Source organism: Tychonema sp. LEGE 07196, from assembly GCF_963890365.1.
Taxonomy (GTDB): domain Bacteria; phylum Cyanobacteriota; class Cyanobacteriia; order Cyanobacteriales; family Microcoleaceae; genus Microcoleus.
The window spans coordinates 1-57,671 of the sequence record NZ_CAWPRX010000165.1 but is presented as its reverse complement, the minus strand read 5'-3'; the positions used below and the strand labels follow the sequence as shown (position 1 = coordinate 57,671).

The 57,671-nt window shown below is 46.3% G+C and carries 52 protein-coding genes and 1 riboswitch (1 of these 53 running past the window's edge); of the genes, 25 read left to right on the top strand and 27 right to left on the bottom strand.

Going from position 1 to position 57,671, the window contains the following annotated elements; all coding sequences use genetic code 11:
- Together AACV78_RS19040 and AACV78_RS19035 are read left to right on the top strand one after the other, a co-directional pair.
- Positions 1-215: the 3' end of a hypothetical protein gene (locus AACV78_RS19040; protein WP_015177153.1), read on the top strand. It extends 367 nt beyond the left edge of the window; only the last 215 of its 582 coding nucleotides appear in the window; the start codon falls outside the window, past its left edge; it ends in the stop codon at positions 213-215.
- Between the two features lie 412 nt (positions 216-627).
- Positions 628-1,008 carry a hypothetical protein gene (locus AACV78_RS19035; protein WP_015177154.1) on the top strand — a complete coding sequence of 127 codons (381 nt, stop codon included), beginning with the start codon at positions 628-630 and terminating at the stop codon, positions 1,006-1,008.
- 245 nt (positions 1,009-1,253) lie between these two features.
- Here the strand turns inward: AACV78_RS19035 and AACV78_RS19030 are convergent, their stop codons facing one another.
- From AACV78_RS19030 to AACV78_RS18995, 8 genes are all read right to left on the bottom strand, one after another.
- Entirely contained in the window at positions 1,254-1,589 is a 336-nt protein-coding gene (locus AACV78_RS19030) for a XisI protein (protein ID WP_015177155.1), read from the bottom strand.
- On the bottom strand, positions 1,577-1,993 hold the full coding sequence (locus AACV78_RS19025; protein WP_194010740.1) for an element excision factor XisH family protein: 417 nt from the start codon (positions 1,991-1,993) through the stop codon (positions 1,577-1,579). The genes AACV78_RS19030 and AACV78_RS19025 overlap by 13 nt, the downstream gene beginning before the upstream one ends.
- Positions 1,994-2,268: 275 nt before the next feature.
- Positions 2,269-2,865, bottom strand: a complete 597-nt coding sequence (locus tag AACV78_RS19020) for a Uma2 family endonuclease (RefSeq protein ID WP_194010731.1) — start codon at positions 2,863-2,865, stop codon at positions 2,269-2,271.
- 102 nt (positions 2,866-2,967) lie between these two features.
- The gene (locus AACV78_RS19015) at positions 2,968-3,564 is read right to left on the bottom strand and encodes a Uma2 family endonuclease (protein ID WP_194010730.1); all 597 of its coding nucleotides are present in this window, start codon (positions 3,562-3,564) and stop codon (positions 2,968-2,970) included.
- A gap of 188 nt (positions 3,565-3,752) precedes the next feature.
- Positions 3,753-5,993: a phosphoketolase family protein gene (locus AACV78_RS19010; protein WP_194010729.1), complete on the bottom strand. Its 2,241-nt coding sequence runs from the start codon at positions 5,991-5,993 to the stop codon at positions 3,753-3,755.
- 306 nt (positions 5,994-6,299) lie between these two features.
- The gene (locus AACV78_RS19005; RefSeq protein WP_228042348.1) at positions 6,300-7,556 is read right to left on the bottom strand and encodes a COP23 domain-containing protein; all 1,257 of its coding nucleotides are present in this window, start codon (positions 7,554-7,556) and stop codon (positions 6,300-6,302) included.
- Positions 7,541-7,930 (bottom strand): hypothetical protein, encoded by a 390-nt coding sequence (locus tag AACV78_RS19000; protein WP_194010728.1) that lies wholly within the window; start codon positions 7,928-7,930, stop codon positions 7,541-7,543. The genes AACV78_RS19005 and AACV78_RS19000 overlap by 16 nt, the downstream gene beginning before the upstream one ends.
- Before the next feature lie 87 nt (positions 7,931-8,017).
- A complete protein-coding gene (locus AACV78_RS18995) occupies positions 8,018-8,551 on the bottom strand; it encodes a COP23 domain-containing protein (protein ID WP_194010727.1) in 534 nt (177 codons plus the stop codon).
- 795 nt (positions 8,552-9,346) lie between these two features.
- Here AACV78_RS18995 and AACV78_RS18990 point away from each other — a divergent pair.
- Together AACV78_RS18990 and AACV78_RS18985 are read left to right on the top strand one after the other, a co-directional pair.
- Positions 9,347-9,952 (top strand): hypothetical protein, encoded by a 606-nt coding sequence (locus AACV78_RS18990; RefSeq protein ID WP_194010726.1) that lies wholly within the window; start codon positions 9,347-9,349, stop codon positions 9,950-9,952.
- Positions 9,953-10,045: 93 nt separating this feature from the next.
- Entirely contained in the window at positions 10,046-11,422 is a 1,377-nt protein-coding gene (locus tag AACV78_RS18985; protein ID WP_194010725.1) for a cytochrome P450, read from the top strand.
- 807 nt (positions 11,423-12,229) lie between these two features.
- On the opposite strand, the gene AACV78_RS18980 is transcribed toward AACV78_RS18985, so the two are convergent.
- The gene (locus AACV78_RS18980; RefSeq protein WP_194010724.1) at positions 12,230-12,517 is read right to left on the bottom strand and encodes a hypothetical protein; all 288 of its coding nucleotides are present in this window, start codon (positions 12,515-12,517) and stop codon (positions 12,230-12,232) included.
- A 497-nt stretch (positions 12,518-13,014) separates the two neighbouring features.
- Between AACV78_RS18980 and AACV78_RS18975 the strand changes: the two genes are divergently transcribed.
- From AACV78_RS18975 to AACV78_RS18965, 3 genes are all read left to right on the top strand, one after another.
- A complete protein-coding gene (locus AACV78_RS18975; RefSeq protein WP_194010723.1) occupies positions 13,015-13,275 on the top strand; it encodes a MoaD/ThiS family protein in 261 nt (86 codons plus the stop codon).
- Between the two features lie 722 nt (positions 13,276-13,997).
- Complete coding sequence (gene thrC, locus AACV78_RS18970) at positions 13,998-15,296, top strand: threonine synthase (protein ID WP_194010722.1); 1,299 nt, start codon at positions 13,998-14,000, stop codon at positions 15,294-15,296.
- A 134-nt stretch (positions 15,297-15,430) separates the two neighbouring features.
- Positions 15,431-15,706 (top strand): MoaD/ThiS family protein, encoded by a 276-nt coding sequence (locus AACV78_RS18965; RefSeq protein WP_194010721.1) that lies wholly within the window; start codon positions 15,431-15,433, stop codon positions 15,704-15,706.
- Positions 15,707-15,837: 131 nt separating this feature from the next.
- On the opposite strand, the gene AACV78_RS18960 is transcribed toward AACV78_RS18965, so the two are convergent.
- The 3 genes from AACV78_RS18960 to AACV78_RS18950 form a co-directional block, all read right to left on the bottom strand.
- Positions 15,838-17,730: a ribonuclease J gene (locus tag AACV78_RS18960; protein WP_194010720.1), complete on the bottom strand. Its 1,893-nt coding sequence runs from the start codon at positions 17,728-17,730 to the stop codon at positions 15,838-15,840.
- 351 nt (positions 17,731-18,081) lie between these two features.
- Positions 18,082-18,975, bottom strand: a complete 894-nt coding sequence (gene dapA, locus AACV78_RS18955; RefSeq protein WP_194010719.1) for a 4-hydroxy-tetrahydrodipicolinate synthase — start codon at positions 18,973-18,975, stop codon at positions 18,082-18,084.
- A 246-nt stretch (positions 18,976-19,221) separates the two neighbouring features.
- Complete coding sequence (locus AACV78_RS18950; protein ID WP_339383720.1) at positions 19,222-20,280, bottom strand: aspartate-semialdehyde dehydrogenase; 1,059 nt, start codon at positions 20,278-20,280, stop codon at positions 19,222-19,224.
- A gap of 838 nt (positions 20,281-21,118) precedes the next feature.
- Here AACV78_RS18950 and tig point away from each other — a divergent pair.
- From tig to AACV78_RS18930, 4 genes are all read left to right on the top strand, one after another.
- Positions 21,119-22,543, top strand: coding sequence for a trigger factor (tig, locus tag AACV78_RS18945; protein ID WP_194010718.1), 1,425 nt, complete (start codon positions 21,119-21,121; stop codon positions 22,541-22,543).
- Positions 22,544-23,063: 520 nt separating this feature from the next.
- Positions 23,064-23,753, top strand: coding sequence for an ATP-dependent Clp endopeptidase proteolytic subunit ClpP (gene clpP / locus AACV78_RS18940; protein WP_194010717.1), 690 nt, complete (start codon positions 23,064-23,066; stop codon positions 23,751-23,753).
- 9 nt (positions 23,754-23,762) lie between these two features.
- Entirely contained in the window at positions 23,763-25,106 is a 1,344-nt protein-coding gene (clpX, locus tag AACV78_RS18935; RefSeq protein ID WP_194010716.1) for an ATP-dependent protease ATP-binding subunit ClpX, read from the top strand.
- 26 nt (positions 25,107-25,132) lie between these two features.
- Positions 25,133-25,906: a GNAT family N-acetyltransferase gene (locus tag AACV78_RS18930; protein WP_194010715.1), complete on the top strand. Its 774-nt coding sequence runs from the start codon at positions 25,133-25,135 to the stop codon at positions 25,904-25,906.
- On the opposite strand, the gene AACV78_RS18925 is transcribed toward AACV78_RS18930, so the two are convergent.
- Positions 25,893-27,950: a DNA polymerase III subunit gamma/tau gene (locus tag AACV78_RS18925; protein ID WP_194074323.1), complete on the bottom strand. Its 2,058-nt coding sequence runs from the start codon at positions 27,948-27,950 to the stop codon at positions 25,893-25,895. The genes AACV78_RS18930 and AACV78_RS18925 overlap by 14 nt on opposite strands.
- Between AACV78_RS18925 and AACV78_RS18920 the strand changes: the two genes are divergently transcribed.
- On the top strand, positions 27,930-28,328 hold the full coding sequence (locus AACV78_RS18920; protein ID WP_194011846.1) for a hypothetical protein: 399 nt from the start codon (positions 27,930-27,932) through the stop codon (positions 28,326-28,328). The two genes, AACV78_RS18925 and AACV78_RS18920, sit on opposite strands and share 21 nt — an antisense overlap.
- 161 nt (positions 28,329-28,489) lie before the next feature.
- Positions 28,490-29,401, top strand: a complete 912-nt coding sequence (locus AACV78_RS18915) for a hypothetical protein (RefSeq protein WP_194011847.1) — start codon at positions 28,490-28,492, stop codon at positions 29,399-29,401.
- Between the two features lie 17 nt (positions 29,402-29,418).
- Here the strand turns inward: AACV78_RS18915 and AACV78_RS18910 are convergent, their stop codons facing one another.
- From AACV78_RS18910 to AACV78_RS18890, 5 genes are all read right to left on the bottom strand, one after another.
- Positions 29,419-30,141, bottom strand: coding sequence for a DevA family ABC transporter ATP-binding protein (locus AACV78_RS18910; protein ID WP_194011848.1), 723 nt, complete (start codon positions 30,139-30,141; stop codon positions 29,419-29,421).
- A 59-nt stretch (positions 30,142-30,200) separates the two neighbouring features.
- The gene (locus tag AACV78_RS18905) at positions 30,201-31,061 is read right to left on the bottom strand and encodes a Uma2 family endonuclease (protein WP_194011849.1); all 861 of its coding nucleotides are present in this window, start codon (positions 31,059-31,061) and stop codon (positions 30,201-30,203) included.
- A gap of 168 nt (positions 31,062-31,229) precedes the next feature.
- Positions 31,230-32,390 carry an ABC transporter permease DevC gene (gene devC / locus AACV78_RS18900; RefSeq protein WP_194011850.1) on the bottom strand — a complete coding sequence of 387 codons (1,161 nt, stop codon included), beginning with the start codon at positions 32,388-32,390 and terminating at the stop codon, positions 31,230-31,232.
- A 171-nt stretch (positions 32,391-32,561) separates the two neighbouring features.
- Positions 32,562-34,202 (bottom strand): HlyD family efflux transporter periplasmic adaptor subunit, encoded by a 1,641-nt coding sequence (locus AACV78_RS18895; protein WP_194011851.1) that lies wholly within the window; start codon positions 34,200-34,202, stop codon positions 32,562-32,564.
- A gap of 72 nt (positions 34,203-34,274) precedes the next feature.
- Entirely contained in the window at positions 34,275-35,012 is a 738-nt protein-coding gene (locus tag AACV78_RS18890; RefSeq protein ID WP_194011852.1) for a phycocyanobilin:ferredoxin oxidoreductase, read from the bottom strand.
- Positions 35,013-35,056: 44 nt separating this feature from the next.
- On the opposite strand from AACV78_RS18890, the gene tatA reads away from it, so the two are divergent.
- Entirely contained in the window at positions 35,057-35,353 is a 297-nt protein-coding gene (tatA, locus tag AACV78_RS18885) for a twin-arginine translocase TatA/TatE family subunit (RefSeq protein ID WP_333381379.1), read from the top strand.
- A 116-nt stretch (positions 35,354-35,469) separates the two neighbouring features.
- Here the strand turns inward: tatA and panB are convergent, their stop codons facing one another.
- Positions 35,470-36,246 carry a 3-methyl-2-oxobutanoate hydroxymethyltransferase gene (gene panB / locus AACV78_RS18880; protein WP_194011853.1) on the bottom strand — a complete coding sequence of 259 codons (777 nt, stop codon included), beginning with the start codon at positions 36,244-36,246 and terminating at the stop codon, positions 35,470-35,472.
- 246 nt (positions 36,247-36,492) lie between these two features.
- Complete coding sequence (locus AACV78_RS18875; RefSeq protein ID WP_339383718.1) at positions 36,493-36,804, bottom strand: aspartyl protease; 312 nt, start codon at positions 36,802-36,804, stop codon at positions 36,493-36,495.
- Positions 36,805-37,196: 392 nt separating this feature from the next.
- On the opposite strand from AACV78_RS18875, the gene AACV78_RS18870 reads away from it, so the two are divergent.
- Both AACV78_RS18870 and AACV78_RS18865 read left to right on the top strand, forming a co-directional pair.
- A complete protein-coding gene (locus AACV78_RS18870; RefSeq protein ID WP_194011854.1) occupies positions 37,197-38,351 on the top strand; it encodes an FIST signal transduction protein in 1,155 nt (384 codons plus the stop codon).
- A 4-nt stretch (positions 38,352-38,355) separates the two neighbouring features.
- Positions 38,356-39,447 carry an ATP-binding protein gene (locus AACV78_RS18865; protein WP_194011855.1) on the top strand — a complete coding sequence of 364 codons (1,092 nt, stop codon included), beginning with the start codon at positions 38,356-38,358 and terminating at the stop codon, positions 39,445-39,447.
- A gap of 42 nt (positions 39,448-39,489) precedes the next feature.
- On the opposite strand, the gene AACV78_RS18860 is transcribed toward AACV78_RS18865, so the two are convergent.
- Positions 39,490-39,624, bottom strand: coding sequence for a hypothetical protein (locus AACV78_RS18860; RefSeq protein ID WP_255513015.1), 135 nt, complete (start codon positions 39,622-39,624; stop codon positions 39,490-39,492).
- A 277-nt stretch (positions 39,625-39,901) separates the two neighbouring features.
- On the opposite strand from AACV78_RS18860, the gene AACV78_RS18855 reads away from it, so the two are divergent.
- The 3 genes from AACV78_RS18855 (at position 39,902) to AACV78_RS18845 (ending at position 42,764) form a co-directional block, all read left to right on the top strand.
- Positions 39,902-40,807, top strand: coding sequence for a D-hexose-6-phosphate mutarotase (locus tag AACV78_RS18855; RefSeq protein WP_194011856.1), 906 nt, complete (start codon positions 39,902-39,904; stop codon positions 40,805-40,807).
- Between the two features lie 155 nt (positions 40,808-40,962).
- Complete coding sequence (locus AACV78_RS18850) at positions 40,963-42,483, top strand: phosphomannomutase/phosphoglucomutase (protein ID WP_194011857.1); 1,521 nt, start codon at positions 40,963-40,965, stop codon at positions 42,481-42,483.
- A gap of 53 nt (positions 42,484-42,536) precedes the next feature.
- Complete coding sequence (locus tag AACV78_RS18845) at positions 42,537-42,764, top strand: hypothetical protein (RefSeq protein WP_194011858.1); 228 nt, start codon at positions 42,537-42,539, stop codon at positions 42,762-42,764.
- Between the two features lie 416 nt (positions 42,765-43,180).
- Here the strand turns inward: AACV78_RS18845 and AACV78_RS18840 are convergent, their stop codons facing one another.
- Complete coding sequence (locus AACV78_RS18840; protein WP_194011859.1) at positions 43,181-44,455, bottom strand: alpha/beta hydrolase; 1,275 nt, start codon at positions 44,453-44,455, stop codon at positions 43,181-43,183.
- A gap of 175 nt (positions 44,456-44,630) precedes the next feature.
- Positions 44,631-44,775: riboswitch (cobalamin riboswitch) on the top strand.
- 491 nt (positions 44,776-45,266) lie between these two features.
- Between AACV78_RS18840 and AACV78_RS18835 the strand changes: the two genes are divergently transcribed.
- On the top strand, positions 45,267-46,256 hold the full coding sequence (locus tag AACV78_RS18835) for a methyltransferase domain-containing protein (RefSeq protein WP_194011860.1): 990 nt from the start codon (positions 45,267-45,269) through the stop codon (positions 46,254-46,256).
- Positions 46,257-46,531: 275 nt separating this feature from the next.
- On the opposite strand, the gene AACV78_RS18830 is transcribed toward AACV78_RS18835, so the two are convergent.
- Positions 46,532-48,286, bottom strand: coding sequence for a protein kinase domain-containing protein (locus tag AACV78_RS18830; RefSeq protein WP_194012733.1), 1,755 nt, complete (start codon positions 48,284-48,286; stop codon positions 46,532-46,534).
- 901 nt (positions 48,287-49,187) lie between these two features.
- Between AACV78_RS18830 and AACV78_RS18825 the strand changes: the two genes are divergently transcribed.
- From AACV78_RS18825 to AACV78_RS18815, 3 genes are all read left to right on the top strand, one after another.
- The gene (locus AACV78_RS18825; protein ID WP_194012734.1) at positions 49,188-50,618 is read left to right on the top strand and encodes a form I ribulose bisphosphate carboxylase large subunit; all 1,431 of its coding nucleotides are present in this window, start codon (positions 49,188-49,190) and stop codon (positions 50,616-50,618) included.
- Between the two features lie 137 nt (positions 50,619-50,755).
- A complete protein-coding gene (rcbX, locus tag AACV78_RS18820) occupies positions 50,756-51,166 on the top strand; it encodes a RuBisCO chaperone RbcX (protein WP_194012735.1) in 411 nt (136 codons plus the stop codon).
- A gap of 46 nt (positions 51,167-51,212) precedes the next feature.
- Positions 51,213-51,548, top strand: a complete 336-nt coding sequence (locus tag AACV78_RS18815; protein WP_194012736.1) for a ribulose bisphosphate carboxylase small subunit — start codon at positions 51,213-51,215, stop codon at positions 51,546-51,548.
- Between the two features lie 252 nt (positions 51,549-51,800).
- Here AACV78_RS18815 and AACV78_RS18810 read toward each other — a convergent pair whose 3' ends face one another.
- From AACV78_RS18810 to AACV78_RS18800, 3 genes are all read right to left on the bottom strand, one after another.
- The gene (locus tag AACV78_RS18810; RefSeq protein ID WP_194012737.1) at positions 51,801-52,439 is read right to left on the bottom strand and encodes a restriction endonuclease subunit R; all 639 of its coding nucleotides are present in this window, start codon (positions 52,437-52,439) and stop codon (positions 51,801-51,803) included.
- Positions 52,440-52,628: 189 nt separating this feature from the next.
- Positions 52,629-52,862 (bottom strand): hypothetical protein, encoded by a 234-nt coding sequence (locus tag AACV78_RS18805; RefSeq protein ID WP_194012738.1) that lies wholly within the window; start codon positions 52,860-52,862, stop codon positions 52,629-52,631.
- Positions 52,863-52,871: 9 nt separating this feature from the next.
- Positions 52,872-54,095 carry a hypothetical protein gene (locus AACV78_RS18800; RefSeq protein ID WP_194012739.1) on the bottom strand — a complete coding sequence of 408 codons (1,224 nt, stop codon included), beginning with the start codon at positions 54,093-54,095 and terminating at the stop codon, positions 52,872-52,874.
- Positions 54,096-54,451: 356 nt separating this feature from the next.
- Between AACV78_RS18800 and AACV78_RS18795 the strand changes: the two genes are divergently transcribed.
- Positions 54,452-54,721: a hypothetical protein gene (locus AACV78_RS18795; RefSeq protein WP_194012740.1), complete on the top strand. Its 270-nt coding sequence runs from the start codon at positions 54,452-54,454 to the stop codon at positions 54,719-54,721.
- A 90-nt stretch (positions 54,722-54,811) separates the two neighbouring features.
- On the opposite strand, the gene AACV78_RS18790 is transcribed toward AACV78_RS18795, so the two are convergent.
- Positions 54,812-55,186, bottom strand: coding sequence for a hypothetical protein (locus tag AACV78_RS18790; protein WP_194012741.1), 375 nt, complete (start codon positions 55,184-55,186; stop codon positions 54,812-54,814).
- Positions 55,187-55,644: 458 nt separating this feature from the next.
- Between AACV78_RS18790 and AACV78_RS18785 the strand changes: the two genes are divergently transcribed.
- Positions 55,645-57,651, top strand: a complete 2,007-nt coding sequence (locus AACV78_RS18785; protein ID WP_228042346.1) for a tetratricopeptide repeat protein — start codon at positions 55,645-55,647, stop codon at positions 57,649-57,651.
- Positions 57,652-57,671 lie beyond the last annotated feature (20 nt).

Genomic DNA, 57,671 nt, shown 5'->3' with positions numbered 1-57,671 from the left:
CAAACATTGGGGCTGCTGCTGGTCTAGTTGGTGCTGGTGCTGTAACGGTAGCTGGCGGTGCCTCTGGTGCTGCAATTATGGGCACCCTTGCTGGTATCGGTGGCGTTGTCGGGGGAGGTGCAATTGCTGGTACTGCCATAGTTGCTGCTGCACCTGTTGCTGCGGCGGCGGCTGTTGGATACGGAATATATAAACTGTTTGGAGGTAAAGGGTAAAGATAGTTATCCCTCTTCTGTCACTCTAGGCAGAAGAGGGATAGTTAAGTTTGAATTGGTAGGTTGGGTTTCCTGTTGCAACCCAACCTTCATCAGCGTTTAGTCTGGCTTTAGTATTTCCTCGCACCTCGCAGCAAATATCAGAAAACTGCGAGCGATTGAAAAGATAAGCTTGGCTATCTATATGCAGCAAATATTGCAGCGTTGGGTTATAGGTTCTGTTTCGTAGCTTTGGAGTATACGGATGTTTGGTTGGCTATCTGAACTATTTAATTGGTTTTTCAGACTATGGAATCGGTTGGATGATAAAACGAAAGGTAAAATTATAGAGGAAGTTGTCAAGTCATTTGAAAAGCTGCTTCGTTCTTTTTATGGTTCGTGGAAAAATCGGCATACCAAGTGAGAATAAGTGATGAGTAATTTTAAGGAACTTATGGATGAGATTGAGCAATCACCTACTCAATCAGTGATGAGTAATTTTAAGCAATTTATGGATGATATTAAGCAATCACCTACTCAATCACTGCCAGAATCTGATTTAACTCTTCCATCCCTTCAAATGGATTTAACAGCAGGAACTTTCCTTATGTTGACGCCCTTATCATTTTCAAATAATGAAAAGGAAAAATTCTCAGAAGAGGTGTCGAGCTTAATTCAGAATGAATCTTTTTTATCTGACTTTAGCAATCAAATTGGTGAACCTTTGCAGCAGGAATCTGAAGATGACTTCGTGAAACGCGCTAGCAATAGGTTAAGAGAGATGCTTTATGAGAGATTTGGCATCAAAGGTTGAATGGATATAATGTTCAGGCCTGTCGAAGTAGTCGCAGCATAACTTAGTGCGATCGCAGCTCTTGTAGGTTGAGTTGAAGCTTGTGTTCACCTACCTCTTTTTCCAGTTACAATCTTATCCCTTTGCAGCATTTCAAAGTGTGCTGATTGCACGGATACCGATCGCCTCACCAATCATAAAAAGCGATCGCCCCATAACACATAAAGAGCGATCGATGTCTGCCACCAAAAGCATCAACGTTAGTTTTAACCCACTGCAAATTCTGTGAACTGACGCATATAAGGTGGATGAAACCCAACCACAATGTCCGACTTCGGCACACCTATATTAACCAGTTCTTGCCCTAAATCGATTTCAGTTCCATTCTGCTGAATCCAGATTTTGCCATCCTTAATATCGAGATGTATAGCACAGCCGTAAACTCGCTGTTTGTTATCCCAACCCACTCGAACAACTTGATAATGATTGTGTTCCGTGTCAAAAACAACTTGCACATCTACTTCTCCATAAGAAGGCTTGTAGGCAGCATATTTCGTGAGAATTTGTTTGATACAATCCCGATATTTTTCTATTTTTTCCATAAAGCTATCACCTCTTCTTCTACGTCATAGACCAATAATTTTAACTGGTAATCTTCCACGACAGCGGTTGTAAATTCACGCTTGAAAAAATCGTTATATGCCGTCAAAGGAATTGCCAAAAATAGCTGACGTTGGGGGTCTTTAAACTTGAGTGCTGTACGGTAGTTGATAAATTGTCCAACCGCTAAATGAAAATCTGTTATGGCTGAAGTATTCAAAAAGCTCTTGATTTCTACAGCAATTTTCTCCCCCTGCCGTTCGGCTGCCAGCAGGCGTTCCGCCCCCAGATCGATTAACATATCAACTCCACCCACACTGATGGAAAGTGGGTCATCTGTAATCTGCCAACCCTCCTTTTGCAACGCAATCTTCACAACATCATGAAATTTATCCTTTGCTGATATAAAGCCCTGATGACAAACAACTACAATTATACTGGCGTTAATTGAGATGTGTGAGCGCAATAGTCATTACAAACACACAAGGAATGTCCGCATCCCTATCTATCGAAAGCTTACCACCATTTCGCAAACCCCCAAAATTTGGCGGATATCCTCATGAATTGCTGAGCATGGGGTAAATCCCTTCAGTGGTGCGATCGCCCATTACACCAAATACCAAACAGTGCGATACTTGCATCAAGAGCGATCGCCCCCTTGCATTCTTCCTCTCTGCTTAATTACTGCGGCCCAATTCCCTTCAAAAACTCCTTTCTTGCCTCAATCCTTGAAGGCATTAAAACGCAACGCACCAACAATTCTAAATCCAATTCCGGCAACAAATCACTTCTGGAAAGTAGCTCATAATCATTCTCGCGCAGCCCATACACAGCCAACTGATTATTTTGCCAAAACCAGACTTCTGGAATGCGAAGTCGCAGATATTTAGCTAGTTTATTTGTACTCCCGCTAGTAATTGTCACTTCTACTGCTAAATTGGGATGCTCCTTTCTTTCACCTATATAATAAGACTCATCAGGCTCAAATGAGACATCTTTGGCTCGATTTCTACGAGTTGCACTTCCTACAGGAATATATTCAATTTCCATTTCACAAAAGTAGAGTTGTATCAAAAAATTAAGAATACAACTGATTGTCTCATGTGCTTCGCCCAATGTCATAAACTCGATCCACCCATCAAGATAAGTTATCCGCAAACCAGAAGAGTTTGCCATCAAAGACTCTATAGCCTCAAATTGCTCCCAACTATAATAACCAGGCAGAATTAATCGCTGTTCCCCAAGCGTAACTACTTCTTCTAAAACTTGTGCAGTCACAGCTATCACCATCCTATTTTAAATATTGCTAGCCATTATCTAGTGTAACCCTGGTAGGGACAGCATGAAATCCCATTCAAAACTTAGTGAACAAAGTCGAGCTTACTGCGGCCCAATTCCCTTCAAAAACTCCAGTCTTGCCTCAATCCTTGAAGGCATTAAAACACAACGCACCAACAATTCTAAATCTAATTCCGGCAACAAATCACTTCTGGAAAGTAGCTCATAATCATTCTCGCGCAGCCCATACACAGCCAACTGATTATTTTTCCAAAACCAGACTTCTGGAATGCGAAGTCGCAGATATTTAGCTAGTTTATTTGTACTCCCGCTAGTCATCGTTACTTCTACTGCTAAATCGGGATGCTCCTTTTTTTCACCTATATAATAAGACTCATCAGGCTCAAATGAGACATCTTTGGCTCGATTTCTGCGAGTTGCGCTTCCTACAGGGATAAAGTTAATCCCTTTCTCGAAAAAGTAAAGTGCTATAAATATAGCCAAAATACTTTTTATCTCCTCATGTGCTTCGCCCAATGTCATAAACTCGATCCACCCATCAAGATAAGTTATCCGCAAACCAGAAGAGTTTGCCATCAAAGACTCTATAGCCTCAAATTGCTCCCAACTATAATAGCCGGGGAGAATTAATCGCTGTTCCCCAAGCGTAACTACTTCTTCTAAAACTTGTGCAGTCACAGCTATCACCATCCTATTTTAAATATTGCTAGCCCCTACCCAGTAACAACTAGGCAGGGGCATTCTCTCACATTCTAGCTTAATCAATCCTGGATGCGCGGGGGAGCAAAAACCCGGTTTCTACATCAATATTTCTCGAAAAAAGCGACTATTTTTGGAAGAAACCAGGTTTTTTTGCCTAAGTCTGATTAATGAACTAGCTCGATCGCCCTTTTAGTCAACGCCTCAGCAGTCAACCCGTTAAACGCCATCAACTCACCCGCACTAGCAGTAGTTTCCCCCCGCTTCCAAGCGAAAGTATCACGCGGGCAATTGCTGCGGAGCATCACCGGCTCCAACATCCCAGAAGCACCGCCTGTTACGCCAATCAAGGCATCTCCACCAAACATTTCAGCAAATTTCTCATCGCTCAAAAAGCCGCCGTCAGCTTCCGAACAAGTATCCCAAGCAACATCGCTTGGACGGTACAAACGGCGGGGATTCACAACAGAAACAATCCGCACTCCAATCCCTTCGGTTTCCAAAAATGCTGCGGCTTCAAACACCGGTATTAAAGTCATGTCGCCCACAACAGCAAACACAACTTTCTTGCTTCCCCCTTGATTTTGGGATGCTTGCGGAGAATCAATTTCGTGCAGCACAACTGCACCGTCTTGTAATGCTTGGCGAGTCTGTGCAAAAGTAGTGCGAATTGGCAGGGGCGACTTGCTCGCAGTAATCACAACTCCCTTATTTTTAGCACTCAAAGCCCACTCGTAACAAGCTTGAATGCTGTTAGCATCCGGTGGAAACAAAGGAAACACATTTCCATTCCGCATCATGGCGGCAAAATAAGCCTCAATCTCCGGGCGTTGGTGCGTCCAACCGTTGCGGCCTTGCTCCAATGCACCCGCTGTAAATAAGGTGACAGTAGCCGGAGTTGGACGGCGCAATTCTGCCATCGCTTGGGTAACAGTTTGCCAAATTGGTAAACCGTTAACGGCAAAAGATTCGTAGGAACACCACAAACTCCGCCCTCCAAACAGCGACAAACCTACAGCCAAACCCGCGCAAGCATCTTCGCTCAAAGGTTCGTAAACTTGACCGTTTGGCGATTGATTGTAGAGGTCATCCGTTGTCGGGTGAATGATTTTCAGAGCTTGGTTGATGTTAGCAATTGCCGATGCTTCATTGCCGTCAGCATTGGTGACAAGAAAAGTCCGATCGCACTCGCCGACTTTCGCTACCAAACGTCCCATTGCAGTTGTCGAAATCTTGGCTTCTCCCCCAACCGCAAATTCTTCTAAAGGCAATTCGCCCAAATCTGCCAGCGGCAATGTAAACTCAGTAACAACTGTTTTCGCTGCCGGCCCGCCGCCCGCGCGCTCGCAATTTGTCCGCACCAACTCCCAAGCAGCCACTGTCAAAGCGCGCTCTTTTAAAGCACTGATAATGTGCGGAGCATCCAGCGTATCTTTTGGATAAAGGTTGTGAGATTTCGAGCCGCGCGCGTGCACTCCCGCACCTTTCAACTGTTTGATAATAAACACAGTCAATTTGCCGCCGAGAGCAGATTTTGCCGCTTTGTCAACTCCTTGTAAAACAGCTTTGGTAAATGCCATGCGCTGTTCGAGGGAAAAAGCAGTGCTGTCAACATAAGCTTCCGGTTGATTTTTGTCGTCAAATTCCTTAGCATCAACTAAGATAACTTCTTCAAAACCGTTTCCTTGCCAATAAGCAATCATTTCAGCATTAGTTTTTGTCGAAACCATGCTGTGATGTTCTTGAGAATATCCGTTCCAAACTAACACGGGCAAAAAGTTAGTAGCCTTGGGATAAGCAGTGTGAAAATGCCCCATGCTGCTCATGGGATAGGGTTCGCCCATGCCGCCGTCGCCCATTGTGAAAGCAAACAGTTTTCCGGGATGCAAAAGCGCTCCCGCCATTGCAAAATGCTGCCCTTGTCCGAGGGGGCCAGCAGGTGCTAAAAGGCCGGGAATGAAACCGGAAAGATGTCCTAACAAACCGTCTTTTTCGCGGAATTTATCGCGCACTTGCTGCACGTTGACAATTCCCATGTCTTCTAAAGATCGATCGAGAAACATGGCACTGTAAAATCCCGGCGCGTGGTGCCCCACTTCGGTGACAATGTTCTTGTGTCCGAGCATCACCAAAGCGGCGTAGGCTTCCGCTTGGCTGGCAAAACCCCCCGGATGTCCCGATGCCTTGCTAGCGGTGACTTGCAGCGTCAGGTAGCGCAGGGCGTCTGCTCCCAGCATTGTTTGAAAGACGGCGGCGGGATCGGCGGGATCGGCGATCGACTTGCTTCCCTCGGCGATCGCGGGTGCTTTCCCGTAAGTCTCAAAACCCGGCACTGTTTCGGAGAAATACTGGATTCCTTCGCAAAAACTGGGGATGGCTGACGTTGCCTTCGACGTAGTTGCAGTCATGCTTGATACCTGAAAAATTTGGATTAGATTAATTTAACAGTAATTTTATAACTTATTTGTTGCAAAATATCGTTATTTCTGTTATTGCCAATTATAAATCATTCAAATATCTCAAACTTTTAGATGAGTGCGCCCGACATTTTCACAAGCAAATCAGCGCGATTTTGCCGAAAAAATATCGCCGGTCAGATTTCTTGCACGAGTCTTGGATCGCTATGAAAACCGCAGATTTCAGGCAGATAAACACAAATAAACGCAGATGTTTTTCCAGATTGTTTCTAAATTTTGCCAGCAGTCTATTACAAATTAGGGTTCGCTAACATCTAAACCCAGCCGTTCCCCAACATTAATATAAACGGGAGTGCTGCTTTCAAAAAGAGAAGGTCTAGCCTTCTGATTCCCCAGCCACAAAAAGAAACTGCTGAGTGCGGGAGCCGGATCTTGATCGCGGCGCAGCGTGTAGATCAAGCCTTCGCAGGGCCCGTTAACGCGGCTGCTGGTGCAAATCACTTTTTGATTGTTGACAGTGCCGACAGTAACATAATTTAGCTGTTTGTTGCGGCTGTAATTTTCTAGGCGCTGAGTGACTTGTTTGCAGCGAGTCAGAGGATCGTAGCCAGAATCCGAAAAGAAATTAGAATTCCAGCGAATCCAAGGCTCCCTAAACCCTTGCGGATTTTGATAAACCGTCATCGGTTCGCCGGTGGAGGTATCGCAGACAAAGCCTCCTGGCCCCAGATTCGATTGAGTTTGGCTGGGGCTGCGCTGGATCGAAATATTGCTGAGAATATCAAACCCGTTAGGTTTAGCTTGCGATCGCAACGACATCAAAGAATCGATCGGGATTGCTGCATTCAACCCAGTTTTAATTTCCTCAATTTGACCGTTCCACTGGCTGAGCACCGTACCAACAGTATCACCCTGACCGTGAATTCCCACAACAGTACCATCAGCATCAAATACAGGCCCGCCGCTCATGCCGCGCCTGGTGACAGCTTGATACCGCAGTCCGTATCCCGATGATGCGCGATCGAGACGAGAAGAAACAATACCAGAAGTAAATTCGAGTTTTCTTTCATACCAAGAAGCGATGGGCAGCGGATAGCCAGCAACGTAAATAGTAGAACCGACTACAGCACGTTTTGATTCGCCAATTGGCGCTACTGGATAATTTTCTCGGCTATAAAACTGGATCAGAGCTAAGTCTATATCGCGATCGTTTTTCGGCAGCCGCTGTATTCTGATTGCTCTATAATTTTTTTCTAAATGAGTTCGAATGCTGTATTCTTGGGCGAGGCTGGCAACAACGTGATTCGCCGTCAGAACCGTATAAATATTGCCTTGTTTTGCAATAATTACTCCCGAACCGCTAGTAGCAAAACCCAGCGTATTGTTAACTTCGACGGTGCTCAACGTTGCTACCCGGGCAATTTCTTCCGCTGTTTTGGCACAAGCAGCATATTGTTGGCCGACAATTGCTGTCGCCGTTATTGCACCGGTCAAGATGATTGTCAGCGCCCCGAACCGCGAACTCCACAAATTCATCGCTAACTCCCCAGACATGACGAGACGAACTGCAAATATATACCGATCGGAATTCCCCAACTGGATTTAACCATTTTTTCCAATAATTCTCGCGTCGGCGCGCTTCCATCTTCAAAAGTATAGACCTCAAAACCGAGATGTCGATCGCTGCCCCGATCGTTAATTGCCACCAAGAAACCTTTGCCATTAAAAATCCGGCGGCGGTTCACGGCAATTTTAACGTTATTTGTATACCGCAAGCTATAGCCTAGACAAAAAGATTTTGGCAGCAGCAACTCTACAAAACCCCGCGCTACTGCCCACACCTCAGCACCAGCAGGGAATCCGGTGGCGGCGACTGTCCCACCGCAGGGCACAGGAACTGCTGTCGTTCTGTTAACCGCAGATTTCAAGCGTACAAACACCGATCGACACAGATGTATTCAATCTTGAAAATTGCCCAACCATTAAGCAAGGCTGGAGGATGGCGAAAAAATCGGCTATTGCGCCCCCTCATCCGTGCTTTCCCCTAGTTTTTGCCTCACGTCAATGTAAGGAATGTTACGGGATTCATCAAAAGACGGCATCCCGACATATCCTTGACGCCAAGCTAACAAATTGTACAAGGAGCCGATCGGGTCTTGGCCTGGTCTGAGAGTATAAATCAAATTTTGACACAAACCGTTGACTTGATTCGCCGTGCAGATGACGTTTTGGCCGTTCATCCGGCCTGCTGTAATGTACTTGAGCACCCGGTTGCGGCGATAGGTTTCGAGGCGCTGGCTGACTAATTGGCAGCGAGTTTGTGGATTGTAGCCAGAACCGGAAAAATAATCTGAATTCCACTCAATCCAAGGCTCTACCGCACCTTGAGAGTTTTGGTACACCGTCACCGGTGCGCCCCTGACGGTACTGCAAGAAAATCCCTTTTCCGTGGGTGAAGTCCAGCCGTAACTAGGCTCAAAAGGCACTGTCAGGCTGCTGAGGGCGATCGCGCTTGCCGCCAAAACCTTCGTCAATAATTGCTGTTTCATGATGATGTTCTCACTATTTTTGATGGAATTCGGTAGAAAAATCACCAAATATTGCGATCGCACCCTGAATGCGCCAGAGGCTGGCTGCTAAATTATGTTGTTCGCGACTGGCACGTTTGCTGGTGCTAAATCCGGCTTAAATACCCGCTTTATTTCTTAGTCCGTCTCGGCGGAGGAAAGCTTGTACAGTCGAGGTTTCAACCGCCAACTCATCAGGGATTTTTAATGCGGATTTTGTTTTGTAACTGCACCGAAAGCCCAGTTATGCCACTTTGAAGCCCTCGTAAAATGCGCGGGCCAGTCAAAAATATGTCCTCATTACTACTAATCAAGGTCAAGGTTTCGCCAACCGGAAAAAAGCTGTTTAAATCAGACGGAATAAAGCGATTTGAAACGCTACATCACACCGCTGATAGGTTATTCAATCTGACTGGCAGTCTAGCGTTACGAGCTTAATCTGATGAGATCCCGACCCTGCAGCAGCGTTGCACGCATCAAGTGCCTTAGCCGTTTACGTGAAACCACACTAAAATCCCGGTAGTAATAATAACTTTTAACTTTTTTCATCTACGTATATCTTTGGCACTGATTCACAAATTCTCTGAAATTATCTAATCTAGAGTGTGCTTATCTGCTTTTCATCTGCAGTTTATGTATGGATCCAGAACTTATCCAAGACGTCTTGTATTGCGGATGCCGGGAAATAGTCATAAGTGAGTGTAATCAGGAAGTAAGTGCTTTCTACCAGAAAAATTCACCCTCCACGCACAGACGTGGAGTTGAGTATTAAAAACTATGAACAGTATCTGCAAACAGTTAGGGTATTTAGCCACTGGATTAATTTTGATGGGCGTTAGCAGTTGTTCCAGCTATGATTCAGCGAACTTAACCGCAAACCAGAGCCGATCGCAAACGGGTGCTGGTCAATTCGGAGACATACAGCTAACGGGAAATCAACTTGAGGAGCGATCGGCTCAAACAGCTCCGGCTTCTAACTTTATTTCTCCTGTTTTAGCCAGTGGAGTAGCATCAGAAAATACTGTCACCGTTAAAGTTTATAAGGTAAACAATCTCTGTCAAACTCTGAACCCGGAAACAGTAACAGGCTCTGACAATCAGTTAATGTCATCCGTCATTAATGAAGTGTTAAAACAGCAGATTTTCGATAGTCTCGGTTTAGTTGGCTATCGGCTGACGATCGATCGCGACCTCGGAATAGCGACCCTCGATCTGCGGGCCTTCGGGAATTCCCGGCAGAAATTGCAAAATCTGTCGAGCTGTCAAATGCTAGGTTTGTTTGGAGGCGTGCGCCAAACTTTAACCAGTTATGCTCCTTGGCAAATCAAAACAGTGCGTTTTACAGAACTGGGACAGGACATTGTAAGCACCGTTCGAGAATAACCTCTTAAAATTATTACAGAGGGTATAACCCGGTTTCTGCAGCAGTCCTATTTATGTTCTCCAAGTCCTTTAACAAGCACTACCACAATTTCTATGACCTTACCTGACGGCCCCAACAACCCCCGCTTCGTGCAGCTAATTCAATGGATAGCCGATCCGCTGACATACATGGATGTCAGCGCCAAAAAGTACGGGGAGATTTTCACGACGCGGTGGGGAAACCTCAAACCATTCGTGATGGTCCACAACCCGCAAGCGATCCAGGAAATGCTCAACAGCAAAGCGCTTGAGGCTCCAGGCGATATCAACGGTATTCTCAAACCCTTGCTGGGAGAACAATCGATGATTGTGATCTCTGGAGAAAAGCACAAACGCCAGCGCCAATTATTGATGCCGCCGTTTCACGGGGAACGGATGCGTAACTACGGTCAGCAAATTTGCGATATTACTCAAGATGTTGCTAGCAAGTTGACGGTCGATCGACCTTTTGTCGCCCGCACCGCCATGCAAGAAATCACCATGCGGGTAATTTTGCAAGTAGTCTTCGGACTGGATGAAGGGCCGCGGTTGCAGCAACTGTCCCCGCTGCTGGCTTCAATTATCGATACAACAGGCTCTCCGCTGCGATCGAGTATGCTATTTGTGTCTTGGATGCAGCAAGATTGGGGCGCTTGGAGTCCTTGGGGACGGATGAAGCAGCAGCAGCGGAAAATTCAGGAACTGATGGACGCGGAAATTGCCGAACGCAGACAGCAACCAGACAGCAACCGCACCGACATTCTCAGCTTAATGATGGCCGCCCGCGACGAAAACGGCGAACCGATGACGAATGAAGAATTGCGCGACGAGTTGATGACGCTGCTGTTTGCAGGCCACGAAACCACAGCAACGGCCCTAGCTTGGGCATTTTACTGGATTCACAGCTTGCCCTCAGTGCGCCAGAAACTGCTGCAAGAATTGGACAGTTTGGGCGAAAATCCAGACCCGATGGAGATTTTCCGCTTACCCTACCTGAGTGCGGTTTGTCAAGAGACACTCAGAATTTATCCCGTGGGAATGCTGACCTTTCCGCGAGTGGTGCGAGAGCCCGTGGAACTGATGGGACATCAACTCGAACCGGGTACGGTGGTTTTCGGCTCAATTTATTTAACCCACAGGCGCGAGGATTTGTATCCAGAACCGCTGGAATTTAAACCGGAACGGTTTTTGGACAGGCAATTCTCGCCTTACGAGTATTTGCCCTTTGGAGGCGGCAGCCGTCGCTGTATCGGCTTGGCGCTGGCGCAGTTGGAGATGAAACTGGTGCTGGCAAGCATTTTGCGCGATTTCGACTTGGTATTGGCCCAGAAAAAGCCGGTACAGGCCAAACGCCGAGGGGTGACTTTAGGGCCGGGCGGCGGCGTGCGGATGGCTCTGCTGGGGCGGCGGATGCGGCAGTCAAAGCCTGAACCTGTGGTTAGTGGGGTTTGATGTTGTAGCTGCAAAGAATTAGGGAAGAATGGGCGATACCTTCGGCCTGCTTCGCTTACGACCGGCAAGCGCCCATTTTTTGTAGCACCCGCTACATAAAAACCGCTAGAATCCTTAACCTGTAACCATCACCCGCTCTCAAGTTTCAAATTTTAAGTCTAAAATGGTATGAGCCTTGCAAACATACCTTAAAAGCAAAAGTGGGTGATTGCAATAGCCCTCTTGATATCTCGAAAGCTTGGCTGCCATACTTTAGAAACATATGCATACCCTGTTATTCAGCAAGGTCGGAAGCGTGTTGGCATTGCCTGCAATCTTCCGACCTCTTTATTTTTTGGGCTACTTTAGACCTTGGGCTTTCTGATGCAGAAGGCAAGGCAAAAGTATAAATTCTCCCTATTTTCTCACCTCCCCTCTCTTCAATTAGAGTGGTTTCTCCTCCAATTGAAAAAGCATCCGCCACCAAGTTTAATAAATTTCTGTGGGTGATTGCAATAGTCCTCTTGATATCTAGAAGGCTTCCCTGCCATACTTTAGAAACATATGCATACCCTGTTATTTAGCAAAGGTCGGAAGCGTGTTGGCATTGCCTGCAATCTTCCGGCTTCTTTATTTTTTGGGATTTGAAGACTTGCGGCTAAAGATGCAGAAAGCAAGACAAAAGTAGACATTTTCCCCTCTCCCCATCTGCGCCTCTCCGCAATTAGGGAGGTTCTGCCTGCATTTGAAATAGAATCGGGCAGCAAGTTTAAGGAATTACTAAGGAATAGTTAATAACTTGTTAAAGGCTCTTATTCTGCCCCCTTTTCAATCTTCTGTTTTCAGAAATTCCGAAACCGAGACCGACTTGGGGAGGCTCTCGACATCTTTAATTTCGCTTTCGTGGGCAAAAAATTCGACTTCTTTGTCGTCAATTTCGATCTGATAGCTAGCGGTAGCAGTCACAATCCGCCGCTTTTTTTTATCTTCTATTAAAACCCAACACACGACAGGTCTTACCCACCTCTCAACGTGCTGGCTTTGCTTGGTACTTCCAAAGGCGTACCAGCCTTTAGCTTCAATAATTTGCAGGACTTTAAAATCGTTACTTGCCATAAATATCTCGATCGCGTTAATTTCACTATTATTCTTAGATAGAACGGCACGCTGGCTAAGCAGGACAAGGCTTGGGGAATTATCGTCTGGGCTGGACAACCAGATATTTAGTCTAAATTTAGCGATTTTCTAGGGCATGGTCTGGGTTGTATCCCGCTAAATATAGTGCGATGTTTTTGTACTCTCCTACAATTACGGTCAAGTATTTATGCTGGATACTCAAAAAATAGTTTTGCAGTAGCCTCAAAAGCAGCCAACTAGACATGAGTTAAGTGCATTTAAGTGGATGCTAACTGCTTCTAACGCCTGGTTGTTGAGAGCGATCGGCATACAAGACTGTTCAAAATTTCTGTTGCAATCAACAGTCATGTTTGCCCGATCGGGTAAAACGTAACTAGAGATTGCTGTTTTCAATTCTAGACCTCGGCGTGCCTAATTCCACATTAATTGTATGGTTTAGTTGATAATTGCCAAACTGTCGATCGCACAAAACAGCCGTGTCTAATTCTTCGATTACCGTCACCGTTAAACTGTTCGCCGCCTTCGGTGAAGCCTACGGCGTTTCCTTCCTTACTGTAGAACTCCCTCCCGAAACTCCAGTGTCTCAAGTGCTCGAAAACTCGATCGCCCAATATCCTCAATTAGAACAGTGGCGCGATCGCACCCGCTTCGGTGTCAACCTAGAATTCGTCTCTCCCGACACCATCCTCCAAGACGGCGACGAAGTTGTACTCATCCCCCCCGTCAGCGGTGGATAATACGATTTTGGATTTTGGATTTGGGATTTTCGATTGAAGAATTGGGAAAGCCCGCGCGGTTACTGCGGTGAATTCAGAAACCGGGTTTCTGGCGATATTTCTGGTGACTCAACCCAAAATCTGGTAGAAACCCGGTTTCTCGCCCGCGCGGTGAATTCAGAAACCGGGTTTCTGGCTATATTTCTAGTGACTCAACCCAAAATCTGGTAGAAACCCGGTTTCTCGCCCGCGCGGTGAATTCAGAAACCGGGTTTCTGGCGATATTTCTGGTGACTCAACCCAAAATCTCGTAGAAACCCGGTTTCTCGCCCGCGCGGTAACTGCGGTGAATTCAGAAACCGGGTTTCTGGCGATATTTCTGGTGACTCAATCCAAAATCTCGTAGAAACCCGGTTTCTCGCCCGCGCATCAACCCTCTAGTTTGTCGTTTTGAGTCACCAAGCAAAAAAAACTTTATAAAGTTTTGAAATTAGTTTTGCAGCCAAGTCATTCTTGAGTTCGGTTAAACAAGAGATTTTTCCTCTGAACCAACACTATTCTGCAGAGCCTAGAAACTTCTCTGAGAAAGAGATTGAAGACTATCCAACCACCTGCAGTTTCGGACAAAACACTGCTGCAAAATTAATCCCGACCAAAAAAGTCGGGTATGGTTGACGGGGTAGATCCACCGTGTTAATCTGTCCTAAGAATTAGAAAACATCGCAAAACTAGAGAGTTGAGCTATGACCCAAGCAACCAGAACCCAATCCACAGCAGCAACCTTCACAGCCCTCAAATGTAAAGAATGCGGCGAAGAGTACGAACTCCAAGCCAAGCACGTCTGCGATTGCTGTTTTGGCCCGCTTGAGGTCAAGTACGACTACGAAGCAATCCGCCGCCGCGTCACTCGCCAAACTATCCAAGCAGGCCCCAACTCGATCTGGCGCTACCGCGAATTTTTACCCGTCGCTACAGATAACGTCATCGATGTCGGCACCGGCATGACTCCTTTAGTAAAATCCCACCGCTTGGCCCGCCGCCTCGGTCTAAAAAATCTTTATATTAAAAACGATGCCGTCAATATGCCCACTCTCAGCTTTAAGGACAGAGTGGTGTCAGTCGCCCTCAGCAGAGCGAGAGAATTGGGTTTCACAACGGTATCCTGTGCCAGCACTGGCAACTTAGCTAACTCCACCGCTGCGATCGCCGCCCACGCCGGCCTCGACTGTGTAGTTTTCATCCCCTCCGACTTAGAATCAGGCAAAGTCCTCGGCACTCTGATTTACAATCCAACTGTAATGGCAGTTCACGGCAACTACGACCAAGTTAACCGCCTGTGCTGCGAAGTCGCCAATACACACGGCTGGGGATTTGTCAACATTAACTTGCGCCCCTACTACTCCGAAGGCTCGAAAACTCTCGGCTACGAAGTTGCCGAACAGCTAGGCTGGCAGTTGCCAGATCACATCGTCGCTCCCCTCGCTTCCGGCTCTTTGTTCACAAAAATCTACAAAGGCTTTAATGAATTCATCGAAGTCGGTTTGGTTGATGAGAAGAAAGTTCGGTTCAGCGGCGCTCAAGCTGACGGCTGTTCGCCGATCGCCCAAGCATACCGCGAAGGCCGCGATTTTGTCACGCCAGTGAAACCGAATACTATTGCTAAGTCGATCGCGATCGGCAATCCAGCAGACGGTATGTACGCCTTGGAAATCGCCCGCAAAACTAACGGGAACATCGAATCCGTCAGCGACACCGAAATCATCGAAGGCATGAAACTGCTAGCCGAAACCGAAGGCATATTCACCGAAACCGCTGGCGGCACGACGATCGCAGTCTTGAAGAAACTTGTAGAAGCAGGTAAAATCAACCCCGACGAAACCACCGTCGCCTACATCACCGGCAACGGTTTGAAGACTCAGGAAGCCGTCCAAGGTTACATCGGCGAGCCCATCACCCTCGAACCGAAATTAGAAGCCTTCGAGCGCGCCCTAGAACGCGCCCGCACGCTCGAACGCTTAGAATGGCAGCAAGTTTCGGTTTAATGATTAGTCATTGGTTATTGGTTATTGGTTATTGGTTATTGGTTATTGGGATCAAAAACTAACAACTAACAACTAACAACTAACAACTAACAACTAACAACTAACAACTAACAACTAACCACTGACAACTAACCATGACTGTTAAAGTTTTAATTCCCACTCCGCTGCAAAAATTCACCAACAATCAAGCCACTATCGAATGCGGCGGCGAGAATATTTCTGAGTTGATTGAATCCCTCGAATCAAATTGTCCCGGTATCAAAAAAAGCTTGTGCGATGAAAAGGGAGAACCCCGCAGGTTTTTGAATTTCTACGTCAATAGCGAAGATATCCGCTTTTTGGACGGCTCAAAAACAGCCCTCCAAGATGGCGATGAAGTGAGTATTGTTCCAGCAGTTGCTGGTGGTTGATTTTTGCTACCGCAGATGCTGGCCGATTAACACAAATGGACGCAGATAGAAGAATTAACGACTATCTGCGTTTTTTTGCGTTCGTCTGCGGTTAAAAAATAAATCCCTGGTTTTACCAGGGATTGTTAATTCTAGGAGACGGTGGAAGCGACCTTGGCTGCAGTCCGGGGGCGACGACGACCTGTTACTTTATTCACAGGAACTGGCGCTGGCGGCGGCGTTGGTGCTGATGTCGGTGAGGAACCTAATAGTTTGGGTGCTTCTAGAGAACCTGGTGTTACTTCTGCTGGTTCCCGCCGCACAAATGATGCTCCTTCGGGAATTTGCATCAGGAATACTAGCATGGGATTGCTTTGAAGTTCCCGGCGCAGCACTCGTGCAATTGCTCGTTCTATTTGCGTTTGCACTCCTGCCCAGTCTACGTCAACTCCTGATTCGGTAGTTCCAGAAGGCGTGACGAATTCTGACCAGCGATCGCTCAAAACTGTGTCTATCGTTTGAGCGATCGACTGTTGTAATAGTGCGCGATCGGCTGATGTGACTACACCTTTCAAGTGTATTTCTGGCTTAGCAACTAATTTGCCTTCTGCATTCAACGCCGCAGCTACTGTTACCGCGCCATCTCCGGCTAACTGCTGGCGTTCTTTGAGGATATTCGCCTTGACAACGCCCGATCGAGAAGCATCTACTAATTCAATTCCTGAAGGTACAGTACCAGCAACTCGGATCGAATTTTCTGTTAGTTCTACGACATCGCCGTTGTCAATAATCACCATATTGCTCGCGGGAATGCCCATGCTTTGAGCTGTTTTGGAGTGCTGAATCAGCATCCGGTGTTCTCCGTGTACCGGCAAGAAGAACTTGGGACGGGTCATGTTGATCATTAACTTTTGATCTTCCTGACAGCCGTGCCCGGAAACGTGAATGCCTTTGTCGCGCCCGTAAACTACGTTTGCTCCCAGCATCATCAGTTTGTCGATCGTGTTTACCACTGCGATCGTATTTCCCGGAATCGGATTAGCTGAGAAAATCACTGTATCGCCTTTTCTGATTTTCAGTTCGTGATGTTCGCCGTTAGCAATCCGAGTCATCGCCGCCATCGGTTCGCCTTGGGAGCCTGTAGTCAAAATCAAAACCTTGTCATCTGGCAAATTGCGGATTTCTCTGAGCGGTTTGAACAGGCTGTCTTCGCATTTAATGTAGCCGAGATTGCGGCAGTGAGCGATGACGTTCAACATCGATCGACCTACCACTCCCACAAACCGATTGTTTTTCTTAGCCAATTCCAAAACAATTTGCAATCGGTGTACCGACGAAGCAAAAGTCGTCAGCAGTACCCGTCCCGTTGCTTGAGCGATAATTCTATCTAAATTCGGAGCGACAGAACGTTCTGAAGCGGTAAAACCGGGAACTTCCGAGTTAGTAGAATCGCTGATCAAGCACAGCACGCCTCTCTCGCCGTATTCCGCCAGCTTTTGCAAGTCGAAATGTTCGCCGTCTACAGGAGTGTGGTCAATTTTAAAGTCTCCGGTGTGGATGATAATTCCGACTGGAGTGTGAATCGCCACCGTAAAGCTGTCGGCCATTGAGTGAGTGTTGCGGATGTATTCGACTAAGAAATTCTTGCCAATTCTCACCGTATCCCTCGGTCTCACTGTCCTTAATTCTGTGCGGTGAGATACTCCGGCTTCTTCCAATTTTCCGGCTAGCAAAGCCATCGCCAAACGCGGGCCGTAAATGACGGGAATTTCAAATTCTTTGAGGTGATAAGGGATGCCGCCGATGTGGTCTTCGTGACCGTGAGTCACGATCATACCTTTGATTTTGTGGCTGTTTTCCCGCAGGTAAGTCATGTCTGGGAGGACAATATTTACACCGTGCATTCCATCTGTCGGGAATGCTAAACCTGCATCTAAAAGAATTATTTCGTCACCGTACTCGAACACGCAAGTGTTTTTTCCAATTTCGTGCAGCCCGCCGAGGGGAATCACTTTTAGAGCCGATGCAGTTGTATTTTTGATCATGCGTATCCTTTGTTAGTTATTTTTGAGTGTTAACTGTTAACTGTTGACTGTTGACTGTTGACTGGTGTCTGTTGTCTGTCGTCTACTGTCTTTTGTCTGTTTTCTACTGTCTTTTGTCGTCTGCTGTTCGTTAGATGGGGGCGATTTTTTCCAAGATATTTGTGAAAAACTCCCCTACGGGTTTTACTCTCCCGTACAGTCAGTTGTCTTCCGCCTTCAATCTTTAATTCTCAGTATTTAATCCTTCACTATTAGCTAATTACTAACAGTTAATGACTGATGACTGAGGACTAAGGACTAATGACTCATTACAACTAATATTCAGTTGTCTGAAAACTCGTTCTCGCCTATCTAGCTAGTAGATACTGTTGCTAGCTTATCCAGTACGTCCTTTAACTTTTGAGTTACCTCAACGGGCGGATCGCACAGGGGCGGACGGGTGGAACCTACATCCCAGCCTTGAAGTTTGAGAGCTGCTTTGACGGGAATGGGATTTGTGGTGAGAAAGAGAGCTTTAAACAAGTCAAAAAGTTGCAAGTGAATCTGGGTAGCGACTTGAACTTGACCGGTCTCAAAAGCTTGGATCATCTGTTGCAGTTGCTCTCCTACCAGATGGCTGGCTACGCTAACTACACCAGATCCTCCTACAGCCAACATCGGCAAGGTTAGGGAATCATCTCCAGCATAGATGGCAAATTCAGGTGGTGTCAAGCGTCGAATTTGGCTGGCTTGATCCAAGTTGCCACTTGCTTCTTTTACGGCCGCAATGTTGGGGATTTGGGCCAGTCGAGCTACTGTTTCCGGCAACATATTTTGGCCTGTGCGACCGGGGATGTTATATAACATTATAGGCAATTCTGGAGCAGATTGCGCGATCGTCCGAAAATGATTGTACAAACCTTCTTGCGGCGGCTTGTTGTAATAAGGAACCACCTGCAAGCACCCGTCCAATCCGAGTTTAGCTGCTTTTTTCGTAGCTGCGACTGCTTCTGAAGTAGAATTCGATCCGGCTCCTGCTATTACCAAAGCTTTACCGGCTACTGCCTTTTGCACCACCTGAAATAATTCGTACTCTTCATCCCAGCTCATAGTGGGAGACTCGCCCGTAGTTCCGCACACTACCAAGCTGTCCGTACCGCGATCGGCTAAATGAACTGCCAACCGTTCTGCTACTGCATAGTTAACGCTGCCGTCTTCCTTAAACGGCGTAATCATTGCAGTCAGAACCCGTCCAAACTTTACCACACTTTCTCCGATTTTAGACTGTTGATTTTTGATGTTAACTTTTTGATTTTAGATCGAAGGTTTATCTAAAGTCGCCATTTCTATTGCCAAATTGCCAGCTTCAGTCGATTTGAGATTTGAGATTTGAGATTTACTTGCAGCCGATCGATCTGGGAGCTTAACTCGATCCTAAAATTTTGGGTTTTTTACGACACTACTTAAACTTGAGTAGGAGGCTTTTATCCGTTTTTTTGGATCGAGTCCACCTTAATTATAAGCAGCCGCTGCTTTGATTCGCAACAAATCTTTTTCTGCTAGCAACTCAGCTATCTGCACCGCATTTAAAGCCGCCCCTTTGCGAATTTGATCGCCGCTCAGCCACATCTCCAACCCGCAGGGGTGAGAAATATCTTGGCGAATCCTGCCGACTAACACCTCATCCTTACCGCTGGCTTCTACAGGCATCGGGAAATAATTAGCTTGCCAGTCTTCTACCAGCTTAACCCCGATCGCCCCCTTTAAGATTTCCCTAGCCTCGATCGGACTAAAAGGCTCGGCAAACTCTAGATTAATCGCTTCGGAATGGGCGCGGAGTACGGGAACCCGCACGCAAGTTGCAGTAATTTTAATTTCGTCCGTACCGAATATCTTCCGAGTTTCGTTTAGCATTTTCATCTCTTCCTCACAATACCCCAAATCGTTAATCGGCGTATTGTGCGGAAACAAATTAAAAGCTAAGGGGTAAGGAAATATCTCAGTTTTGGGAGTTTCCCCAGCCAAAATTGCTCTGGCTTGAGCTTTCGTTTCCTCCATTGCTCTGGCTCCCGCGCCGCTAGCAGACTGGTAAGTCGCTACAACTATGCGCTTCACAGGCCTAACTTTGTGAAGCGGCCAAACGGCAACTGCCATCAAAATCGTCGTGCAGTTGGGATTAGCAATTATACCTCGGTGAGCTGCCACCGCTTGGGGATTGACCTCGGGAACCACTAGCGGTACCGTCGCATCCATGCGGAAAGCGCTGGAATTGTCGATGACCACTGCCCCAGCGGCCACGGCTTTCGGAGCCCATAGTTTAGAAGTAGAACCGCCTGCGGAGGCGAGCACTAGATCCACATTATCGAACGATCGCTCCGAAACTGCTTCGACCGTCAGCATTTCGCCCCCAAAGGCCACTTTTGTGCCGGCGGAACGCTCCGAAGCTAACAGCTTCAATTCAGAAATCGGAAATTTCCTGCTGTACAGGAGTTCTAGCAACTCGGCACCGACTGCGCCGGTTGCTCCTAATATGGCAACTCGGTAGGATTGAGACAAATTAGTTTCCTCCACAAAATATAGTTTCTACGATCGAAATCAAAAATTTAAATAACGGCACCACAAGCTGTTGCGCCTGAGAGACTGTGTATGGCGAATCAGGGGGAGAGAGTCCCAGAGTCCCAGAGTCACAAGGGGAGAGGATTTTTAAGCTGTTCTGGAAATATACAATTTAAATTTACAATAGCTTATCAAAATTAATTTATTTTATTTATGCGATATCAGGGCGGGAGCCTGTGGTAGAGGTGCAGTTAACCGCAGCGGTCGATCGCACTCAATCCCAGTTTAGCATCTTTCGCCTCGCTATCGCGTCCAATTCGCATCCGCTTAGCTTTTGGGAGCTACCTGCATTTTAGCAAGCGCATCCTTTGATGGCAGCGCCGCTCGTCTCGGCCACATTGACATCAGAGGGCGATTTGTGCTATTGTGCATCGGCGATTGGTGGATTTAACCTCCACATTATTTCTAGCAGCAAAAGCTAGTATCCTCAAACTAAAACTATTTGGCAAGAACCAAAAAAGTAGCCGGAAACTACTTGTAGTCTCATCCGGTAGAGGTGTTTGTAGCTGTACAGCTACAATTGAAAGTGTAGAAACTTAAAATGCAGGCAAAGTCAAATTTGTATGTATTTTTTGAAGGAGGCAGGAGGCAGAAGGCAGAAGGCAGAAAATCTTATTCAGCACGGGTATCAATCCCCTTTTGAATAAAAGCCACCAAATTAAATTTGGTGGGTCTTAAAACCGAACTGCTGTCACAGGCAGAGGGTAGAAATCAGTATTCCTCCTGCCTCCTGCCTCCTGCCTCCTGCCCTCTGCATTTCTCGATAACTATTGTTTAATATCAAAAAAAGCCGATGAAAGTAACCCAGGAAAAACTTCCAGCCAGCCAAATTGGTCTGGAAATCGAAATTCCATCAGAAAAATCCAAACAAGCTTACGAGCAGGTAATTAAACAATTCGCTCGCGAAGTGAATATTCCTGGGTTCCGCAAAGGCAAAGTTCCCCGCAACATTTTGCTGCAGCGCCTGGGCCAGACTCGTTTGAAGGCGACGGCTTTGGAAAATTTGATTAACGACTCGCTACAAAAAGCCCTCGAACAAGAAAAAATTCAGGCGATTGGCAGTTTTGAACTGCGTACCGAGTTTGAAGAATTGCTAGAAAAGTTCGATCCAGAACAGCCTCTGACTTTTTCGGCTAAGGTTGACGTACAACCAGAAGTGAAAATGAATCAGTACAGCGGCTTGCAGCTTCAAGCAGAAGAAGTTAAGTATGATGAAGCTCAGGTGGATGAGGTACTGGCCAAATATCGATCGGACAAAGCAACTTTAATCCCCGTAGAAGGCCGGCCCGCTCAGTTGGGAGACGTGGCTTTGGTTGACTTCGCCGGTAGATTTGCCGAAGCACCAGAAGGCGAAACACCCGCAGAAATTCCCGGTGGCGGTGCAGAAGACTTTCAAGTAGAACTGTCGGAAGATCAGTTTGTACCTGGTTTTATCCAAGGCATGATCGGGATGAATCCCGGAGAAACAAGAGAAGTTTCCGTGCAGTTTCCAGACGAGTACAGCAGTGAAGAATTAGCCGGAAAACCAGCAGTTTTTACGATTACTCTGAAAGAACTTAAGGAAAAAGAATTGCCGGAGTTGGACGACGACTTCGCTCAAGAAGTTAGCGAGTTTGAAACATTAGCCGAACTGCGCGCATCCCTAGAAACTCGGTTTAAAGCCGACCAAGAAAACAAGTTATCAGCTAATAAGGAAAAAGCCATATCAGCAGCACTCGTGCAGCTAATTGAAGTGGAAATTCCCGAAACAATGGTCGATCGCGAAATCGATTATTTGCTGAACCAACAAGCGCTGCAATTGAAAAATTACGGCATAGATATCAACCAACTGTTTACCGAAGAAAATATGGGGCCGATGCGGGAACGCTCGCGCCCGGAAGCAATAGAAAAGCTGAAGCAGTCTCTAGCTCTGGCAGAAGTGGCCAAGCTCGAATCCTTGTCTGTGGAAGACTCGGAAATAGCAGCAGAAGTCGCAAAAGTCAGAAAGCAGTTTCCTAAAGGAAATTTTGACCCTGAAAAGTTGCGGGAATTTGTAGGAGAAGACTTGCTCAAACAAAAAACTCTGAAATGGTTGGAGGAAAAAGGTACGATCGAACTCGTACCTGAAGGCTCTCTAAATCCTGCTCTAGACGAAGAATCAGAAGCAGAAGACGCTGAAGTTTCTGGAGAAGAAGCAGCCACTAGCGTTGTTGATGTGGAAGTCGTAGGCCAAGAGTAAAACCTTCTACTTTTTGGCATTGCCAAAAACTACCAGCCTAGGGTGCAGCGAACTTACCCGCAGGGGGCTAGAAACCCTGTTTCTATGTAGGTAACTGACGCATTCGATCGCCAAAAAACCGGGTTTTTACCGAATCTGCAGCCTGCAACGAAAGCTGTTGGTAAAAAAAACCCGGTTTCTGAACGCTCGTGCCTCCAGCAGTGTAGATGCCTCATAGCCCAAGGCTGATGTTTCTTTGAAACCGAGTTTCTGTTGCTAAGTTTTATACAAGCTTGGGGCGCGCACTAAAAACGAGAAACTAGAAACAGCGACGATCGATCGGTAAGTATTTCAACTCATTTACCCCCCAGTCGCGGGAAGTCGCCTCAGCGTTGCGCTTCGCTGCGGAAAGCAATTTGCCAACTCAAAACTCCCGATTCCCCCCATGTCGGTTCAGAAAAGGCATAATAGTTAAAAGCTGACGGCTTAATTTCAAGCTTTCATCAGCAGCAAATTGTCTAGTATCCTTGACTGGTGTCTTATGGTTGTATCTCAATCTTCCAATTACCTAATTACAAGCTATAACGATTTTGATGTCAGCTCTAGTCCCAGCAATGTAGTGCCGATGGTACTAGAACAGTCGGGGATGGGCGAGCGGGCATTTGACATTTACTCGCGCTTGCTGCGGGAGCGAATCGTGTTTTTAGGAACTCCCGTAACCGATGAAGTGGCTGACTCGATCGTAGCTCAGCTATTGTATCTAGATGCCGAAGATCCAGAAAAAGATGTCCAAATGTACATAAATTCCCCCGGCGGCTCGGTGACGGCGGGTATGGCAATTTATGACACAATGCAGCAAATCCGCCCGGATGTGGTGACGATTTGTTACGGCTTGGCCGCGAGTATGGGCGCATTTTTGCTGACAGCAGGAGCCCACGGGAAGCGGATGTCTCTTCCGAGCTCCCGGATTATGATTCACCAACCGCTTGGAGGCGCTCAAGGTCAGGCAGTTGATATTGAGATTCAAGCTAAAGAAATCCTTTATCATAAGCGTAAGCTGAATCAACTTTTAGCGCACCACACGGGTCAATCCCTCGAAAAGTTAGAGGCTGATACTGAGCGCGACTTTTTTATGTCGGCCGAGGAAGCTAAAGATTACGGATTGGTCGATCGAGTTATCGAAAAGGAAAATCTTCCGACGGCGGGAGAAAATGTCACTGCACTGAAATAAGAGGCTGTTATGTCTAAGTACGACTCCCATCTAAAATGTTCGTTTTGTGGCAAGTCTCAAGAGCAGGTACGCAAGTTGATCGCAGGCCCTGGGGTGTATATCTGTGACGAATGCGTTGACTTGTGCAATGAAATTTTAGATGAGGAGTTGTTTGATTCGAGTGCAGTGCCGGCGGCGGCGGCAGTTCCGAAGCAGGAAACAACCCAAAAACGCCGCGCTACCTCGGGCAAAAGTATGTCGATGAGCCAAATTCCCAAGCCGAGGGAAATTAAAAATTATCTCGACGAAAATGCGATCGGTCAAGAAGAGGCGAAAAAGGTGCTCTCCGTGGCGGTTTACAACCACTACAAGCGACTGAGTTTTATCCATGCCAAAAATAGCGGCAAGCACCCGCCGGAAGAAGTAGAACTGCAAAAATCAAATATTTTGTTAATCGGGCCGACGGGCTGCGGCAAAACTCTCCTCGCTCAGACTTTGGCGGATATGCTGGAGGTGCCGTTTGCGGTGGCTGACGCGACGACGCTGACGGAAGCGGGCTATGTCGGGGAAGATGTGGAAAATATTTTGCTGCGGCTGCTGCAGGTGGCAGATATGGACGTGGAAGAGGCCCAGCGCGGAATTATTTATATTGATGAAATTGACAAAATTGCCCGGAAGAGCGAAAATCCTTCGATTACGCGGGATGTCTCCGGGGAAGGGGTGCAGCAGGCGCTGCTGAAGATGCTGGAGGGGACGATCGCCAATGTACCTCCCCAAGGCGGCCGCAAGCATCCCTACCAAGACTGCATCCAAATTGATACCAGCAATATTATGTTTATTTGCGGCGGCGCTTTTGTCGGTCTCGACAAGGTGATCGAGCAGAGAACGGGTAAAAAGTCAATGGGTTTTATTCAGCCGGGAGAAGCTGTGCCGAAGGAAAAACGGGCCGCTGATGTGCTCAGGCAACTGGAACCAGACGATTTGGTCAAATTTGGGATGATTCCTGAGTTTATCGGGCGGGTGCCGGTGGCGGCGGTGTTAGATCCGCTGGATGAGGAAACGCTGATGGCGATTTTGACTGAGCCTCGCAATGCTTTGGTTAAGCAGTATCAAAAGCTGCTAAAAATGGATAATGTGCAGTTGGACTTTAAGCCGGATGCGATTCGGGCGATCGCCCAGGAAGCCTACCGCCGCAAAACTGGAGCGCGGGCGCTCAGGGGAATTGTCGAAGAATTGATGTTGGATGTGATGTACGAGTTGCCGTCGCGCAAGGATGTGACGCGGTGTACGATTACTAAGGAAATGGTCGAGAAGCGATCGACCGCCGAGCTCTTGGTACTTCCGTCTTCGCTACCAAAACCGGAATCGGCTTAAAAGCAAGGTTTTCAGCACAGCCGCTTATGGAATCTCGCATTCAATCATACCTGCGCTTTGCCGCCAGCCAGCAGCGCGACACCGAGCGGATCGGGCCCTTCCTCGCTACCTTCAGCCGCCACAGCGCTAACCCTTATCTGAACTATGCCATTCCCGACGACGGCGCAGCACCTTCCCTCGCCGATGTCAACGCCCTAATCGCTGCGTACTCTTGGCGCGGGCGAAAGCCGCGTTTGGAGTATGTCTCGAAACTAGCGCCTGCTGTCGAAGAAGCCCTGATCTCGGCTGGTTTCACTGTTGAGGGACGCTTGCCGCTGATGATTTGTACTCCGGGCTCGGAGAAATTGCTTCCCATCCCCCCAGAAATTGAGCTAATTTTGCCAGTTTCCGACGCTGAGCTCCTCGGTACTGTGGCGGCGCAACACGAGGCTTACGGCGAAGTTGCACCAAGCCCTGAAGACGTTGACAGTCTTCGCAAAAGTATCGCGGCGGGCAGCATTGCGGTACTCGCCCGCGTAGCAGCAACGGGGGAACCTGCGGGGGCTGGAGTGTGTACCGTACCGGAAAATCAGACGACAGAAATCGCAGGTATCGGTGTCCGCCCTTCTTTTCGGCGGCGGGGCATCGCAGGGGCTTTGACGGCCCGGCTGCTGCGAGAGGCTTTCGACGCGGGTGTTGCGGTGGCGTTTTTGATGGCAGGACACGAGGAGGAATTTCGAGTTTACACCCGCGCTGGATTTTGTGCGATCGGCGAAATCTTGCACATTTCCCTCCCGCCCAATTTGATTACCAACCCATAAAATCATCCCCATCAACCTCAGCAGATAACTCAGGAAAATCTGGTTCAGATTCCAATCTAAAAGTTTCCGACTCCCAAATCTCTAAATCATCCGACAAATCGACTACTTCCCCCTCAAATATATGAGCCAACTCCCTAGCTAAATTTGCCACATCTCGCGCGTCATCTCGCACCGCTACAGCCTGAGCTTTAGAGTCGTTATGAGAGTCTGTAATGTGGTTTTTATCCCGCAGAGGTTCAGAAATATTTGGCAGTTTGGCGGCGGTATTTTCAGCCTCCCAAGAGCGTTTTTGCTCTTCTCCTTCATCCTTATTAAAATTATCTGGAATTTCAGAACCCGCCGAATTCTGCATCTGTTGCTTCCCATCGCCCGCCGGATGAGAATTCCTCAATTTTTCAGCAACCAGTCCGTTAGAAGCTGGCAAATCCTTGATGCTGGAACTATTAGTTTCAGCGGGATTTGTCAATCCCACTTTTACTGTTACTCGACGGTTAAAAATTTGCACAAAAGCTTCTTCAAGATTAGCTACTTTGTCTTTAACCATCTTGAGTAACGGCTGGGAACTAATCTTAACATAAGCACTATCATTGTTAAAAATTACTAGCTGTCCGTGTTGGCGGAGTAGCGATTGAGTGCCGGGAGGGCGCACGCGATCGAGTACCTGTTCCCACAATCTATCTAAATCAATTTCATCGGCTGAATTAGTCGAGGCATAATTTGTTTGATTCGTTTCAGGAGTTGGTATGGATGCGGGAATCGGTGCGGTGGGTGCGTTTTCTTGGCGATTAGCAATAGGTTGCGAAGTTGGAGACTGATTTTGAGGTTTGGCTGCCGGAGGCTGTTCGATATTAGCTGGGGAACTCCCCCCCTTAGCAAGGGGGGGCTGGGGGGGGTGAATTTGGGATTGAGCAATATTTCTAGCTGGTTCTGCTGTTTGTTGCTGCTGAGTTCTAATTGCTGAGGGCAATAATCCCAATAGGGTTACTTCCAGCCACAATCGCGGCTGAGTGCTGTTTTTAATTTGCACTTCCTGGGTTTGCAATTGTTTCTGACTTGCTAAAATTAACTCGGTATCCCAGTTGCGAGCAACATCGCAAAGTTTTTCCCAAGTGGCGGCTGTTAAAGCGACTAAATCTGAGCGTTTTGGTGCTGTTTTGGCTATTAGCAAATCTCGGTAAAAGCTGGCGAGACTTTGCAGCACTATTAGCGGTTCCCGACCGCGATCCATGAGGTGGCGGGTCATGTCTATTAATGCTGTAGGGTTATCTTTTTCAATTGCTTGCAGCAGTTCCATCAAGTCGTTTTCGGGGACTGCGCCGACTAAATCCCAAACTTTTTCGATTGTGATTTGACCGGAAAATAAGCTGAGTTGGTCGAGCAAGCTTTCGGCATCTCGGAGTCCTCCTTGGGCGATTTGAGCAATCATTTGTATTGCTTCGCTGGCAATGTTGATGTTTTCTAATTGGGCGATTTTGTGCAGGTGGGCGGTCATTGAGTCGAGGGGAATCCGGCGGAAGTCGAATTTTTGGCAGCGTGAGATGATGGTGGGCAGGACTCTTTGGGGGTCGGTTGTGGCGAGGACGAATACGACGCGATCGGGGGGTTCTTCTAGGGTTTTTAATAAGGCATTAAATGCCTGGGTACTCAGCATATGAACTTCGTCGATTACATATACTTTATAGCGACACTGGACGGGGGCAAATTGGGCTCGTTCGATCAAGTCTCGGATGTTATCTACTCCGGTGTTGCTGGCGGCGTCGATTTCGATGACATCTAGTGTGGAACCTCTGGCAATTTCTTGGCAAACGTTGCATTTGCCGCAGGGAGTTGGGGTGGGCGCGCCGGTAGAAATACAGTTGAGGGATTTGGCGAAAATTCTGGCGCTGGAGGTTTTGCCGGTGCCTCTGGGGCCTGTGAATAGATATGCTGGTGCTATGCGCTGTTGTAGGATGGCGCTGGTTAGGGTTTGGGCGATCGCCTCTTGGCCGACTAATTCGGCAAATGTCTGAGGGCGATATTTGTGATGGAGGGGTTCGTAGGTCACGATCGAATATTGGTGGTATTAGCTGTAATCTTAGCTAAGGACACGTTGTTCGATCGCACCGCTAGCGATCGTCTCCAACCAAATCACTCGCTATACCGGGCGACGGGAGCGAGGGAGCGTGTAGCAATTAGCACCCTCCTGGCCTGTACCCGGACGATCTCCGGGCGATCGGTTGTTTGGCAGAATTGTTTTGGGCAATCGCTCTCAGAGTTACTATTAATTTATGTGTGTTTGCTGTTCTTTTCTGAGAAGCAGAGCCCGCCGAACCTACTTGTTTTTGAACTGTACTGGTATAATATAACACAGAGAATCCGCCATTTCTTTTTCCCATTGGCCGATCGCGATTTTGCGATATTTCGGGAACCAGCTTGCAGTTAAAGATAGAGTATTAATTAGAGGGTGCCTGTTCGAGTTGTAGAAATCCGGTTGTAGACAGATAGTGATAGAAAGAGATCGATGTTAGTCGATCGAGTTGCACTGCCAGCTCTACTCTGGAGTCCTGTAGAAATATAGTGCCAAATTTTACCCTTTAAAAGCCCATGTCAACCAAAATAATCCTTGTAGAATCAAGGTTGGCAGTAGCCTCTCCCAAGCCCAAACAGGCTAAACCTGCAGGTTTAGCCTCCGATCAACTCTTGATGGGAGCATCCGGGGCACTGTTGTTATTGCTTATCGGTTTAGCGGTGTTTACCAAGATAAAACTCCAAGATTTGAGCAAGAAGCTCAAATTTGAAGAGTTTAGAAATCGAGAACTCCAGAAAAAATACAAAATGGCTCTGGAAACCTTGACAAAGATGGAAAAAAATCCCGACCTCATCCACTCGCGAGACTTTAATTTAGACTACCTGAGAATGCGGATGGCGGAAGAGGTTTTTCACTTTGCCATTGTGAACAAAATTAAGGTAAAAGTCAAAGACAAAATTAGTATTGCCCTGCGTCCGACTCAGGGTGCTGTCGGGGATAAAAACGGAAGTGCAGGCAGCGGCAGACAAGTGGATTCGACGTTTGATATCGAATACGAAACTGGCGATCCGGCAGTAAAAATAGAAAAGCGAGTGCTGTTTCGGATTCAAATTAAGCTGATGAAACTGCCGACTCAGGCAACATCGGCGACAATTAATCAAATTATTGATTGTTTGGAAACTTACCTGAGTCCTTCCGACGATCACGACAGTTGGCAGCCAACAATTCAAGGTCGCATTGTTCACATTGAGTGGGATCAAAAAGCCAAGCCAACGCCGATGTTGGTGCTGGAACAGTCAAACGAAGGGGTGAATGTTAGCTTTAGGACTACGAGAGCTGCTGCGGGCAGACTTGCGAACGATCTTCCAAGTCAAGTTACCTCTGTTAAAAGTTCAAAAGGAACAAAAGGTGTTACCAAGATCCCAAGTAAAACTGCATCTAAAAGTTCTAGTAAAACTGGGGCGAAGCGCCCTACTTCCCGCAAATAAGCGGACTTTAATTAAGTTTATTTGCGGGCAATAGCAGCGGTGGCGGTGTTGGTGGCGGTGTCTTGTGCGAGGTAGCCGTCTTCCATGTGAATAATGCGATCGGCTATGTCTAAAATCCGGTTGTCGTGGGTGACGAGCAATATTGTACTGTGCTGTTCTTTGGCTAAACTTCGCATGATTTCTACCACATCTCTACCAGATTTGCTGTCTAGGGCTGCGGTAGGTTCGTCGGCTAATATTAATTTTGGTTGACTGACTAATGCGCGGGCGATCGCAACTCTTTGTTTTTGTCCGCCAGAAAGACTGTCCGGGTAATATTCTATTCTTTCTCCCAACCCTACAGCTTCCAGCATTCGCTCTATTTTATCGTTAGTTTCTTGGGTAGAAAGATGGCTGTGCAGTTCCAGAGACATTTGCACGTTTTGCCTTGCTGTCAAGCATTTGAGCAAATTGTGAGCTTGGAAAATATAACCGATGTCGCGGCGGAGTTGAACTAATTTATTTTTCTTGGTTCCCCGCAATTCTTGGTCAAGAATTTTGAGACTGCCTTCTTGGATAGATCGCAAAGCTCCAATCAAGGTTAACAACGTTGTTTTGCCCGACCCGGAAGGCCCGGTCATCAGCACGATTTCGCCCGGATAAATTTCGAGGTTGATATCAAATAATGTCTGTTTGCGAAGTTGTCCTTCGCCGAAGGAATGGTTGAGGTTTTTAATCGAAACAACTGGTGTAGCGTTCATAATTAATTGGCATTATTTAATGAAATCAACCCCTAAGGTTCAAAATAATCAGACAAGGCTCAAATGAGATCGGGATCGATTCCCTGCGATCGCAAATAAGCAGCCAATCGCTCTTTTTGTTCTCGTTCGCGATCGGCGCGTTGGCTTTCAACATCGGCGCGTTGGCTTTCAGCATCGGCGCGTTGGCTTTCAACATCGGCCCGCTGCCGTTCCTGTTCGGCGTGGAGGCTCTCCAGTCTAGCTCGCTCGCTTCCCGTCAGCAACAAATTTCCCTCGCGATCCCACCAGCGCAACCAGTGTTGTGTCTGATTTTGATAGTTACCAGACCAAACGCCTAACTCTACACCCATCAGGTCGATCGAGTAATGTCCGCGATCGTTCGGTTCCAAACGCCGATATCTAGTATTCACGCAATTGTAGACTTCTAATTCATTGGTTTGGATCTTGTAAATAGCGTAGTAGGGAATTCTGATAATCCGTTCGTATACCCAAAACTTTCCCGGTTTCTGATTTCCCCCGGATGGCAAAGCAGATAACGGAGTATTGTCGAGTTCTTCTGAACCATCACCGCTAGCAAATTCGATCGCAATTAACGGCACCATATACTCGCGCCACAACACGTAGGAACGCCGATATTGCCCGTCTAAGCGGGGTGGCACGTTGGGGACGTAGAACCAGTCAGGTGCTTCGGCTCCGCGTTCGGGAGGCTCGGTTTCGCGCCAGTAGATGCCGCAATCTTGCCCGATCGCATACTGTCCGTCAGGATGTAGATTTTGTAGTGTAATTTCTAGGGAGTCGGTGAGCAGGATACTCTGCGGATGTTCTTGAAAGTTCTTCACAAACGTACCGTCAGATTCGGGGAGTTGGGTGTGGTCGGGAAAGGCGGGAGGCAACGCTGTGGGGTTGAAGCTTTGGGTCATAGCGCAGAACCGAGGAAGAGTGCGATCGAGATGGATGCTCTCTTACAGCATAGCGTTCGATCGGCAAAACTATCAATAACCAATTCCCAATTCCCAATTCCCAATCACTAACAACAACTAACAACTAACAACTAACAACTAACAACTAACAACTAACAACTAACAACTTTAAAAAATATCCGCCGGGTCAGCAGCCTGCAACTTCCTAACTGCGATCGCCCCCGATAGACAACACATAAAAACTGTCATTACAAAAACAGTTACAGCCTTCCCCACCGTCATGTACATCGGCAAACTCGTAGCACTTCTCCCTAAATTGTACAGCACCACAGAAACCCCAAACCCAGGCAAATAGCCAAGAATTGCTAATATCAAAGCCTCTTGAAAAACCACACCCAAAAAGTAAAAATCCTTATATCCCATCGCCTTGAGCGTAGCGTATTCCGGCAAGTGATCGTTAACATCAGTATAAAGAATTTGGTAAACAATCACTATCCCCACGATAAATCCCATTGCCGCGCCGAGAGTGAAAATAAAACCGATCGCCGTGCCTTCTTCCCAATACTTTTTCTCAAAAGCCACAAACTCTTCCTTAGAATCAATTCGCACATCTGACGGCAAAGTTGCCCTCATTTTTTCCACAACAGCCTTAACATCCGTTCCCGGCTGCAAGTAAACAATACCAATATCAATTAAACCTTTTGTTCTCCGCGTCGCAAAAATTCGCAGAAAGTTCAAATCGCTAGTAACAATATTTCCATCTGCACCGAAAGATGCCCCTAAAGTAAATAAACCCTCTACCTTAACGCGGCGGTTGTCAACTTCAGTTTCAACAGTTTTTCCCCCATCGAAATATTCAGCTACTGGCCCGAATTCCGGGCGGGAAGCTCGGTCAAATAAAACCACATCCGACATCTTAATTTTGTCCAAATTATTTTGGATTTCTGGCATATCAAAAATCGGACGAGTGGGGTCAAAACCGATGACCATCAATTGGCGGGTATTGCTCTGGTTGGGAGCGGGATTTTTCCACAAACCAAAGCCTAGATATACCGGGCTGATTGCTGTAACGCTGTTAAAACTCAAAGCTTGATACAAGCGCCGCTGGGGGAAGCTTTTCATGGCTATTAAAGCCGTAGATTGGGTGCTGGTGATGAAAATATCCCCTTGTAACTGTGAATGGAAGCTGACGGAACTTTCAAACAGCGCGTCTCTAAATCCGAACTGCATAAACATCAGCAAGTCTGCAAATCCAATGCCGGCTAGCGCGATGACTAAGCGCATTTTTTCGCGGGTTAACTGTGCCCAAGCTAAGGGTATTTTTGCCATATTCAGTCTATTTTAGATTTTAGATTTTAGATTTTGGATAGAATAATTTTAGGACTTAAGCACGGGTGTTGAGAAACCGGGTTTTTACCCTTATATTTGATTCAAACCCTTAATATCGGTAAAAAACCCGGTTTCTGGAGTCCCCATGCGTAAGTCCTGTCAGCGTAAATCTTAGATGTCTATTTTGACTTCAACTTGCAAGTTTGTGAGCGATGCAACTTTCTTGCTCGATTCGGGATCGAGGCGAATTCTGACTTCGATAACTCTCGCGTCGGTGTCGGCGGCGGGATCTGTATTGAGGACATCTTTTTTGCCGATTTGTTTGCCGATTCGAGTGACTGTTCCTTCTAAATTGCCGACAAATACGGGGCTGTTGATTGTGGCGCGCTGGCCGTTTCGGACTTTGGCGATGTCGGTTTCGTAAATTTCGGCTATGGCGTACATTTGATCGGTGCGGCCTAGTTCTACGATGCCATTTTCAGTGTTGATGCGTTCTCCTTGTCTGGTGTTAACTTTGAGGATGGAACCGGATACGGGTGCTTTGACGTAGCTTAAGTTTAAGTCTACTTGGGCTTTTTGTTTGGTGGCGATCGCACTTTCGACTGCGGCTCGGGCGGCTTGCACGTCTTCGGAACGGACTTCGGCTATTTGGTCGAGATTTGCTCGGGCTTGATTGATTTGTGCTTCGCCGGTTTCTGCTTTTTGTTTCAGCATTGCTTCGGCTTGATTGATTTGTTCTCGGCCTGTTTCTATCTTTTGATTTAAAGTGGCGCGGGCTTGGTTAATTTCCTGCCGCCCTGTTTCTAATTTGCGTTTGAGATTGGCGCGGGATTGGTTGATTTCTTGTTGGCCTGTTTCTAGTGTTTGTTTGAGGGTAGCTTGAGTTTCAATTATTTCCTGTTGCACCGTTGCGACGGTTTTTTCTAATATCGCTTGTGCTTCTCTAACTTTTTGTTTGGCTGTAGCTACTGCTAAGCGTTTGGTGTCGTAGGTGGAAGCGGAAATTGCGCCTGTTTCGGAGAGTTCTTTGTTGCGTTGTTCCTCGGCTTCGGCGTTGGCTAATTCGGCTTTTAGTCGATCGACTGTAGCGTTTTGAGAGGCAATTTCGCCGCGCAATTGAGCTTCCAGCCTCGCCAGTTTGGCTTGCTGCGCTTGAGTTTCTCTTTGCAGTTGCGCTTCAAATTTGGCCAGATTGGCTTGTTCGGCTTCGGTTTCTCTTTGCAGTTGAGCTTCAAATTTGGCTACGTTTGCTTGTTCGGCTTCGGTTTCTCTTTGCAGTTGAGCTTCTAGGCGGGCGACATTGGCTGCTTCGCCTTCGGTTTCTCTTTGACGCTGAACTTCTGACTTGGAAACTTCGGCTTTTTGGGCGACGATTTCCCCGGTTTTTGCGCCTGCTTGAATTTTGGCTAATTCTGCTTGTTTGACTTGAACTTCTTTGTCGGCTTGTTGGAGGATGGCTTGGAGCCGATCGCGCGTATCGAGAACTGCTATGATTTGTCCTTGACTGACGCGATCGCCCTCTTCCACCCGCAACTCTTCAATTCTCGCTCCCTCCGACGCTGAAGGGGCGGACAATTTGATCACTTCCCCTTGGGGAGTCAACCTACCCAAAGCTGTGACGCTGCTGCGAGTGGAGGCTGGAGTTGCAGCCGCCGTTGCAGCCGCCTTTAACTCTTCGGCTTTTTTAATTTGAGATACTTGCCAAAAACCTACTCCTGTGATAATGACAGTAGCGGCGATCGCTAAACCAATGACTCCTCGCCCTGGGGGTTTTAAAAATGACTTATCCTTGACCCGCGATTCCTTTCCCATGACTTATCACATAGGTGATTTCTTGATTAAGTTTTTTCACACCTATTGTTAAGTATTGTAAACTGATTTCAGCTATTTAGGGAAATCAAAAAGCACCTGAGTCATGTAATTTTCTGCCCAATCTTGACCGAAAGCTTTTTCTAGGACGCGGCGGGTTTTGTCGTTTTGCTGCTGCTGGGTGCAGTAGTAAATTTGAGCGTCGAGAATTTTCGATGCTTCGGCGGCAGAGACTGGTTCTGCTGCGACTGCTAGCTGGCAGTGAATTTCAACGTAGGATTCAACTATGTCCAGAAATCTGGTTTCTTCTTCGGGTGAATCGGGCCGCACAAACAAGCAAAATTCTGAGAAAATATCTCCCCAGTCAGGAATTTGGCGGGGACAGGAAAATTGGTTGACCGGCAAAGTTTGCAGTTGGGTTCGGTAGGCTTCCGACAAAGTGCGACTGGGATTGAGGGGAGAAAGGTCTGCGATCGCGGCGCTAATTTTGCCTTTGCCTGCTACGATATCGGTGCCGAACATTGGCAAAGCGTAATTCGGTCTGGGAAACATCACGCAGTGCAGAATATCCAGCACCGGCCCGACTTTCGCGAGTTCGAGGTGTATTTTGCGGAACTGCGGCGTTTGATAGCAGCGGTTTTCCACGATCAGTTTTTCTCCTTCCAAGCGCCCTTCTATGTATCCCAACTCAGCGGGCAGGTGGTAGGGTTCGAGGTCGAGATAGCGGTGCCATACTGCTTCCATCCGTTGTGCTAGTTCGCGGATGAGGTAGTGTTGTTGGTCGCGCAGGGAAGGCTGGGAGATTTCTAACATTCCTAATTTATCGGGCGATCGCTTAATAAAACTTGATTCTACGGTTGCAGGATGCAGGAAAAAAGGTAGATACTTTTAAGGATACCAGCAGATTGACTTGCGATCGAGCAAGTTTTAGAGGAGATGACTGTATGTTTGGTCTGGGATTGCCCGAAATGGGCATTATTGCGGTAGTCGCTATTCTAATTTTTGGCCCTAAAAAAATTCCTGAGTTGGGAAATGCTTTGGGTAAAACGCTGCGGAGTTTTAAGGAAGGGGTCGGTCTAGGTGATGATGAATCGGCTCTAGACGAGAAGGAGAAGGAGAAGAAGAAAGAGGAAGAGGCTGGGCCGAAGGTATAAATTAGGAGAGCATCTGGGGCGTTCCAAGAAAAAAGGCCCCAGATGCTCTTTAAATTAGGTTAGTTGATTGGGACTGGAATTGTGATTTTTAATGACTTGCATTCCTGACGGCGAATCTATTCGGGAAATTTTCCTTCTCTAACTTCTAGGGAATAATCTTTGACAGCTTGAGTAATTGTTTCTCGCAAATTGACATAAGCTTTGGCAAAAGGCGGCTGTTTTTCCGAAAGTCCCAACAAATCGGAAGTAACTAAAACTTGTCCGTCGCAGTGCGGCCCGGCCCCGATGCCAATGGTGGGAACGGTTAATTTTTGGGTGATTTGAGCGGCTAAGTCTGGGGGAATGTGTTCGAGGACGATCGCAAAAACCCCGGCTTCTTCAAGTGCGATCGACTCTGCTATGATGCGATCGGCAGATTCCGCTGTTTTGCCTTGTTTTTTGTAGCCTAATTGGTGTACCGACTGCGGAGTTAAACCGACGTGTCCCATCACCGGAATTCCGGCGGATGTTAGCTGCGAAACAGTAGTCGCCATTGCTGGATATCCGCCCTCCAATTTGACAGCTTGAGCGCCAGTTTCTTTCAAAACTCTCCCCGCCGAGTGCATCGCTTGCTGCGGGCTTTCCTGGTAAGTCAAAAACGGCAAATCCACCACAATTAATGCTTGTTTGACTCCGCGACGCACTGCTTTGGCGTGGTGCAGCATTTCATCGAGGGTTAGGGGCAGCGTTGTTTCGTAGCCCAATACTGTCATTGCTAGGGAATCGCCGACTAAGATGATGTCTGCGCCGGCTTGGTCGAGTAGTTGGGCGATCGCACAATCATAACCTGTCAGCGCGACAATTGCACGCCCTTGCTGCTTCCACTGAATAAGTTGGTGTGTAGTTACTGCCATTTATTGCAAATATATATTGACTTTTTGGGTTAACAGTTTTGAACCCACGCATTCTATTGTAGGGTGCGCGGCGGTACATCTTAGCGCTATGATTAGCGCGTAAACTCAATTATTTTTCAGCCTTAGTCCTGACTGTTAAAACTACACCAGAATATAGGTTTAATTGCCTTCATTTGGTAAAACAATCAACCGTTAATTTTTCAAATCCGGTTCTCCGCCTAAATCTTCCAGATAAATTAAGCCTATTCAAGGTTTTTGTCCTGCGGGTAGTTCCACGCAATCATACCTTCCTTCTCTTCCCGCTAAGGCAAGACTGACATTTTTAAAGAGGCGAAATTTTCTAGATCCGATTACAGTAGGTCCGTCAATTTCTCCAACTAGGGTTAAACCTAGCTGAGCGATAATTTCTTCTGGCAAACAAAGTCTAGTTGCCCCTGTATCAACCAATACGTTATCGATAGTGATTGAACGTACTTGGTCTGTTGCTATAAACCCTCTCTCTGCCAGCATCTTGTCTACTTCGTTGGTGACGGCGATTGTTGCAGTAACTCTGCCCATTTTTTTATCCTTCTGTTATGCTAGATAGTGCGATCGCGCATTTTTCAATAATATTTTTGCGATCCTGCTGGACGGGCATCTTACATTTTAGCAAAATATGTAGCTAAAAGGGCGATCGCCAAAGCTAAATCGCGCTCTGACTTACGCATCAACTAGGTAATTTTGTCATGATTCGCTGCCGTTGACAATCTCCAATCATTAGTCGATGGTTAAGCTGTCCTGCATTTAAATTGTCTGTCAAAAACCCATCAAACTCTGAGTGTGTTTTACAGTCTTAGCCCGCCCCGAATATCCCAATTAAATCCACAACAGCTTAACAGTTTGCCAATAGGAATGAATGCGTGTAATTTACGCAGTCATCTATTATCCCAACTACTCGATCGAGCAGATTTATGTTAAAAGTTGTCGTAGGTCATAGCAACGATCCTGACTCTCTAGAAGCAATAACAGAAGTCCTAGAACAATGCCATGAATCCCTATCAGGTGAAATTCCTCAAGCAGGCATCTTGTTTGCGGCCATTGATTTCGACCATCTCCTGATTTTGCAGCAAATCAATCAGATATATCCCGAAATTCAACTGATTGGCGGCACAACGGATGGAGAAATGTCTTCTGTTTTAGGATTTGAACAAGATTCAGTTAGCCTGATGCTATTTTGTTCCGATCGAATTACTATCCGTGCCGGCCTTGGACGAGAGATTTCTCAGGACTTGGAGGCGGCGGTTCAAAGTGCTATTGTTCAAGCAAAAACAGGCCATCAAGAACCGATTAAACTTTGTATTACCTTCCCAGAAAGTCTCACCGCCAGCGCTGCTTTGATGTTAGATAGCTTGAATCAAGCTTTAGAAAAAAAAGTCCCGATTTTTGGCGGACTCGCGGCGGATCAGTGGCGGTTCCAGCAAACCTATCAATTCTTCGGTACAGAGGTTTTTAGTGATGCGGTTCCCATTCTCTTAATTTCTGGAGATATTTTCTTTTCTCATGGTGTGGCTAGTGGCTGGAAACCAGTAGGGAAACAGGGCACAGTCACCAAAGCCTCTCAAAATATCCTCTACGAAATCGATCGCAAACCAGCTCTAGAATTTTATCATCACTATTTGGGGAAATTGCCGCCTTCTTCAGAATATCCCCTGGCCGTGTTTGATGTAGATGAAAGTCATTACTATATGCGAGCACCCAGTGGAGTTTGCGATGGGGTACTCGGAAGCGTAACCTTTTTTGGGGACATTCCCGAAGGGGCGATCGTTCAAATTACCGAAACTACCCACGATCGTATTCTGACTGCATCTCAAATATCTATGATGCAAGCCTTAGAAAATTATCCGGGTAAAGTACCTGCTGCTGCTATGTATTTTTCCTGTGCTAGTCGGCGACAAATTTTAGGTAGTCGGACTCAAGAAGAATATGCGCTAACTCAAGCCTGCTTAACCCAGGCTTTACCGAGTTGTGGGTTTTACACCAATGGCGAAATTTCTCCTTTAAAGGATCAGAAAATCTCCTGTTTTCATAATGAGACATTTATTACTTTGCTACTGGGAGGAGAATAGAAATATGGAATTAAAAAAAACAGATAATTTAACAATTGAGCAGCTACAAAAAGAAAACAGAATTTTGCGAAAAAAATTAGAGCGTTCCCAAAAAAACTGTTTGGAACTAGAACAAACTAATCAAAAAAAGGAGTCTTTGCTCCGACAAATCATCCACGAGCTAGAAGATTCACAGAGGGAAGTCAAGGAAAAGCGTCAGTTAGAAGAGACATTGCTCGAACTCAAACGAACTCAAGCCCAACTTGTTCATACTGAAAAGATGTCTAGCTTAGGACAGCTTGTAGCGGGTGTAGCCCATGAAATTAATAACCCTGTTAACTTTATCCACGGCAACCTCACATACATTGAGGAATATTCGCAAAAGCTGCTGGAATTAGTGCAACTATACCAGCAGCACTATTCCAATCCAATCGCTGAAATTCAAGCGAAAGAAAATGAAATAGATCTGGATTTTTTGCAGATAGACTTACTCCAAATCCTGAAATCTATGAATATCGGAACTGAGCGGATCAGTCAAATTGTGTTGTCGTTACGTAATTTTTCGCGCATGGATGAAGCCGAGTTCAAGTCAGTAGATATTCACGAAGGGATAGATAGTACATTGGTGATTTTGCAACACCGTCTGAAGGATAATCGAGGAGGTTCAGAGATTGAGGTGATTCGCAATTATGGCAAGTTACCGTTGGTGGAGTGTTACGCCGGACAATTAAATCAGGTGTTTATGAGTATTCTGGCCAATGCTATGGATGCGATCGATCGCGTGAATGCTGAAAAAACTCAACAAGAAACCAAAGAAAATCTCAGTCAAATTACTATTTCTACATCGGTGATTGATTTAGACTGGGTGGAAATTGCGATCGCCGACAGTGGCGCCGGAGTTCCCGACTCAATCAAAAAACAGATATTTAATCCATTTTTTACTACAAAACCTGTTGGTAAGGCAATTGGAATGGGAATGGCGATTAGTTACCACATCATCACTCAAAAACATGGTGGTGAGCTAATATGTTTGTCAACTCCGGGGATGGGGGCGGAGTTTGTGATTCGTATTCCTGTCCGCAAAAAGTCTGAAATATCTCCCTTACAATTACCATAAATCTGGATCCTATCAAATCCTATCTTCATCGAAATAGTAAATTCAGGCGTTGACTGTTGACTGTTGACTGTTGACTGTTAACATCACCAGGAGTGCAACAGGAATTGATATCAAGCGCGATCGAACTTGGAGCATCTCAGCATCTCCGGCCTTGAAAAAAATGTTTATTATAGTCATTTTCTAATAAGACAAAAGCCAAAATCAGATGCTTCCTAAAAAAAATCGACTCGCCGTTGCGATCGCATCTGTACAAAATTTTCGACATTTAAACGATTATTTCAGTTTTTCTGGAATTTTGAGCTGTTCAATAATCCCACTTAAAAAAATACGATGCTTTTGCACAACTAATTGAGACGTGCTGTATATTGTACCCAGAAAATAGTGACTCAAGAATATCGTCAAATCTAGCACCATAATATCGGATAATTGTGAAGCAACCAACCAGGTAAACAGCATGAGTATTGACCAATTAAACACGGACTACGGCATTGCAGACAACCTCACCTTCGCTAGCGGAAACGGTGGTTTCCCGATGATTCACATCGACAACGGCCAAGCCAAAGCCGTGATTTCTGTGTATGCTGGCCAAGTGCTCTCCTTCCAACCAGCCACCGAAACCGCAGACGTGATGTTTTTGAGCGAAAAAGCTTACTACGCCGAAGGAAAAGCCATCAAAGGCGGTATACCCATTTGTTGGCCCTGGTTTGGCCCAGATCCCGAAGACTTGGGCCGCCCCAGTCACGGGTTTGTGCGGAATCGCCTGTGGAATGTGGTAGCAACCGCCACCACCCCAGAGGGCTCAACCAAAGTCACTTTAGGACTTCAGGATACCGAGGAAACGAGAGAAATTTGGCCTCAAGCCTTTGAACTGGCGATCGCAATTACCGTTGGCACCAGCCTTACTGTAGAATTAATCACCCGCAATCTGGGAGACAAAGCATTTCCCCTCACCCAAGCTTTGCACACCTACTTCAAAGTCGGCGACATCAAACAGGTGCAGGTTTTGGGTTTAGAAAATAGCCAGTATCTTGATAAAGTTGATGGTGGTGCAGAAAAAACTCAAGTAGGTGCAGTGGTAGCAGTCGGTGAGGTTGATCGCATTTATCTCGATGTCACCAATCAATTAGTAATTGACGATGCCGCCCTCAACCGTCGCATTCGTATTCAATCCTCTGGCAGTAAATCCGCCGTTGTGTGGAATCCCTGGGTGACAATTTCTGCAAACATGGCCGACCTCGACGATGCAGATTATCAGCGCTTAATCTGCGTAGAAACGACCAATGCGGCTACAGATATTGTGGAAGTCCCCGCGCATGGTGAGTTCTGCTTGCAAGCAATTTACAGTGTTGATCGCGATTAAACAATGAGAGATTAATATAGCTCTTGCATAAATTTGCGATCGCACGCAGATGCAAGGCAGATTAACACAGATGCAACGCAGATAATTTCAATGAGGGAGAGCAATATTTTTCCCTCTAGCTGCTGATTTTTTGGTTCAAATTACCATCAATAATTATGCAAAATTTCAACTGGACAAAACTTCAAAATGGTTCCGACATTCGCGGTATCGCCCTCGAAGGGGTTCCCGATGAAAAAGTCAACCTCACTCCGGAAATTGTTACAATTTTAGGTCAGTCTTTTGTCAGTTGGCTGGTGCAAAAAGTCCACAAACCCGCTGCAGAATTGATAATTGCGATCGGGCGCGACAGCCGCCTATCTGGCCCAACTTTAATGCAAGCAGTCATGGAGGGAATCGCCTCAGTTGGTGCCACAGTATACGACTTTGAAATGGCATCAACCCCCGCCATGTTTATGAGTACCATAACCCCCGGTTTTGATTGCGACGGCGCGATCATGCTGACTGCTAGCCATTTGCCTTTTAATCGCAACGGCTTAAAGTTTTTCACCGCCAACGGTGGGTTACAAAAAAAAGATATTACCGATATCTTAACACTAGCCCAAAACAATAATTTTCAGCCAGCCGCAGCGCCCGGTAACATTACTAAGCATGATTTTATCTCTGTTTATGCCAACCAATTTGTCAAAAATATTCGGGAATCAGTCAATCATCCCGATAACTTTGAGCAACCGCTGACAGGGTTAAAAATTGTTGTGGATGCGGGGAATGGTGCGGGCGGATTTTATGTCGATAAAGTCTTAAAACCTTTAGGTGCAGACACTACTGGCAGTCAATTTTTAGAACCAGATGGTACTTTTCCCAATCATGTACCCAATCCCGAAGATAAACAGGCAATGCAGTCAATTTGTCAAGCGGTAATTGAAAATCATGCTGATTTTGGGATTATTTTTGATACGGATGTCGATCGCAGTGCGGCCGTCGATGGAGTTGGCAAGGAACTCAATCGCAATCGCTTAATTGCTTTGATTTCTGCGATAATCTTACAAGAACACCCAGGCTCTACCATTGTCACCGATTCTATCACCTCCGATGGTTTAACGCAATTCATCGAACAGGATTTAAAAGGGATTCACCATCGCTTTAAACGCGGCTACAAAAATGTGATTGACGAGTCGGTTCGCCTGAATCAAATCGGACAGGAGTCGTGGCTGGCGATTGAAACCTCTGGCCACGGAGCTTTGAAAGAAAATTATTTTCTGGATGATGGCGCTTACTTGGTGAGCAAATTATTGATTGAATTGGCTAAATCTAAGCTAGCCAATCAATCGTTACCAGATTTAATTGCTAATTTACAAGAACCCGCAGAAAGTGCAGAATTTCGGATTAAAATTAATGTGGATGATTTCAAAGTTCTGGGAGAGGCTGTCATCGACAAACTGCAAGATTTTACCTCAACGCAAGCCGACTGGAAAATTGTTGCCAATAACTACGAAGGCGTGCGAATTTCTTGCACATCAGCTAGCGAATCCGGCTGGTTTTTGTTACGCTTATCGTTGCACGATCCGGTGATGGTTTTGAATGTTGAGTCTAATGTTAATGGTGGTGTCGCTCTCATAGTTGCTCGGCTTTTAGCTTTTTTCCAAACAACAGAATCGCTAGATTTATCTGCTTTGTAAACCCAATTTTAATTGGGATTATTACTAAACCAAACCCTAGGAGGAATTCGATAATGTGGCTTTTAATTATTAATTGTTCTGCTGCAAGCTGGGAAACCCATTCTAAAGCTTTTAAGGCGATCGCAGAAAAATATCCGGCCACGCCTCTTTCTTCCAAAAAGATGAAAGGCGACGGTGAACGCATCATGGAATATAAACTTGAAAATGTCAATGATGTAGAGGACTTTATGGAGGAATGCTTGACTTTGGATGGCTTTACCGCTACTTTTGAATCTCTATAAATCCGGGGTTGGAACTCGAAAAATTCTCAATAAACTTCTTGCGTAAATCTTCGGTTGTTCGGTCAATTGCGAAGGTAAGGCAGATTATTTAATGAGAGTTTACTAATAAAGCAACTCTGCTTTGCATTTATGGTTTGTAGTGGGCGCGAAAGTCCTCTGTTTAATATCGTCCCCGGTAGATTGACCGATCTCGCGATTGGTTCGCGCGTGCGTCAGTCAGTGTCCGCAACAAATGAGCGGACTCGCATTCGGTACTGCGAATCTTTGTTATACCATTTCTCTAAAATCATGCAATACTCTCCGACCCCCCCTAGCCCCCCCGATGCTTTGGGGGGGGACAAGAATACTGTTGCATTATTTTTTGAAATTGGTATTAGATCGGTTAATCGATGGGACAGGGTATGAAACCTTTTGATTTATAGAGCTGCATTGGTTTTTGGGAGTGGGATGAATTGGTAATCGGGAGACTTCAAAGCCCAAGCTAAAAAACGTTCTGTGTAATACAAAGCTAATTGATTGCTAGGCCCATTAAAAACTGCATCAAAGGCGTGTTCTGCCCAAGGAATTTCGAGCAAAATAGCACGATTTCCTGTGGCGCGCAATCGTTCGTAGAGCGATCGCCCAAACTTAGCCTGTACGATATGGTCGCGACCTCCATAAACCAGTAGAGAAGGGGGAAGATTCGTTTTAATATAATTGATGGGAGAAGCCTGACGGTAAAGTTCCTTGAGTTTCTCTGGCGTTCCTCCGAGAAAGGCACGCAAGACGGCTCGAACATCGATCGCATCAGGAAAAGGTGGGTCATTGTATCCGCGAATCAGGTCATTGGGGCCGTAATAATTCACCACTGCTCTGATGGGAAGCGCGCTGGAACCGTAAGTAGTTAGCATTGCTAAATGGGCCCCTGCAGACCTTCCCATCAAAGCAATTTTATCGAGATCGATTTCCCAATCACCGGCATGAGTTTTGATGTAGGAAAGAGCGGCTTGCACGTCTTCAAGCTGAGCCGGAAACTTATATTTGGGAGCGTGGCGGTAATCAATTGCTACAACACAATAACCTCGCGCGGCCATGTAGCGGTTGAATTCTTCATTGTCATCGGGATTGCCTCTTTGCCAAGCTCCTCCGTAAAGCATGATTATCGCGGGATATTTGCCAATTTGCATCGGCCGGTAAAGGTTGATTTTAAGTGAAACTCCGTCAGGGTTAGCAAATACAATATCCCGATCGCTCCTGACGTCTCTCATGGGAATTCCCCGAAACGCATCTGCTAGGATAAACGGTTGAGGGCGTAGCTGCGCGCGCAGGGTTTGAGGAACGGTGACTAAATAGTTTTTGCCTAAAACTGCTGGCATTTCGGTAGCTATCGCTGCGTTTGTTGCTGTTAGTTGCATCAGCGGAAGCAGGCTCAGAATGAGGGCGAACAGGTTACAAATTAGTAAAGTAATGTAGACTTTGCCTGGATGTCGTTTGAGCAGATTCAGCAAAAGGGCGATCGTATTTATGCCCACCAACCAAGGACTAATTTCTGGTGCACCCACCGCCAAAGGATACAAAAACATCGTCGGTGCTGGTACGACGATCCAGAGACTGAGAAATAGCCCGATCGCGCTTGCGAACCAACGAATAAATCGCGAGACTAAGAACCCTGTCAACAATCGTAACTTTTTGCCGTTATTCTTGGGGAGCATCGGATTTTCGCAACCTAATTTTTAATCAGCTTAAATTAATCGGGCGGTTTTGATTGGTGATACGATCGCCCCTGCCACCACCAAACCATAGTAATGCGTTCGGGTGCCGCAATTTGTGAGATTGCTGACATATTTCACAGTTTTTGATGCAAACAAGCCAAAATTGTGATAACATCATATATGTACAAAAATCGGTTCCAACAACAAACCAGCGTTGGAAGAAACGGGGAAAATTCGGTGCAAATCCGCTGCTGTCCCGCAACTGTGATGAGATCATAGAATCTCTCAGTCAGAAGACCCGCCGATCGCAAACCTGTTCTTTTTCGTCTGCGAGGCATAGATGATGGTTAATTCAGTATTATTTAGTCGATCGCCCTATAGAACCCATTTGACATCTTTGAGTTTTTGGGTTTGGTGAAAAGAAATACCGAGCTCAACCCGGTTTCTGAGATTTTCGCTTGGGGCGAGAAACCGGGTTTCTACCAGTCTTTGGTTTGGTGACGAGAAATACCGAGCTCAACCCGGTTTCTGAGATTTTCGCTTGGGGCGAGAAACCGGGTTTCTACCAGTCTTTGGTTTGGTGACGAGAAATATAGAAAGAAACCCGGTTTCTGAGATTTTGATTTTACCTCTGGTATTAATTCACAAATTATCTGAAATATCTGCGTTAATCTGTGTCGATTTGCCTGACATCTGCGGTTGATGTATCAATTGAGGACTTATGCAGCGCAAGTCTATTAGACATCGTGAATCAAAAACGCACCAAATTGGATTTTGTGCTAGCTCCTGAGATGATAAGAGAAAGGAAAAAATGAATTTATTTGTGGTATTTGGACTTTTGTTTGGACTGCTGGCGATCGCCCTTCTGATCTATTTAATCACGGCTCGCCCTTATCAATCATCCGACTCTGTGGCCAACTCCTACGACGAGTGGACAGAAGACGGAATTTTGGAATTTTACTGGGGCGAACACATTCACTTAGGCCATTACGGTTCGCCGCCACAACGGAAAGATTTCCTCACAGCAAAATCCGATTTTGTGCATGAAATGGTGCGCTGGGGCGGCTTAGATAAATTAGCTGCTGGTACTACTGTTCTAGATGTGGGCTGTGGAATTGGCGGTAGCAGCCGCATTCTGGCCCAGGATTATAAGTTTGCTGTGACGGGAATTACTATCAGCCCGCAGCAAGTTAAACGCGCTCAAGAATTAACTCCCCCAGAACTCGATCTGCAGTTTCGGGTGGATGATGCTATGGCGCTTTCGTTTCCCGATGCGAGTTTTGATGTGGTTTGGTCGATCGAAGCAGGGCCCCATATGCCAGATAAAGCTGTTTTTGCCAAAGAGTTGATGAGGGTAATCAAGCCTGGTGGCCTGCTGGTTGTGGCTGACTGGAATCAAAGAGATTCGCGCCAAATCCCTCTCAATTTTTGGGAGAAACCCGTAATGCAGCAACTGCTGGATCAGTGGTCGCATCCGGCTTTTTCAAGTATTGAGGGCTTTTCAGAACTGTTAGAAGAAACGGGGTTTGTGGATGGCACTGTAACCACCGCAGATTGGACGCAAGAAACCCTTCCTTCTTGGATAGATTCTATCTGGCAAGGTATAGTTAGACCTGCCGGATTAGTACGTTTTGGTGTATCGGGTTTTATCAAGTCTCTGCGAGAAGTACCGACACTTTTACTAATGCGATTAGCGTTTGGTGTGGGGCTATGTCGCTTTGGGATGTTTCGCGCAGTGCGATCGCATTCCTTGGCAGAATTAACAGAAACAAATTCTACCAAAGTTATGACTGGCGTTTAGTCGCTGCATTATCAATGGTTGGGAGCATCTTATACCAATTTCATAAATTAGCGCTAGATTTTACCCCCCCAACCCCCCCTTATTAAGGGGGGGCTTCGGAATTCATCTATAGCACATATGAAAGAAAAATGGTATTAGTTTTGCATTATAGTGCGAGCTTAAGAACTCGCGTATTGTACAACTCGCGAGCTGTTAAGCTCGCACTATAAAAAAATGCTTTTTGCAAAACTGAGATGCTCCCCAATGGTTCGCACTACGAACCGTTTTTGCCCTAATTAGCGCCAGCCCAACCACCTCAGAACGGGCACAACTAAATAATGACTCACTCCCAAACAAAGCCCGATCGTACTTCCCAACAAACCAAAAAAGGCGATCGCACCCCAAACTTGCAGCCAGAAATTAGTATTAGACGATTGTGACAAAATCGCAAAGAAACTCCCAGGAAAAATATTCCAAGTATTCAAAAACAGAAAAATTCCCGTAGAACAAACAGCCACCACCAAAGCATGAACTAATTGATGGCTACGCAAACCCATTCCTACAGTCATAGAGGCGATCGCAAAAGCCCCCAAAATAATCCCCTGCACGCCGCTAGAAGTTGTTGCTTCCATCCAGCACAAACCAGCCAATAAATAGGCTTGAGCTCCCATCAATCCCGACAGCCAATACTGTTTGTGCTGGCGAAAACTCCCCGCATCCGTCAAACCGATCGCAGTTCCCCAACCCGCAAAGGCAAACAGCAGCAATTCCGGCCCGACAGTAAAAGTCATGTCATGGATTAATTGGTGCAAACCTTCATTTAGAAAACTCGCAATTTCCTGGCCCACAGGCGCAGAACTCAAAACCAAACCGCCGATCGCCCCGGCACATCCACCAACCCCGCCGAGCACCATTTCCCAGCCGGTATCGAGAGAAGCTACTACGATTTGGGCGATCGCCCCGAACAGCAAAACCGTCAAACTTGCGGTTTTTTGCGCCCCCGCCACCACCACTTGCCGGCAGAATTCCACAATAGCTTGACCGGTTGGGGCCGTCGCAATTTTGCCCTTACTCCTAGCATAAATCTCCTGCAAGCGCGATCGAACATCCCCAGCCGCAGCCGGACGCTGCTGCACGTTCGATCGCACCATATCATCCAACAAATTCGCCAAAGCCGGACTCACAGACACAATATGTCGCCACCGCAACTCACCCGTCATCGGATCTTCAATTTCAGCGGGATATTTCCCCGTCAGCAAATGAATGCAAGTCCGCCCCAAAGCATAAAAATCCGTCGCCGGTACCACACCACCGCCCACAATTTGTTCCGGCGGGCTGTATCCGGGCGAAATCAAGCGCGTCGAGCTCGGAGAATCTTTCCCCACCGGTGCGCCACCGCCCATCTGTTTAACTCCCCCAAAGTCGATCGCCACCAATTGCAGTCCGCCCAAACCCTTGCTCAGCAAAACTTGTGGCGATTCCGGGTCTCGCAGCATCAAATTTGAGGGTTTAATGTCGCGGTGAATAATCTGACACCTGTGCAATTCCTCTAAAATATCCACAGCTTGACTCAGCCAACTAAACACCCATTCCTGCGGACACCCCTGAGAGTGTTCTTCGAGAACTGCTTCTAAAGTTTTGCCGTGAATTTTTTCCATGACCAAACAAGGCAAGTGCCTCGCTGTGACATTTCTATCCACGCCTGCAAAATTTTGAGTTTTGACATGAAAATAACCGTCCGGCTCGACTATCGGGACACCGGGATGCCGCAAAAATGCCAAAACCCAAGCTTCTTGCTCGAACAGTTTCAGCGCTTTCGGGGCAGTTTCGAGCAATACTTTCAGGACGCGCTCGGTTTGAGTTTCTGTGTCCCAAACCGTGTATATGGCTGCAAAACCCCCGGAACCGAGAACTTCTAAAGGAACGTAGCGATTTTTTAGCCGCAGCGGAGTCCCGCAATTCTGACAAAAATTGTTGCCCCAAGTCTGAGGGTAAGGCCTTGGGCAATCTGGATTGATGCAGTGGACGGCTTTTGAAGGGGGGTGAGGCACAACCAGAGTAGAAATGGGGCTAGATATCCATATTAGACTTACGCGCAGCTAAGGCAGAAACCCGGTTTTAAGCGAAGTTTAATTGCTGTAACGACGGATTTTGGTTTGAAAAACCAGGTTGCTGCACCAGTCCTGTCCATATTATGTGCTATGCTGTCGATTTTTGACTTTGCCCTCTGAGAGTCAGTCGATTTTCGATTTTCGATTTTGGATTTTCGATTGAAGATTGTGCCAGAGTTGGCGCGATCGGGCTTTACAACCTCAGAAACCCGGTTTCTTGCTATATTTCTCGTTCAGCACCAATTTTTCGTAGAAACCCGGTTTCTCGCCCACCCACGGGATTTGAGATTTTGGATTGTGGATTGTGGATTGTGGATTTTGGGAGAGTTGGCGCGATCGGGCTTTACAACCTCAGAAACCCGGTTTCTTGCTATATTTCTCGTTAATACACCCAAATTTTTCCCATAAACCCGGTTTCTTGGCCCCCCACGGGATTTTCAATTAAATAATTGCATACTCGATTGCAGTTGAGTTCGATCTCCTACCCTAAAATTAAGTATTTATAACTAACTTTTCCTCCCCCCAACCTAAAATTTACACTCTCAAATTTAATCGATCTCCACCATAAAATTAAGTATTTATGACTAATCTTTTCTGTTCCCTCAATTTAAAATCTAAAATCTAAAATCCAAAATCTCCTCGATCCCCAGCCTTTCCCCCTGCATCCTTTGCCGCTTTTGTTTAATAAGATATGTTACAAAAGATATCTAAATATAAAGAAAAATAAACAATACTTATGAGGATTAAAAGAATATTAAAATTAAAAAGCACCCATTTATTGATATATTTTTAACAGCCTGCGATCGGGCAAAAAAATTAAGCGAATACTAGGAAGCGAGATATGGCTTACGCGCAAACCCAAACTCAATCAAAGGCTGGGTATAAAGCCGGAGTTCAAGACTATAAACTAACGTATTACACCCCGGACTACACGCCGAAAGATACAGATATTTTGGCAGCATTCCGCGTCACACCGCAGCCAGGAGTTCCCCCAGAAGAAGCTGGAGCTGCTGTGGCCGCTGAATCTTCCACCGGTACATGGACAACTGTTTGGACTGACCTCCTGACCGACCTCGACCGCTACAAAGGTCGCTGCTACGACATCGAGCCAGTCCCCGGTGAAGACAACCAATACATCTGCTTCATCGCTTATCCTTTGGATTTGTTTGAAGAAGGTTCCGTCACCAACTTGCTGACCTCTTTGGTCGGTAACGTGTTCGGTTTCAAAGCTCTGCGCGCCCTGCGGTTGGAAGACCTGCGGATTCCCATTGCTTACCTGAAAACCTTCCAAGGCCCTCCTCACGGTATTACCGTTGAGCGGGACAAATTGAACAAGTACGGCCGTCCTTTGCTCGGCTGTACAATTAAGCCCAAATTGGGTCTGTCTGCTAAGAACTACGGTCGCGCCGTTTACGAAGTTCTGCGCGGCGGTTTGGACTTCACCAAAGACGACGAAAACATCAACTCGCAACCGTTCATGCGCTGGCGCGATCGTTTCTTGTTCGTTCAAGAAGCTATTGAAAAAGCTCAAGCAGAAACCGGCGAAGTCAAGGGTCACTACCTCAACGTAACTGCCCCCACCTTTGAAGAAATGATGGAACGGGCTGAATTCGCCAAAGAAATCAAAACCCCGATCATCATGCACGACTACCTGACCGGTGGTTTCACTGCAAACACCAGCTTGGCCAAATGGTGCCGCAAAAACGGTATTTTGCTGCACATTCACCGCGCCATGCACGCCGTGATCGATCGTCAAAAAAACCACGGTATCCACTTCCGCGTACTTGCCAAGTGCTTGCGGATGTCCGGCGGCGACCACCTGCACTCCGGTACAGTTGTGGGCAAACTCGAAGGCGAAAAAGGCATCACGATGGGCTTCGTAGACTTGATGCGCGAAGACCACATCGAACAAGACCGCAGCCGCGGTATTTACTTCACCCAAGACTGGGCCTCCATGCCCGGTGTCATGCCGGTTGCTTCCGGCGGTATCCACATCTGGCATATGCCAGCTTTGGTGGAAATCTTCGGCGACGACTCCTGCTTGCAGTTCGGCGGCGGCACCTTGGGCCACCCTTGGGGCAACGCACCTGGTGCAGCAGCTAACCGCGTTGCATTGGAAGCTTGCGTCCAAGCTCGTAACGAAGGCCGCAACTTGATGCGCGAAGGCGGAGACATCATTCGCGAAGCTTGCAAATGGAGCCCTGAATTGGCTGTTGCTTGCGAACTCTGGAAAGAAATCAAGTTTGAGTTCGAGGCAATGGATACCGTTTGATGATTTTGGGTTGCAGATTTTAGGTTTTAGGTCGCAAACTTGCTCTTAAGTCTTTATCTTTGAAGAAGATTTACAAGTAAGTTTGCATCTAAAATCTAAAATCCAAAATCTCAAATTTGAGGGAGCTGGGGTCAAAAATGGATCTCAAACAAGTTGCGAAAGACACCGCTAAGGTGCTGGCAAGTTACCTAACCTATCAATCCGTGCGGATTGTGGTCGCTCAGTTGAGCGAAACCAATCCTGCCCAAGCCATCTGGTTGAATGACTTTTCCACGAAGAACAAAATCCAAGATGGAGAAGCTTACATTGACGAGCTGCTGAGGGAAAATCAAGATTTAGGATTTCGGATCATGACTGTGCGAGAATATCTGGCTCACGATGTGACGGAATTTTTGCCAGAAATGGTTTGTACTGGCATTCAACAGTCGAATATGGAACACAGACGCCAGCATTTAGAGCGAATTACGCAACTTAATTGGTCTGTTTCTACCAGTCATCCTGAAGCATCAATAGATTCTGAACCGAATCTGGATAATTTGTCGAGTTAATCGATCGACCAAGTGCGATCGAACACACACCTTAGAGATACAAAAAATGAAGACTTTACCTAAAGAGCGTCGTTACGAAACTCTGTCCTATTTGCCCCCGCTGACAGACGCCCAAATTGCCAAGCAACTCCAATACATCTTGGATCAAGGCTACATTCCCGGCGTAGAATTCAACGAAAGTTCTGCTGCTGAAATGCGCTACTGGACTTTGTGGAAGTTGCCTTTGTTTGGTGCTCGCAGCGTCCAAGAAATCATGACTGAAATTCAAGCTTGCCGCCAAGAAAATCCTCAGTGCTACATCCGCGTTATGGGTTTTGACAACGTGAAGCAGTGCCAAGTGCTGAGCTTCATCGTCCACAAGCCTAACAGCAGAGGCTACTAAGCTTTAACAGCCCTATTTTTTTAGGGAAAAAGTTAGCTAAAAATTGAGGTAGGGAATTCTCCCCGCCTCATTTTTTTTAGGGCGATGATGATTAGACTTATTAGATAAATCTTTTATTGATAGATATACTGCAGATGAAAGGCAGATAAACACATATCAACGCAGATAATTTCAAGAGAGTCTCCGAATCAAAGCAAGATGTATCTTCTTCCTTCTTCCTTCTTCCTTCTTCCTTCTTCCTTCATCCTTCATCTACAGCTTACAAATAGCCTTTAAAACTTGCAGCAACAAAATTGAAGGTTCGGGTTCCATCAAGTTTAGCAAAGGCAATAGCTGATAGCTTGGGGTATTTCCCCCCTGAATATTCACCAACTGATAGTGCATTCCGTTTGTTGTCAAACCCCAGATAGTGTCTTGATATTTTAAATTTTGATAAGCATAGGTTAGCAATTGGGATAAGCCCATCAATGCGTTGATTCCAGAATTTTTACTTTCAATTACCAAAACCCAAAAATATGTATCGCTTCTCATGGGCTTTATCCTGTTGACAGCCAAGATATCAAACCGTCCTTTAATGATAGTATCTTCATCTTCAATGCTAATTTCAGCGATGTCTTGTTCTAAACTAATTTTAATCGGGCGGCGGTAGAAGCCAGCCAATCGCATTAAGGGAAAGGTAGTCAGAGCTTTTACCAGTCCTTCTGAAACTCGATCCGTGGAAATATAGTCATCAAAATCATCCCTAATTTGTGTAAGTTCCTGCTGTTCGTGTTCTGTGATATCTTCAAGAGATAACAGAGAGGTAAATGAGTTAGTGTACTGCTTTTGAAAGCCGAACAGACGGTGTACTTCTGATAATGTTAGATTTTTTGCATTAATAGTTGTCGTCATATTTTGATGGTTATTTAAGTTTTAGTTATAATTGTAACATAGAGATTGTGGTAATCAACTTGCACAAGATAAGGAGGACACGGCAGTGCCGTGTCCCTACCCCACAATCATCAATCTTCCTTTTCTGATAACCATCGCGCAATTAATTGTAGGGAAACGGCACTGCCGTGTCCTGACTTTGGCTAATATCTAATCTATCTTCTCCATCACCATCCCATCAACTATTTCATAACCCCAATTAAAATGTCGATTTGCCAACTGCTGGGCCATGTCATATTCGCCAAAATTGCATAGTTCAACTAACTTTTGATATCCTTCATCTCTTTCTCGCTGCAACCTTTTCCGCCGCAGTTGTTCCCTCTCTTCGTCAGAAGGATTTGCCCGCTCACTTCCCAGCGGATCGATATCGCTAACTCGCTTCACATTCGCCTCCTAAAAAAAAATGGATTCTATAATTTCACCATCAACAATTTCATAACCCCATTGTGGATTAGCAGCGATTTGTTTTTCAACTATACTGCGACCGAGAGGAGTTTGGTAAGCTTTTTGCAAAGAGGAAATACTGGGGATTTCGTCGGCGGTAGTCTGTTCTTGTGGTTCGAGTTTTGGCGGTTCGGCGATAGTTTCAGATGTGGATTGATTCAGGGCAAATTGCGGCGCGATCGCCCCTAATTTCCGCATTACGCTATCCTTGGTGATTTGCGGTTTTTCGTTGAAGGAAGAGGGCAGATATGGTGTGTCAACGCCCTGCAGTTTTGCTTTCAGCGCATCATCCGCAATACGATCGCACTTTCGCAAAAAACCCTCCCACAAATCCTTCCCCAACACCGGATTTCTCAAGTCAGCGCGGGCCTTAGACACTGCTGCTTCCAGCGGTTCGCCCTTGTGGACGTAATACTGAATTCGCTCCTCTTCAAACGCCGGATAAGGCACTTCCGGCTCAATTTCCCAATCCCGCTTAACTTTCTGACTTTCTCCCAAAGGAATTCCGGCGATAAATTCGTCCCAAAAAGTCGAAGTTAAGCCTTTTGTCATGCCGTCAATAACCTTAAAAGCCCATCCCGAAGGATTGCCAAATCCCAAGTTGCGAACTCTGGCATATTCTTCTAAAGCCCTCTGAAAGTTGTGCAATTCTTCTTGGGAATTCCAAGGGCCGCTAAATTGGTAATTCGCGGTGACAGCAACGGCTATTTGCTGGCGCGGTTGTCCGAAATATTTGTCGGTTTTAACTGCACGCTGTGGGGGGGAAGTTTCGGATAATATTTCTACAGGGCGATTTGTGCGATCGCGAATTGGTTCTGTTATAGTCTCGGTGTGGTTGTTGGCAAAAAAGTTATTAAGTTTTTCCTCAAAAGCGTCAATATCCGCCCAGAGTTCTAGGGTGTCGGTGTGGGGATTTGTTGATTTTTCTTTCAAGAGCGATCGCACTTTTAGCAACCCTCTCGCGATTTCTTGTTCTTCGGGACTTAAACCCGTGGCTTTTTCTATTTCGTTGCTGTTAGTTTTCACCCATTCGCTAGAGTTGGAATGTTGCACTTTCCATTGCAATAATTGGCAAAGAAAAATACTCGCACCAACTCCGCCAGTAATTTGGGCGAGTTTGGGATAGTAGATGGCGGGATTTCCTAAATTTCCTAAAAATATTCCTATTTTCATTTTATAAATTCCTAATTTTCTTGAATCCTAGGGTACCAGTCGGCCTATCTTACCTAATATTAGAGTGTGCCAAATAACACCTTATACCATTTTTCTAAATATGTGGTGTAGATCAAATCTTAGCCCCCCCGCGAGTTCGGGGGGGTTGGGGGGGTAATATCTAGCGCTACTTTATGAAATTGGTATTACCTCAACTAAACTAAGATTAAGAAACTTAAGATTTTCTTTAAGCTTCTGTCTATTCCAGACGGAATAAAGATTCTAGAGCAAAGACGGGGATCGCATATTCGATCGCCTGATTGACAGAACAGAATTAAGCGTAATAATAAATTATTTACTGTACCCATCCTCCCAAAATGAATCCAGAACGCCAAGAAGCTTATTTGAACTTGATCGAGCGAGTGCTCACCTGTCCCAACGGCCAAGAACCAGAGGTTTTAAGTTCCTGTTCCGATTTAATAGATGCCGGATTTGTGCAAATGCTAATCCAGATATCAGCTTCAATGGCCGGGGAAGGAGACAGAGATACTGCCAATTTTTTAGTGCAACTGGCTCGTTTGCTGGGGAAATCTTTGGGATTGTCGCCGGATTTAGTGCCGACTGGGTACAGCAGCGCACAGGGGTAGATAAAAGTCGGCGCGACGTAGCCATCCCTCTTCATAAATCGCCTCGTTTTATTTCAGGAAATCGGGGCGATTTTAACTGCGTTGATGGCTTTACAGTTGATATTCCAGAGGCTCGCAAAAATCATTTACTCCAGTTTTAAATACATAAATAATCACGGAAGTTACCAAAATTTTAGGACAAATTTTGGCCGCGACTAAATCTCTAAATGCTGCATTCAATTGTCCGTTTGTCAACTCTTCTTTAACCTCAGATTTGCAGATAGCAACGCGGCATCTTTTCGCCAATCCGTCCAGCCATTTTTCCGAAATGTTCGGTTCTTGTCCGGCTTGAATTGCCAGAGATATTGCTGCATCTTCGATGTTACCTTCGCAATCTTCGATTTCGTCGAGGGCTTTTAGGGCTTCGGGATATTCGGCTAATTGCGATCGAAATTGGGCAATTTCTTGTGAAGTAATAATCACCATAAAATTTTAGTTTGTGCTTTGTTGACTGGACAAGTTTAGGAGTTAAAGTTGATATTATAGCATTTTTTTATTTGGGGTTGCCAGAAGAACTCAAATATCTCCGATCTCTTAGTCCGCGGAGGCGGACATTGTTTGTGTAGACGCGGTTTCAACCGCCGGGTGATCCAGGTGATAACGAATCCCCACAATTCCTGCTACAATAACAAAAATAAACCGCCTCACCATCTCACCAATGTTAGATAAAATCTGGCGATTTCTGAAACAATTAATTCGGCGGATTTTGTCCGCTTATACTCAGTATTTTAACCCCCCCTCGCCCCCCCTTGGTAAGGGGGGGAAACAAGAGGAACAAGAGAAAACAAATCTTGCTTCCTCTCTTAGTAATAGTGGGGGGAAAAAGAAAACAAATCTTGCTTCCCCCCGAAGCCGCGGGGGGACTGAGGGGGGTTCCTCCAACTTTGACTGATGCGGAATACGAGGCGAAGTTGATGGAACTTCTCGAAGGGGTGAATCAGGGCTGGGGAAGAGGCGGTGTTGCGGAATTCTTACTCGCCAAACAAATTAAAAATGGTGATTTGGCGGCTTGGTTGCGAGGGTTTGGGGTTCGATTGTTGGAGGGCGCGCAGGGGAGTACAGCGTCTGCGGATGCGGTGGTATCGCTTCAGGAATTGGCGCGCAGGTTGGAGTTGTTGGGTAGAGTTGCGGGCGGGGAATTGGGAGAGGTGGCGGGGAATGTTGGTAGGGAGATTTTGGTTGAGTTTCCGCTAGTTTCGGGTGAGGGGGGAGAGGATGTCGATCCAGAGGCTGAGGCTTGGAAAAAGCGTGGTAATGAGCAATATGATTTAGGGGATTTTGAAGGGGCGCTGAACTCCTACGACAAAGCCTTAGAATTCCAACCAGATTATCCTGAAGCCTGGAACAATAGGGGCGCTGTATTGAATAATTTAGGCAGACATGAAGAAGCCATCGCCTATTATGATAAAGCCTTAGAAATCGAACCAGATGACCACATACCCTGGAAAAATTGGGGTAATACGCTGCGTAAGTTAGGCAAATTATCTGAAGCGATTACCTCCTTGGACAAAGCCTTAGAAATCAAACCAGATAAACACGAAGTCTGGATTAATCGGGGCGTTGTACTGCATAATTTAGGCAGGCTAGAAGATGCGAGATCCTCCTTGGACAAAGCCTTAGAAATCAAACCAGATTATCGCGTTGCCTGGAACAATCGGGGCTTTGCACTGGATGATTTAGGCAGGCATGAAGATGCGAGATCCTCCTACGACAAAGCCTTAGAAATCAAACCAGATTATCGCGTTGCCTGGATTAATCGCAGCAATACAGTCAGCAGCGCAACCAGACATAACCAGGTAGTTTATGAAATCTTACAGCTACAATTCCCTAATTCTCCACCTGTTACCAGAACTCTCATAACTCACAACCTGAAACAGCGCGGCTATGAAGGAGAAATATTAACATTACAAACAGGCTTAGAATATTGCCGACAAAATACCCACCCCGAAGGATACGGAAAACTGCATCAAGCACTAGGAGATACTCATTATAGTCGCGGGCAACTCAATTCTCCCAACACCTATTGGAATAAAGCCACCATCAGCTACGACGAAGCCCTCAAAACTCTAACCAAAGATACTTTCCTAAAACTGCATCTAAAAGTTTTGCAAAAATTAATCAAAACCTTAGTCAGCTTAAAACAAACTGACGAATCCAATAAATTACGGCGAGATGCAACAGATTTATTGCAAAGCTTACTGAAAGAGCAAAACTATTCGCAACTCACCCAACAGCAACTCACCGAAAAATTAGTTAGCTTTCAACAGTTAACCGTAAATATATTCATCCAATCCGGGCAGTTTACCCAAGCCTTAGCCACAGCCGAAACCGATAAAAATGTCTGCTTGTCTTGGCTGCTGGATGCCTTGCCAATTCCCGATTACCAAACAGCAGAGACAGTCACTCACGCCCAAATTCAGCAACTGATCAATCCCACAACAGCCGCGATTTACTGGCATCTTAGCGACGCAGCCCTGACAACATTCATTATTAAATCCGACGGCTTGTTGTCTCCCGAAACCTGTTTCAGCTATTTTCCCGATGAACTTGAAAAATGGGTGAAGGAGTGGAATCAACAATACACCCATTATCAATCCAAGGAGAAAACAAGTCAAGTAAATCATCCTTGGTGTGGGGGAATGGCAAGTAAATTTGCACGACTCAATGCAATCCTGAAAATTGATGTTATTGAACAGCAATTAGAGGGGATTACTGAGTTGATTTTGATTCCGCATCGGGACTTGCACCGCTTCCCGATTCATGCTTTGTTTGGTGGTGATTTTGTGGTTAGTTATTTGCCTAGCGCCGCCGTTGGAATTAATTTGCAACATCGGTTTACCCCCCCCAATCCCCCCCTTGCTAAGGGGGGCTCAAGAGGAAATTGGGATTAGTTTGCAACATCGGTTTACCC

Bases quoted from the DNA above. Each gene is read 5' to 3' on its own strand.
- AACV78_RS19035 (WP_015177154.1), top strand. From the start codon at position 628: ATGAGTAATTTTAAGGAACTTATGGATGAGATTGAGCAATCACCTACT.
- AACV78_RS19030 (WP_015177155.1), bottom strand. From the start codon at position 1,589: ATGGAAAAAATAGAAAAATATCGGGATTGTATCAAACAAATTCTCACG.
- AACV78_RS19010 (WP_194010729.1), bottom strand. From the start codon at position 5,993: ATGACTGCAACTACGTCGAAGGCAACGTCAGCCATCCCCAGTTTTTGC.
- AACV78_RS19005 (WP_228042348.1), bottom strand. From the start codon at position 7,556: ATGTCTGGGGAGTTAGCGATGAATTTGTGGAGTTCGCGGTTCGGGGCG.
- AACV78_RS18995 (WP_194010727.1), bottom strand. From the start codon at position 8,551: ATGAAACAGCAATTATTGACGAAGGTTTTGGCGGCAAGCGCGATCGCC.
- AACV78_RS18990 (WP_194010726.1), top strand. From the start codon at position 9,347: ATGAACAGTATCTGCAAACAGTTAGGGTATTTAGCCACTGGATTAATT.
- AACV78_RS18985 (WP_194010725.1), top strand. From the start codon at position 10,046: ATGACCTTACCTGACGGCCCCAACAACCCCCGCTTCGTGCAGCTAATT.
- AACV78_RS18980 (WP_194010724.1), bottom strand. From the start codon at position 12,517: ATGGCAAGTAACGATTTTAAAGTCCTGCAAATTATTGAAGCTAAAGGC.
- thrC (WP_194010722.1), top strand. From the start codon at position 13,998: ATGACCCAAGCAACCAGAACCCAATCCACAGCAGCAACCTTCACAGCC.
- AACV78_RS18965 (WP_194010721.1), top strand. From the start codon at position 15,431: ATGACTGTTAAAGTTTTAATTCCCACTCCGCTGCAAAAATTCACCAAC.
- AACV78_RS18960 (WP_194010720.1), bottom strand. From the start codon at position 17,730: ATGATCAAAAATACAACTGCATCGGCTCTAAAAGTGATTCCCCTCGGC.
- tig (WP_194010718.1), top strand. From the start codon at position 21,119: ATGAAAGTAACCCAGGAAAAACTTCCAGCCAGCCAAATTGGTCTGGAA.
- clpP (WP_194010717.1), top strand. From the start codon at position 23,064: ATGGTTGTATCTCAATCTTCCAATTACCTAATTACAAGCTATAACGAT.
- clpX (WP_194010716.1), top strand. From the start codon at position 23,763: ATGTCTAAGTACGACTCCCATCTAAAATGTTCGTTTTGTGGCAAGTCT.
- AACV78_RS18930 (WP_194010715.1), top strand. From the start codon at position 25,133: ATGGAATCTCGCATTCAATCATACCTGCGCTTTGCCGCCAGCCAGCAG.
- AACV78_RS18920 (WP_194011846.1), top strand. From the start codon at position 27,930: ATGGAGGGGTTCGTAGGTCACGATCGAATATTGGTGGTATTAGCTGTA.
- AACV78_RS18915 (WP_194011847.1), top strand. From the start codon at position 28,490: ATGTCAACCAAAATAATCCTTGTAGAATCAAGGTTGGCAGTAGCCTCT.
- AACV78_RS18910 (WP_194011848.1), bottom strand. From the start codon at position 30,141: ATGAACGCTACACCAGTTGTTTCGATTAAAAACCTCAACCATTCCTTC.
- AACV78_RS18905 (WP_194011849.1), bottom strand. From the start codon at position 31,061: ATGACCCAAAGCTTCAACCCCACAGCGTTGCCTCCCGCCTTTCCCGAC.
- devC (WP_194011850.1), bottom strand. From the start codon at position 32,390: ATGGCAAAAATACCCTTAGCTTGGGCACAGTTAACCCGCGAAAAAATG.
- AACV78_RS18895 (WP_194011851.1), bottom strand. From the start codon at position 34,202: ATGGGAAAGGAATCGCGGGTCAAGGATAAGTCATTTTTAAAACCCCCA.
- AACV78_RS18890 (WP_194011852.1), bottom strand. From the start codon at position 35,012: ATGTTAGAAATCTCCCAGCCTTCCCTGCGCGACCAACAACACTACCTC.
- panB (WP_194011853.1), bottom strand. From the start codon at position 36,246: ATGGCAGTAACTACACACCAACTTATTCAGTGGAAGCAGCAAGGGCGT.
- AACV78_RS18875 (WP_339383718.1), bottom strand. From the start codon at position 36,804: ATGGGCAGAGTTACTGCAACAATCGCCGTCACCAACGAAGTAGACAAG.
- AACV78_RS18870 (WP_194011854.1), top strand. From the start codon at position 37,197: ATGTTAAAAGTTGTCGTAGGTCATAGCAACGATCCTGACTCTCTAGAA.
- AACV78_RS18865 (WP_194011855.1), top strand. From the start codon at position 38,356: ATGGAATTAAAAAAAACAGATAATTTAACAATTGAGCAGCTACAAAAA.
- AACV78_RS18860 (WP_255513015.1), bottom strand. From the start codon at position 39,624: ATGACTATAATAAACATTTTTTTCAAGGCCGGAGATGCTGAGATGCTC.
- AACV78_RS18855 (WP_194011856.1), top strand. From the start codon at position 39,902: ATGAGTATTGACCAATTAAACACGGACTACGGCATTGCAGACAACCTC.
- AACV78_RS18850 (WP_194011857.1), top strand. From the start codon at position 40,963: ATGCAAAATTTCAACTGGACAAAACTTCAAAATGGTTCCGACATTCGC.
- AACV78_RS18845 (WP_194011858.1), top strand. From the start codon at position 42,537: ATGTGGCTTTTAATTATTAATTGTTCTGCTGCAAGCTGGGAAACCCAT.
- AACV78_RS18840 (WP_194011859.1), bottom strand. From the start codon at position 44,455: ATGCTCCCCAAGAATAACGGCAAAAAGTTACGATTGTTGACAGGGTTC.
- AACV78_RS18835 (WP_194011860.1), top strand. From the start codon at position 45,267: ATGAATTTATTTGTGGTATTTGGACTTTTGTTTGGACTGCTGGCGATC.
- AACV78_RS18825 (WP_194012734.1), top strand. From the start codon at position 49,188: ATGGCTTACGCGCAAACCCAAACTCAATCAAAGGCTGGGTATAAAGCC.
- rcbX (WP_194012735.1), top strand. From the start codon at position 50,756: ATGGATCTCAAACAAGTTGCGAAAGACACCGCTAAGGTGCTGGCAAGT.
- AACV78_RS18815 (WP_194012736.1), top strand. From the start codon at position 51,213: ATGAAGACTTTACCTAAAGAGCGTCGTTACGAAACTCTGTCCTATTTG.
- AACV78_RS18810 (WP_194012737.1), bottom strand. From the start codon at position 52,439: ATGACGACAACTATTAATGCAAAAAATCTAACATTATCAGAAGTACAC.
- AACV78_RS18800 (WP_194012739.1), bottom strand. From the start codon at position 54,095: ATGAAAATAGGAATATTTTTAGGAAATTTAGGAAATCCCGCCATCTAC.
- AACV78_RS18795 (WP_194012740.1), top strand. From the start codon at position 54,452: ATGAATCCAGAACGCCAAGAAGCTTATTTGAACTTGATCGAGCGAGTG.
- AACV78_RS18790 (WP_194012741.1), bottom strand. From the start codon at position 55,186: ATGGTGATTATTACTTCACAAGAAATTGCCCAATTTCGATCGCAATTA.